A 57324-nucleotide genomic window follows, 5' to 3' on the forward strand; every position below is an offset into this window, starting at 1 on the left:
AAATAAATTGCAATAAGTCTCTCTAAGATAATTTTGGGGCAGGACGCTGACGTGGGTACTGCTGCATGAGGGCCCGCACCTGTTCAGCATGGTAGGAACTGCGGGTGAGGGGAGAGGAAACCACCTGCAAAAAGCCCATTGATTCCCCCAAGCAGCGCCATTCCTCAAATTGCTCTGGTGGAATAAAGGCCTGTACCGCTAGGTGTTTGGGACTGGGCTGCAGATACTGACCAATGGTGAGAATGTCACAACCCACTTGGCGCAAATCCTGCATGACGGCCACCACTTCCTCGCTAGTTTCCCCCAAGCCCACCATGATCCCCGATTTTGAGTAAATCCAAGGGGCGCGATCGCGCACCCGCTGCAGCAGTTCCAAACTGCGCTGATAGTTGCCTTGGGGACGTACCCGCCGATAGAGACGGGGCACGGTTTCAGTGTTGTGGTTGAGCACTTCCGGACTGGCGGCAAGAATTTGATCCAAGGCCTGCCAGTTGCCGCAGAGATCGGGAATCAGGACTTCAATTGTGGTTTGGGGCGATCGCTGCCGCACAGCCGCAATCGTGGCCACAAACTGAGAGGCACCCCCATCCGCCAAATCATCCCGATTCACGGAGGTAATGACAACGTGATTGAGACGCATCCGCACCACCGCTTCAGCTAGTCGCTGGGGTTCAGTGGGATCGAGAGGCAGTGGCTTTTTCGCAAAATCAATATCGCAGTAGGGGCAAGCTCGGGTGCAAGCTGGACCCATCATTAAAAATGTCGCCGTTCCCCCATGGAAACATTCCCCAATATTGGGGCAGGAGGCCTCTTCGCAAACAGTATTGAGGTTGAGGTCCCGCAACAGTTCCTTGACGGCACCCACCCGCTGCCACTGGGGTGCTTTGACCCGTAACCACTCTGGCTTTACAACCACAGCTAACTCCACTGCAAATTCAAAAACAAACAAAGGAAAAACGTCAATTGTGCCACCAACAGAAAAATGTACATCAGAGCACGGGGACGAAAAATCGTCAACAATAACCCTATCCCCTTGAGATCCACCATCGGCCCGAGGACCAAAAAGGCCAGAATTGAGCCGGGTGTAAATGTACTGGCAAAGGCAAGGGCAAAGAAAGCGTCCACCGTGGAGCAAATGGAAATCACGGTGCCCAGGATCATCATTGCCACAATCGAGATCACCGGCCCTTGGCCAAGGCTGAGGATGAGTTCCCGCGGAGCAGCCACCTGAATAGTTGTTGCCACTAGGCTGCCGAGAACGAGAATCCCCCCCAATTCACGAAATTCCTGCACTACATTCTCTAGGACTTGGGGCAGACGTTGCTGCCAAGGAATCATTGCCGTTGGCGGCGAAAGCGTTAGGGTGTCCATGGCCAGGGGTTGACCGGGGGTTCCCAACAGGTAGGTGCCCGACTGGAGCAGGGCAGGGACAACAGTTGCCTGGGGTTGGCGGCGACGCATCAGACTGGTTACCGTGGGCTGCAAAAAGGGGGTTAGATCCTTTTGGAAACTAAAAACCCAGCCAATAATGGTGGCGATCGCCAGCGAAAAAAGGACACGAAACACAACAACCTCCGGTTGATCGCGAAAGGCCGTCCAAGTTGCCCAAATCACGATCGGGTTGATTGTGGGTGCTGCCAACAAGAAACCAATGGCCACGGATGTAGGCAATCCCTGCACCAGTAATCGCCGCGCCACCGGCACATTGCCACACTCACACACTGGAAAAAGAAAACCGATGCAACTGCCCACCAAGGCCCCCAGCAGGGGCGATCGCGGTAAGCGACGAATCAGGGCCTGCTCATCCACAAACAGCAGCAGCACGCTAGAGAGCAAAATGCCCAACAGTAGAAACGGCAGTGCCTCCACCACCAGGCTCAGAAAAAGGGTAAAACCACTTTGCCACTGATTCGCAAATGTCATGGGCGTAGAGGGGGATCTAGGACACAATCTCCTTCAACTCGAGGGGACTCGGCTGAATATCGGTTTGCCGTGAATCGGTAATCAACCAATCGAGGGCAGCGGCCTTCAGGTCAATGGTTGTACCTGTTTTATCAACACAGTAGCGACCAAAGACCAACTTATCCACAAGACGAACGTCAGAACCCAGGCGAGAATATTCAAAAATGACACAGTTATCGACGACCGCACCGCTGCAAATGTGGCAATTGGGGCCAATCATTGTCGGTCCAATAATTGTCGCTCCATCTTCAATCTTTGTCATGCCGCCAATGTAGACCGGTCCCTGGATCGTGACCTTATCCCAGTTGACGGCCACATTCAGCCCCGTATAAATGCCGGGAAACTGCTCATGACCGGGAATCGCAACATTTTTAATCGTGCCATTGAGAACACCGCGCACCGCCTGCCAGTAGTCGGGGACTTTACCAATGTCAATCCATTCAAAGTCCATCGCCAAGCCATAGAAGGGGGCACCCATTTCCACCAGTTTGGGGAAAAGCTGGCTACCAATGTCGTATTCCTGATTGGAGGGGATATAGTCGATCACTTCTGGCTCAAAAATATAAATCCCCGTGTTGATATGGTTGCTCAGGGCTTCTTCAACACTGGGTTTTTCTTGGAAGGCAACAATGCGATCGCTCTCATCGGTGACAACAACGCCATAGCTCGAGACATCCTCCTTGGGCACTGTTTTCATGATCACGGTGGCGATCGCCCCCTTTTGGCGGTGCCAAGCCACAGCCGCTGTCAAATCCAAGTCAATGAGGGCATCCCCACACAGCACCACAAAGGTGTCATCAAAAAAGGGGTTAAAATCCTGAATTCGCTTGATCCCCCCTGCAGACCCTAGGGCTTTACCAACGAGTTCGCCATCCTTGATATAGCCCTCAAAGGAATAGGCAATGTCCACCCCAAACCGCTGCCCATCCTGAAAGTAGCTTTCAATTTCATGGGCGAGGTGGCTCACATTTACCATAATCTGGTTAAACCCATGCTGCCGCAGGAGTTCCACTAGAAATTCCATCACGGGCTTTTGCAAAATTGGGATCATTGGCTTCGGAATGGTGTATGTAATCGGGCGTACTCGCGTGCCCTTTCCAGCCGCCAAGATCATTGCTTTCATAAAACTTTTACCAATCTCCTTAAACGTCTAGGGCAATTGCCCCCACTATTATCAATGCCCCTAGCTTAGCTCAATCGAGGGCATACACCCGCCCATGGTAAAGCAGGCGGGTAATCCCTTTCGACTGAAGATAGCTGCGCACTTTCCGCAGCATTTCACCGTCAGGTACCTTGACAACGGTCTTGCGCCACTGCACATCGCTGGCCTTATAGAGGCGTTGGTTTTGTTGGGAATAGCGCAGAGCCACGGGGCGGCTATCGAAAATGGGTAGGGTACTTTGTTGCGCTTCCTCACTGGAGAGGGCCCCTAAACCGCGAAAGGCTTCTAGGGGGCGGGTGAGCAGTTCCGCCCGCCGATCGACGACAACGTAGCAAGGACGGGGCAGCACCGCTTCAGAAAGGGGAATGACCTCGACGGACTGCACCACCTCCACATCGGTGAGATCGGGGAGAGGAATGTCACCATCGAGTTCCTCTTCCTCCTCGTCTTCGAGATCATCGTCCGCTGCATCGCTGTAGTCATCCTCATCGAGAACAACGGCCTCTGCCGTCTCTACATCTTCTTCTAGATCTTCTAGATCCTCTTCCTGTGGCATTTCATCCGTCGTCGCTACAGCCAGTAGAGGGGCTTCAGGGGCAGCCGCTTCCTCTTCCATTTGTTTGATCACACGCCGAATGGTGTTTTCACTAACACCAAATGCCGCTGCCAGAGCTTTGATCGTTTGTCCGGCAGTATACTCTTGAAAGATACGCTGGCGTTCGCTGTCACTGAGTCGCTTGTAGGTCATGGATCCAGATTAAGAAGCAGGTGGCCAGATCTATTATCTGGGGTGGCGGTGCCAGAATGTTGATTTTGTCCAAAGGCTTATGCAGTGGGCGATCGCCCCTTAGGGGAGGCACACACCTTACTTTTTCAATCTTTTTCAATGTTTTCAATCTTTTTCAATGGCCGCTTGTCCTCGATCAGTCAATAACTGGCGTTGACTACTAGATGACTACTAGATTTTCTCCTGCTGAGTCAGGGGCTAATGACCAGGGGCTGGCAATTCCGACAAAATAGTGAAGGAATTCTCGTTGAGTGCCGTATGCGCTACCGTCGCTTTGGTCGTACCGAACTGCCAATGCCTGTCTTTTCCTGTGGCGGCATGCGCTATCAGTTTTCTTGGCAGGATGTTAATCCCAGTACCATTCCCGCCGAAAATCAACGCAATCTAGAGGCTACAATTCAGCGTGCTTTGGAGTTGGGCATCACCCACATTGAAACGGCGCGCGGCTATGGCACCTCCGAAGTTCAGTTGGGGAAAATTCTGCCGCGGCTGCCCCGCGAAAAGCTCATTGTCCAAACCAAGGTGGGGCCGCGACCCACTGCCCAGGAATTCCGGCAAACCTTAGAAACATCGCTGCGGAATCTCCAGTTAGACTACGTTGACTTGCTGGCTATTCACGGTCTCAACCTACCGGAGCATCTAGAGCAGGTGCTGCGGCCGGGGGGATGCTTGGACGTGGCGCGGGAATTCCAAGCAGCCGGTAGGATTCGCTTTATTGGTTTTTCTACCCATGGCAGCTTAGAGGTGATTCGCCAGGCGATCGCCAGCGATGTCTTTGATTACGTCAATCTGCACTGGTACTACATCAATCAGCAGAATTGGCCCGCCATCCTCGAGGCTCAAGCCCGTGATATGGGGGTTTTTATCATTAGCCCGGCAGACAAAGGGGGGATGCTCTACAAACCACCCCAACGCCTTGTGGAACTGTGTGCCCCCTTAAGCCCAATGGTCTTTAACGATCTCTTTTGCCTCTCCCATCCCCAGGTGCACACCCTGAGTATCGGTGCTGCTCGTCCCAGTGACTTTGATGAACATCTCAAGGCGTTAGAACTTTTGGATCGGGCAGATGAGATTCTACCGCCGATCTTGGCACGGTTGGAGCAAGCCGCCATTGACCGCTTGGGGGAAGACTGGTACCACACTTGGCATGAGGGACTGCCAGACTACCAGCACACCCCCGGTGAGGTGAATATCCCCGTTATTCTCTGGCTGTGGAACCTAGTACAGGCCTACGATTTGCTAGACTATGCCCGTATGCGCTATAACCTGCTGGGCAACGGTGGCCACTGGTTTCCGGGAGCAAATGCTGCACGGATCAAAGACTTGGATTTAGGCCCCTGTTTACGGCACAGTCCCCATCGGCAAAAGATTCCAAGGATTTTACAAGCGGCTCATGATCTCCTCAGTGGCACTCCCCGGCAACGATTATCTCAGTCCTAAGGATAGGGAGTTTCCCCCAGCAAATTGCGGACAATTCCCCTAGGCGATCGCCCCCCCGGCCACAGACAATGAAGGTATCAAGGGTAAGAGGTTAACACCATGGATTTCATTTATCACCTTAACAATGCCAGCCTTACCCTGCGGGTTGTGCAGTTCTTGCATGAATACGCCAAGCTACCAGTTCAGTTTGTTACCGTGATTCATCAAGTGGATGGGTGGGTAATCCGCATTAAAATGCATTCGCCCCTCAGCGACAAAGAGGCAGGGAATTTCCGCGCCTTCTTGAACGAGTTGGGATTCCCCTATACACCAGGGATTGCCCTCAAAATGGCATTTTGGGCCCTGGAAACTGGCCAATCAATGGTGGATGTGATGCGCCGCTACCAAGTGGCAATTGTTTCCCACGGTTACCCCAACTACGATGACATTGAGGCATTTCGCAAACAGTTTATTCAAGGCTTGGGCTACTGTCCGGAAACGTTAGCCTAGGGTATCCTGGTCTTGCTGCCGGCGATGCTGCAAGATTCGTTCTGCAAGGGGTAGGTCACTGGGAGTGGTTATCTTGAGATTTGTTTCTTCACCTAAAACAATATGTACGGCATAGCCTAGGCGTTCAAAAAGGGCAGCATCGTCGGTGACTTCCCAGCTCTTAGCCACAGCCATTTCATGGGCAATACGCAAGGGTTCGACGCGAAAGCCTTGGGGCGTTTGGGCAGCCCAAAGGGAGTCTCGCTCTGGGGTTTGAACAACAACGCCTTCACGATTAACAATTTTAATTGTATCTTTAACAGGTATCGCTGCGATCAGGCCCGCATAGGTCCCCAGGGCTTGGGCACAGCGATTAATCAGATCGGGGGTAGCAAGACAGCGGGCACCATCATGGATCAGCACCTGCTCAGCCGTTTCGGGCAGCGCCTGTAGCCCGTGAAACACTGAAGCTTGACGCGTGTGCCCCCCTGCGATGAGCTGGACGGGCTGCCGTAGGTTCAAGTCCCCCAGGAGTGCTTCCCAAATGGGAAAGTCCTCTGGCTGGCCAATAACCCCAATCCATTCAATCGCTTCGGCAGCTGCCACCGCTTCCAATGTCCATGCCAAAAGGGGTTTACCCAAGAGTTGCAACCGCAGTTTATTGTGGTTTGCCCCCATGCGTTTGCCCATGCCGGCGGCGGGAATGAGGATGTGCATTCATACCCCTTTCAAGACGGTTTTCATCTTGGCTTTTATCTTGGCATAGGAAGGCTCTAGGCACTATAGCTCTGTGGAACGGCTGGCCAAATTAATGCGATCGCTGAGTTGCCGCAGCAGGCTGCCCATTTCTGGGTCAGTCCGTTGCAGTTCGGCCACCTTGTCACAGCTATACATGACGGTGGTGTGATCTTTGCCGCCAAACTCTTCGCCAATTTTCGGCAGGCTCAAGCCCGTGTATTGGCGCATCAGATACATCCCCACCTGACGAGCCATGCTAATTTCGCGGCGGCGGGAGTTGCCCTTGAGATCACTGATGGAGACGTTTAGGGCTTCCGAGACCACCTTCAGAATGACCTCTGGGGAGGTCTCAATTTTGCGCACCGTGGGACTCAGGACGGGGGCAATGTTTTCCACAGTCATCGGCAACCCAGAAATGGAAATATAGGCCACCGCTCGAATCAGTGCCCCCTCTAGTTCCCGGATGTTGGAAGTGTAGCTGGCGGCAATATACTCAATCACCTCCCGCGGCAGGCGGATATTCTCGTACTCTGCCTTTTTCTGGAGAATGGCCATGCGGGTTTCCAAGTCCGGGGGTTGAATATCGGCAATGAGTCCCATGGAAAAGCGGGAGCACAGGCGCTCTTGCAGCCGCGGAATTTGACTGGGGGGGCGATCGCTGGCCAAGACCACCTGCTTACCAGCTTCGTGCAGCGTGTTGAAGGTGTGGAAAAACTCCTCTTGGGTGTATTCCTTGCCCTCAATAAATTGAATGTCATCCACAAGCATCACATCCACCGCCCGATAGTGCTCGCGAAAGCTCTGCATACTGTCTTTGCGGATGGCAGCAATCAAATCATTGGTAAACTGCTCGGTGGAGACGTAGAAGATCTTGGCATTGGGGTCAATTTCTAGGCGATAGTGACCGATCGCCTGCATGAGATGGGTCTTGCCCAAGCCAACACCGCCACAGAGAAAGAGGGGATTAAACTCCCGCCCCGGTGACTCTGCCACCGCCAGGCAGGCGGCATGGGCCATGCGGTTATTGGGGCCAACCACATAGCGGGAAAAGACATACTTGGGATTCAGTTCACTGCCACGATGGCGAGCCGCAGGGGGGGTGGCCTCCACTTCAGCACGACTGGTGGGGCGAATACTGGTATCGTGCTCTGCCCCTTGGGCGATCGCCAGCTCAATCTCCACGGGCTGACCAACAATGTCCCGTGCCACATCGGCAATGGTTTTCAAATAGTACTTTTGCAGCCAATTGCGGGCAAAGGGATTGGGGGTGCAAATAGTCAAGGTCTGGCCATCAAAGGACTGCACCGTTGCCGTCTTAATCCAAGTTTCAAAGGTCGGTCGACTGAGCAACAGTTGCAACCGCTCCAAAATTTGGTGCCAGAGATCTTCGGCAGAGCTAATCACACAAACCTCGTCTGTAGCAGGTGAGCAATGATAGGCAACAGGACGCAGACGGCAATAGCCCCACAGGACTACCGCTGCCTCACGGGAAGTGATACGATTGTAGATCGCTCTAACGACTGACTAGGGCGTGCCCGCTGGGGCAGTGTTTTTTTCTAATCAACCATCATAACTACAACAGCCATGACGCAACGTACACTGGGCGGCACTGTCCGCAAACGTAAACGCACCTCCGGGTTCCGCGCGCGCATGCGTACCAAATCGGGTCAGAACGTCATTAAGGCACGGCGGCGTAAAGGACGGGCACGGCTTACCGTCTAGTGTTGCCGCGTCAACATCGCCTGCGCGATCGCCATGATTTTGACCACGTCTATCAACACCAAAGTGCCCACCACGGCAAACTGGCCGTTCTTTGGCTGGCGCCCCAATCCCCCAGGGAAGCACCACGGCTGGGTATTGTGGTCAGTAAAAAGGTCAGTAAGCGAGCCGTTGATCGGAACCGTTTGAAGCGGCAATGGCGGCGGGTGATTCGCCCACTCTTACCGCAGATAGCCGCAGGGTGGGATATGATTGTGGTGGTGCGTCAGGCGGCACTGCAAGTGAGTGACGAGGACTGTCGCGCTGAATTGACGCAGTTAATGGCCAAAGCAGGGATACTGACGATGCCGGGAATTTCCGAAGACGTTTACTACGAAGGCGGTCCCCATTGGGGTGACTTGGTAATCAACTTGCTGTTGGGGCTAACGGTGATCTGTCTACCCCTTACCGTTGGTGCCATTGTCCGTGCTCTCTGGCTGCGGTACCGCATTACGAATCGGCGGATTACGGTGATTGGCGGCTGGATGGGGCGCGATCGCTCCGATGTGATTTATAGCGAAATCACCAAAGTCGTCACCGTTCCTCGCGGCTGGGGCGCCTATGGCGATATGGTTGTCACCCTCAAAGATGGTAGCCGCTTAGAAATGCGCGCTGTCCCCCGCTTCCGGGAAATTTACGACTATATTTCTACCAAATTGAGTCCCGCTGCCAAAAGTGTCAGTGGCGCGATTGGTTCTTAAGACCTAAGATAGTTCTGTTAACTGTTCACCCCTAATTGCAGGATTCCATGGATTTTGGTATCGGTTTCCTCTCCAACAATGTCATGCTGCCAATCCTTGATTTTTTCTATGGGATTGTGCCCAGCTATGGCCTTGCGATTGTGGCTTTGACCCTGGTGGTGCGCTTTGCCGTCTATCCTTTGAGTGCCGGGTCAATTCGCAATATGCGGCGCATGAAGGTTGTCCAGCCGATCATGCAAAAACGGATGCAGGAAATCCAGCAGAAATACAAGGACAATCCTGCGGAACAGCAAAAGGCAATGGCAGAGGTCTATAGGGAGTTTGGCAATCCCTTGGCGGGATGTTTCCCTCTGCTGTTGCAGTTGCCGATTCTCTTTGCCCTCTTTGCAACGCTGCGCGGATCACCCTTTGCCGATGTGAACTACCAAATCAACCTGCAAATTGTTCCCTCGGATCAACCTGTCTTAGCCCAGCCCTTTGCTACCAAACCGCAAAATATCTACGTTGACGAGGGGGTACACTTCCCGATTCAAGCGGTGGTTCCCAGCGGTACCAGGATTCCAGTCGGTCAAGGGGTGGATCTGCAGTTCCAAACCAAGGAGGGTAAACCCTTTAGTGAACTGGTGGCTGCGTACCCCAATAGTCACTTGCAACCAAAGTGGCAAATTATTCGCGGTCAAGAGCGAGCAACCATTGATAGCGAAGGTCATCTGCAAGCCCTGCAACCTGGTGAGGTAACAGTTCAGGGAACCATTCCGGGGATTGCCGCTGATAAAGGTTTCCTCTTTATCTCTGCCCTTGGCCATGTGGGTGTCATTGATCAGGGGGAACTATTCATGACGCTGCCCGACGGTACACGCCAGTTTAATTGGGGCGCGATCCACTGGGATATTCTCATCATGATCCTTGGCTTTGGCGTCAGTCTCTATGTCAATCAGTTGCTCTCTGGCCAAGGCAGCAGCAACCCACAGCAGCAAACGGTTAATCAATTAACACCGATTATCTTCTCGGGGATGTTTCTCTTTTTCCCGCTGCCGGCAGGGGTACTACTCTATATGCTAATAGCCAACATCTTCCAGACGGTGCAAACCTTTATTCTGCAGCGGGAGCCGCTACCAGAGAATCTCCAAAAACTCGTGGAGGAGCAGGAACGGGCTGAAGCCCTCAAAAATCGTGCTGCTCTTCCCTTTGAGGGTAAGGGAGCTAAAGGGGCTAAGGCCACCAAAGCCAAGCGTCATCCATCAAGTTGAGGGGAGGCATGACTGCTGATCCAATTGCCGCGGGGTGTACATGGCTGGAACAGGCGCTTGCCTTAGCAGGCTTCAAGACAACCGTTGCCGTGGTGGAGTCGCCTTTGGCAGGCGTGGTGCCGGGGTACTGGCTAGAGATTGATCGCCAGTCCCTGAGTGCGGCGCAAATTGAGTCACTGCTGGCCAACAATGCCCAAGCCCTCGATGCACTGCAATATCTGCTCAATGCAACCCTGAATTTAGGGCGATCGCGGGAGGAGCAAACGGCTTTTACCTTGGAATTGGCGGGCTATCGCCGGGCCCGTTATCGCCAGTTGCAGGAGATTGCCCATCAGGTGGCGGCCCGAGTCCTGGACACTGGTAAACCTCTTGAAATTCGCTCCCTTTCAGCAGCGGAGCGGCGTGTTGTCCACAGTCTCATTAAGCTAGAGAGCGATCGCCTGGAAACCTTTAGCCACGGTGAAGAACCCGATCGCCGCTTGGTGGTGCAGTTAGCCCAAGGGGCTGAGGCCAAGGTGGCGGCTGATCCGCTGCAGCAGGTATAGACCCAAAAGGGAGTTGCCACTCCTGTCGAGGGGGGGACTATAGCAGGCGATCGCCCCCTGGCGCGGCACAATGGCCAAAATTACACCGCTGACCCCCGATTTCATCGGCAAGCCAATTTCTAGGCTATAGCGGGGAGAGTCCTCGTAAAGACCACAGGTGAGCATCAAAACATTCACCTGCTGGCGGTGGCGATCGCTCACCTTGGCATGGGGCAGTGCTAATAGGAGACCCAAGCGACCCACTTCCTCAACAGTGCCTTGGAAACAGCACACTTGATTGTAGATCTCAAGGGCAACCTCCGCATCGGCAATGCGTCCAGACTCCACTAAAAAGTGGGCAAGGGTGCGATTTTGCCAGTTGGGATGGCGAGAGACTGCCCCTAGGACCTCCTGGTCCACCTGCAACTGCGTACCGGCACACTCATTGAGCCATGTTTGAAGGGCCGTGGCACCACCAACATGAGCCAACTGACTAGCGAGGGCGATCGCCCCACTATTGATCATGGGATTGCGCGGCCACCCCTGATCGAGGGTTAACTGCAACACAGAGTTATAGGGGTAATCTGAGGGGCGCTGCCCTACCCACGTCCACACCTGCTCCTGCCATAGCGTCAAGGCATACAGCAGTAAAAAGGGCTTAATCGCACTCATCAAGGGAAAGCGCAAACGGGAATGCCCAAGGGTAAACTGTTGCTCCGGTGTCACCACTGCCAAGGCAAAGGCCTCAGACCTCACCCTGGGTAGGCGCTGCAGTGGTTCCCCTTTGGAAATTTCTGTTGCAGCCGCCTCAAGCCACTCTTGGATGAGGTCAGGGTGGAGTTGCCGCAACATTACTGCACCTAGGCGTTGGCATCAAGGGAGAGTTGCTCGCTACTGGTCACCCGTCGCCGCCGCCGCCGACCTAGGGGCACAGAGGCCTCTGGGGTGGACGCTTCGCCAACGGATTCAGCCTCAGTCCTCACTTCACTCACTTCTGGCTCACTGGTATTGAGCAGCGCGGTGGCAGGAATTGGCTCAACATTAATCGTGCTGACCCCCGGGGAGGGCAGCTCATCAGCAGTCTCTGGGGCCTCCTCTGGCACTCCCTCACTAGCGGGGGGCCTTGTTTTCTGGGGTAGGGGTAGGGGGTCTTGGCCAGGGCGTGCCACCATAACAATTGTTCCCCGCGGATTTTTCACCTCTTCAGGATAGAGAACCAAGGGTGAAATCCCCATCTCCGCATAGACCGCCTGCTCTTGATCCGTCATTGTTACGGTAATCACTTCCGCTGGTTCAGAGCGGCTCGGACGGGTAGGGCGCGGCGGACGGCTCTCCACTTTAACCACTGGCGGCGGGGCTGTTTCTGGAGGCGGGGTAGCCCCCTTGCGGCCATTCCCATTTTCAGAGGTACGGCGAGGGCTGCGTGGGGTTGGAGGATGACTACTGCGGGAAGAACGCGGGCGAATACCCCCCACCGCTTGGTAGTCAGGGTGGTTAATGAGTTGGGTCTCTAGGCTGCTACTGGCAAAGCCGTTGGGCTCAGTGCGAGCCTCCAAACTGCGACGTGGTTCGGGTGGACGCGGCAGGGGCGATCGCTCAACAATTTCGCCGGGGCTATCCTCCGGTTCACCGGGTAAATGCACCAAGTGACCCAAGCCACCACAGGCACTACAGGGACGACCAAAGAGTTCATAGATATTTTGGCCTTGGCGTTTGCGGGTCAGCTCCACCAGCCCCAGTTCCGAGAGTTGAGCAATTTGGGGACGGGCTTTATCCGCGCGCAGGGCTTTACTAAAGTGCTCCAGCAGTTGCAACTGATCGCGGCGGGAATCCATGTCAATAAAATCGACAATGATCACGCCAGCAATATTGCGCAGTCGCAGTTGGCGAGCAATTTCCGTAGCCGCTTCGCAGTTTGTCCACAGTACTGTTTCCCGCGAGGTGGCTGAACTGGTGAATGAACCGGAGTTCACATCAATGACCGTCAAGGCCTCTGTCGGTTGAATGATGATATAGCCACCGGAGGGCAAATCCACGCGGGGTTTAAGGGCTTCACGGATGGCAGCATTCACCCGGAAGTAATCCAAAATGGGAATGGGTTCCTGGTGATAGTCAATGAGAACCCCCACGGGTCTATTGACATTCCAATTTTTCAGGTGCTGTTTGACCCGTTTGACCCCATCCGGTGTATCCACCACAATGCGGTTGACATCGCTGCTATAGACATCCCGCAGCACTTTCTGGATAAAGTCATCATCCCGCCCTAGAAGCTGGGGAGGACGGCTGGAGGCTGCCTGCTGTTGAATCGCTTCCCACTGCCGTTGCAGGAGTTCGAGATCTTCAAGAATGGCCTCTTCGGAGACCCCCTCAGCCTCGGTGCGCACCAGTAGCCCCATCCCTGGGGGTTTGACCAAAATACCCAAGGCGCGTAGCCGATGCCGTTCCGCGTCATTGGTAATCCGTCGCGATAGATTCACCCCCCGACCGTAGGGCATCAGCACAAGATAGCGTCCGGGCAACGATATATTTCCTGTCAGCCGGGGCCCCTTGGTGCCCGTGGGTTCCTTCATCACCTGAACCAGTACTTTTTGCTGTGGTGCCAGCAATTCCGTGATTGCCCCAGCAGTTCGCTTCAGGCGCAATGGGCCAAGGTCACTGACATGGATAAAGCCATTGCGGGAGGCATCCCCCAAGTTGACAAAGGCAGCATCAATGCCCGGCAGGACATTTTCAACAACGCCAAGGTAGATGTCGCCCACCTGATGGGTTCCCGTGGCTACGATTAATTCTTGGATTTGATCTTCGGCAAAGACCGCCGCTAGCCGATGTTCCTCGGCAATAATAATTTGCTTAGGCATCCATTATCCTTAGAATTTCTTAACAAAATAAACGTCAGCATAAGTTGGCTAAAGGCATCTCGCACAGTGCTTAGCCACTCTTGCCCCTGTAAGGGACGTGTGCAAGTTTGGCTTTAAGATGGTTGGGAAAAGGGTTCCTGTAGAGACGGGTTGGCATTGGAACGCGAAACGCAGCTGTGGTGATACCTAAAAAGCTCTGCACGATTTGCAGAAAGGAAAGATGTCACCCCATGCCAGCCTTTACGAAAGTCTATGCTTAACCTTTGGTCTCTTGAGCTATGGAGGTTAAGCAAAAGGGATTTTCTACAGTACTTTTAATATTCCCTGATTATATGGGTCTCTGTCAAGATTGGCTAGGGAATTTTGCAAAGATTTTCACCGTCGCTGCCCCTAAGCCTCTTGAGCCCAAGTAGTGTGCCACTTTCCAAACCTGATAGGACACTTTGGCGATCGGCTGCAAAGCTGCTACAACTATAGGCATCTGTTATTAAGCGTTTTGGCTAGAAAATTAGCCACATTGAGGAGAAGTGCCCATGGGAGTCCACATCAAGCAGGCAGTGGAAGTCGCAACCTATATCATCTCACAACGCCTACAGGGCAAAAAGCGCTTTCCCCTCACCTTGATGCTTGAGCCTCTCTTTCGCTGTAATCTGGCCTGTTCGGGTTGCGGTAAAATTCAGCATCCCCTTGAAGTCCTGCGCAAATATCTCACCCCCGAGGAGTGCTTCCGGGCCGTTGAGGAATGTGGTGCGCCAATTGTCGCCATTCCCGGCGGGGAACCCCTGCTGCACCCGCAAATTGATGAAATTGTCAGTGGCTTGGTAGCACGGCGGAAGTTTGTTTACTTGTGTACCAATGGCATTCTCCTAGAGGAAAATCTCCATAGGTTCAAGCCCTCCCCCTACTTTAGCTTCAGCGTTCACCTCGATGGCCTGCGGGAGTGGCACGACAAATGTGTGGCCCGTAAAGGGGTCTTTGACACGGCTGTCAAAGCAATCAAAGCGGCTAAAGCCAAGGGCTTCCGTGTCACCACTAACACGACGATTTTTGAAGGGGTGGATCCCAAGGAAATCCAGGAATTCTTTGATTTTGTCAGTTCCCTAGGGGTAGACGGCATGATGATCTCCCCCGGCTATGCCTACGAATGGGCACCGGATCAGGAGCACTTCCTGAAGCGGGAGCAAACCCGTGCCCTCTTCCGTGAAATCCTTGCCCCCTACCGTGCAGGTCAGAAGAAGTGGAATTTTAACCACAATCCCCTGTTCCTTGATTTCCTTGTGGGTGAAAAGGACTACGAGTGTACCCCTTGGGGCATGCCCAGCTATAGTGTGTTGGGTTGGCAGAAACCCTGCTACCTCCTCAATGAGGGGCACTACAAGACGTGGCAGGAACTGATTGAAAATACCGACTGGGAGAAGTATGGCCACAAAAGTGGCAATCCCAAGTGCCGTGACTGCATGGTGCACTGTGGTTATGAGGCCACTGCTGCCATGGATGCCTTTAATCCCGCCAATATGGTTAAGGCGGCGAGCAGTCTTTTCTAACGGGGGCGCATTAGTTGCCAACGTTGCTCTGCCGTTTCCACTGCGGCTTGCGGGGTTAATTTTCCAAGCAGAACGCTTTCGATCGCTCGCCCAAGGGTTTGGGAAAAGCGGGCATAGCCACGGAAGTTGGGGCGGGCTTGAGCCGCAGCCATCTGCTCCAAAAAGACACGGAGGGCGGGTTGTTGTGCCACAAAGGCCCGATAGCGATCGTTGGCACACACCCGTTCATTGATGGGCAAATACCCTGTGCCCAAGGCCCACTCCGTTTGAAATTCTTCACTGAGAACGTAGTTCAAGAAGGCTAACGCTGCCTCTTCCCGCTGGGGGGTTGAGCGAAAAACAAAGAGATTTTCACCCCCCAGGGCAGTTGCAGCAGTCTGGAGAGCAGGCATGGGGAGGACGGCAAAATCCACCCCCGACTGCTGTAATTGCGGCAATGTCCAAGGCCCGGTAATCTGCATTGCCACCTCGCCACGGATAAATTGATCCAGTTCATAGCCCCGTTCGGGGGCCGAGAGTATCGCTAAGCCCTCTTGTCGCAGACGTTGCCAAAACTCAAGGGCCGCGATCGCCGCTGGGGTGTCAATGTGGGCGGTTTCTGGCGTTTCTCCGAGACTGCCACCGGCACTCCAAAAGAAGGGCAACCAAGTAAAGACGGCAAATTCCCCTTGACCAAGGGGAAGGAGCAGTGGGGTAATACCCTGGGCCTTTAGGGTTTGGCTCACCTGCTCTAGTTCCTGCCATGTGCTGGGTAGTATTTTAACGCCAGCAGCGGCGAATAAACTCGGACGATAAAAAATTCCAAGGTTGTTGGTAGCAAAGGGAATTGACCAGTAATGGCCGCCGTAGCGCATGGTTGGTATCAGGGCAGGACTGACTTGGTCACGGTAGGGGGAAGCTTGCCACCAATCATCCAGGGGACGCAGAGCCCCCAGATCAACAAATTGCCCCGTGATCGTGGGGTTATACCAGAGCAGATCTGGGGCGGCATTGCCCACCACGGCGGCTAGAATTTTCGGCAACTGCTGGTCGGGTTGGCCAACGTAGAGGGCTTGGACATGAATCTGGGGATGGCGGGCATTGAAGCGATCCACAAGACGCTGGAGTACGACACGGTTAGGGGGTGGGTTGACCCCATGCCAGAAAATCAGTTCAATTGGCTGCTCGGATTGAGTCGCTGTTGTGCAACCGATGAGCAGTAGGCTTAGGAAACCCAGCAGTAGGGCAAACCAGCCGCGTCTATTGCAGCCGATCAATCGTGCGGTATTGAATGGCTTCCGCCACATGGGCAGCGGTAATCGTTTCACAGTCGGCCAGATCAGCAATGGTACGGGCTACTTTTAGGATACGGTCTGTGGCTCGCGCCGATAGCCCCAGTTGGGCGATCGCCCTCTCGAGAAGCTTGATCGAAGCCTCATCCAAGGCACACCACTGGCGCAGATGGCGACTTTGCATTTGGGCATTGCAGTGCAGGTTGGGCTCCTCGGCAAACCGCTGTTGCGCTCGCGATCGCGCTGCCAAGACTCGCTGCCGTACTGTGGCTGAATCTTCCCCTAGGGGTTGGCGGGTGATTTCCTCTGGCTTGAGGCGGCTGACACTCACTTGCAAATCAATGCGATCCAACAGGGGACCAGAGAGCTTTGCCCAATACTGTTCTCGCTGGCGCGGCGAGCAGGTACAGGGTTGCACCGGATCCCCATAGTAGCCACAGGGGCAGGGATTTGTACTGGCCACTAAGGTAAATTGAGCCGGAAAAACCACCGATTGGCGGGCGCGCGCAATGCTGACTTGGCCATCCTCAAGGGGCTGCCGCAGCAGCTCCAACACATCCCGCTTGAATTCCGTCAATTCGTCGAGAAAGAGCACCCCCCGGTGAGCCAGGGAGATTTCCCCGGGCCGCGGGTAACTGCCACCCCCCACCAGGGCAGCACCAGAGGCAGAATGGTGAGGACTACGAAAGGGAGGCGCCTGGAGCAATTGCCCACGTTCTTTCAGCAAGCCAGCAACGGAGTGAATTTTCGTGACTTCAAGGGCCTCTTCAAACGTCAAGGGGGGCAAGATTGTTGGTAACCGCCGCGCCAACATTGTTTTGCCACTCCCCGGTGGCCCGATAAAGATCAGATTGTGCCCCCCCGCCGCCGCAATTTCTAGGGCACGCCGTGCCTGATACTGCCCCTTAACATCCTTGAGATCAACGGTAAATTGGGGGGAGGTAGCCGACGCCCAACAGGGGGAGGGCGCCGCGGGCGATCGCGAGCTAGGGTTATTCAAAAAGGCTGCGACTTCGGCAAGAGTGTGGCAACCATAGACCTTTAGTCCCCGCACGAGCGCTGCTTCCGTCACATTGGCCGTGGGCACCACTAGGCCGCTTATTCCTTGGGTCTGGGCGGCCAGGGCGATCGCCAGTACCCCGGCCACGGGTTGCAAAGTACCATCGAGGGACAGTTCCCCGACAAAAAGATGGTCGCCGAGTAAATCCGTTGCCACCTGTCCTGAAGCGGCCAAGATGCCAATACTAATGGGAAGATCAAAGCTGGGGCCTTCTTTACGTAAGTCGGCGGGGGTGAGATTGACGACAATTTGCCCCATTGGGAAGCTAAAACCAGCGTTGCGAATGGCTGCCCTAACACGCTCCCGTGCCTCTTGAACGCCAGCATCCGGCAGACCTACCACCACCATCCTGGGTAAGCCGCTGGAAACATCCACTTCGACGCCAACGGGAATTGCGTCAATTCCTAGAACAGCAGCACTCCAAACCCGCGCCAGCATAGCCTCAAGATCAGAAAGAGCACCGACGACTGGCCGTGTTTCGTCTCGGTGCTCTTAACTGGTTCGCTCCTCACACACCTAATGACCTTAGCAGAAAAATCCTAGATTTGTCACCCTTGTGTAGGAATTTTCATGAAGTTTATTTGCAAAAGCCCAATTTCTGCCTCCAGTCTTAGCGGAGGCTGCCCAAGGTGTGCCGCCAAGCCAACTCTTTGCTGATAATTTCGAGCGATCGCTGCTCAGGACCAGTAAAAAGGGGTGTAATTGTTTCGAGAATTTGCGCTAACAGCGGTGCTGCATAGTTCCCCGTTGAGCGTAACAAATGGGCATAGTAGCGAAACTGCGCTTGACCTTGGGCATTGCGATGAAAGGCCAGCACCTCAGCGGTAGTCAATTGCCACACGGGTGTATTTACGGGCACCACAAGAATGGGTATCCCCTGCTGGCCGTAGGCTCCATCCGCCCCAGTCACCAAATGACCAATCAGGGCAATCCAGAGGAGGGTGCGGGTTTCACTGACTAAATCGGGACTGAGAAAGGTGTCGGCACTGCTGGTGAGGCGAGGGCTGATCTGATGCAACTGGGGATTCAACAGTTGAGAGTTGTAAATGACCCCAACCGCCCAGTGGCGCTGCTCATCCTCAAGTTTGACAAAACGACCAAAGCCATAGTCTTCTGGGGCGGGGGGGTGGGGGACATCCAAGCGATCCACCAGTTGTGCTACATAATCGCAGTGGGCGTTGGACTTGACGATGTGTCCGAGGTAAATGGCCTGCTCACTCATGGCTTGTGGCTAAGACGCGCTGTTGAATCTCAATGAGTTCTTGAATACCTTGGCTGGCGACATCGAGAAGGCGAGCGAGGGTTGCCCGGTCGAAGGAACCCCTCTCCGCTGTGCCTTGAACCTCAATGAATTGACCACTGGCCGTCATCACCACATTGAAGTCCACACTGGCCGCCACATCCTCAGCGTAGCTCAAATCCAGATAGGGTTCACCATCAATCAGCCCCACAGAGACTGCTGCCACTTGATGACACAGGGGAGATTCGCTGAGTACCCCTTGCTGCAGAAGGGCATTAAGGGCATCCACAAGGGCAATGTAGCCACCTGTAATCGCCAGTGATCGCGTGCCGGCATCAGCTTGGAGCACATCGGCATCCACAATTAGGGTGCACTCCCCCAATAGGGATAGGTTCAAGGCCGAGCGTAGGCTACGACCGATCAGGCGTTGGATTTCTTGGGTGCGCCCAGAGAGTTTAAGGAATTCTCGCTCTTGCCGTGGCCGCGTTGCACTCGGTAGCATACGGTATTCGGCGGTGAGCCAGCCTTGGCCCGTGCCTTCTAAAAATTTGGGCACACCTTCCTTGCAACTGACGGTACACAGCACTTGCGTTTGCCCCGCTTGGGCGAGCACCGATCCTAAGGCAAATTGGGTAAAGTGCCGCTGAAACTGGTGCGATCGCAACTCCTGTGGTTGACGGCCATCGGGTCGCTGCCACCCCATGCTTTCTCCTCTCAATCACCTTCCCTATTAGAGCCTATTTTCTGGAGCGAGCGCGAGACCTTGCCCCTGGGCGATCGCCCGCCAATTGAGGATAATGTAGTTATGGCTACACGTGATACTCTTTTGCCAATGCTAAATAAAGATTAGCCCGTTGCCATAAAGAAGGAGTCTGACATTGAAAAAGGTAGAAGCCATTATTCGTCCCTTCAAACTGGATGAAGTCAAGATCGCCCTTGTCAATGCGGGTATTGTCGGCATGACCGTCTCCGAAGTCCGTGGCTTTGGGCGGCAAAAGGGGCAAACGGAACGGTACCGTGGTTCAGAATACACAGTGGAATTTTTACAAAAGTTAAAAGTTGAGATTGTTGTTGAAGATGACCAAGTGGATATGGTCGTGGCCAAAATTATTGAAGCTGCCCGCACCGGCGAAATTGGTGACGGCAAGATTTTCGTCACCCCCGTCGAGCAGGTTATTCGCATTCGTACCAGCGAAAAGGACCACGAGGCAGTCTAGGGGCGGATGCCAAAGATCTCAGGTCAAACCCGGCTGCTGGGGGTCATTGGGGACCCGATTGAGCACACCCTCTCCCCTGCAATGCACAATGCTGCGCTGGAGCATTTGGGGTTGAACTATGTCTATGTGCCCTTTTGGGTCAAGCCACAGCAGTTGGAGGGGGCGATCGCTGGCCTAGAGGCCCTCAACGTCGTCGGCTTTAATGTCACCCTTCCCCACAAAGAAACCATCCTCCCCTATTTGGCGGATGTCAGCGACCTCGCCCAGCAGGTCGGGGCAGTCAACACCGTCTATCGCAGTGAAAAGGGGTGGGTCGGCACGAATACCGATGTGCATGGCTTCTTGGCACCACTGCGGCAACAACCCTGCCAATGGTCGGAGATGGCAGTTTTAGTCTTGGGCTATGGGGGGGCAGCGCGAGCCGTCGTCACTGCCTGTTATAACTTGGGCTGTCGGCAGATCGCTATCAGCGGTCGCCAAAGGGAACGGCTACAGGCCTTTGTGGCCAGTTGGCCACAGATGTCTCTCCATCCTGTGCCTTGGTCAGAGCGCGCCACGGTTTTAGAGAAAATCAGCCTTGTGGTCAATACCACTCCCATCGGTATGGCTCCCCATCCTGGCGCCACCCCCCTCACAGCCGAAGATCTGGCAAAATTACCCGCCACCGCCATTGTCTATGACCTTATTTACAAGCCTCGTCCTACCCTGCTTTTACAATTGGCGATGGCACGGGGACTGCAAACCTTCGATGGCCTTGCCATGCTTCTCCATCAAGGAGCCGCAGCCCTGGAGTACTGGATTGGCCAGCCCGCGCCCACTGCTATGATGGCCACTGCCCTTGAAGCGGCCCTAGGGATGGAGCAATAACATGGCACCTTGGCGGTCAGAACTGATGTGGTTAGCCGCGGTGTTGCTGGTGTCGCTTCTTATTTCCCTAGGAATTAAATTTGCCGCACCCCTTTATCCCTTACCCCCCAGGTTCGGTGTGATTGCCCTGCTGCTCCTTTTACCAGCAGCGTTGATGGCAATTGTTTTACTGACCCTCAACCAAAGCGATAGCCAAAACCCCGCACCGTAAGAATGTAGTGGGGACGACTGGGATCGGTTTCAATTTTCTCCCGCAGCCAGCGGATGTGGACATCAACCGTTTTGCTGTCGCCGACAAAGTCAGGCCCCCACACCTGATCGAGCAATTGCTCCCGTGGCCAAACGCGGCGGGGGTGGCGCATAAACAGCTCGAGCAGTTTGTATTCTTTGGGGGAGAGATTGAGCTCCTCGCCCCGCAGGGTTACGCGGCATTCTTGGGGATAGAGACAGAGATCGCGAAAGCGCAGCACCAGTGGCACCGTAGCCTGTTGAGTTTGTGCCCGCCGTAAGAGGGCACGGCAGCGGGCCAGCATCTCCCGCATGCCAAAGGGCTTAGCCAAGTAGTCATCTGCACCAATTTCCAGGCCGACCACGCGATCGATTTCACTCCCTTTGGCACTGATCATGAGGATGGGAACCGTGCAACCTTGACGGCGAATGAACCGGCATAGATCCAGTCCACTAATACCCGGCAGAATTACATCTAGGATGATGAGGTGTATCTCTGCATCTTTAGCTGAGCTGTCCGTGAAGAGATAGTTATTTATGAGATTGAGGGCTTCATAACCATCGGTGGCCACAAGGGCGTGGTACCCCTCTTCCTCCAAAGCAAGCACAAGGGTCTCGCGAATTAGGTCTTCGTCTTCAATCACTAATATGTTGGCAAGGGTAGCTAGGGGGATACGAGAGGCCTCTGGCGGTTCGGCAACAGTCTCGGTAGAAAGCATAGAAAACCGGCGTAGTGCTTGGTCGGCTTTATTCTATCACTGAGATTTGCTGGCCCTATTCGTTCTTAAAGTTCATTGGACCCTTATAGTTACTGAGGCGGCTGAGTTCCCTCAGCGATCGCGTGCCGGAGTAGAGCTGATCATGAATTTCCCACGTGGGATAGCCCTGAATGCCCTTGGCACGGCAGCGCTCTACCTGTGGCTTGGCACCATTGGGGTCACACTCGACATAGTTCAACTCACGGACTGCCTGCTTGCCAAAGAGTTCCTTTTGATCATGGCAGTGGCTGCACCAATAGGCGCCGTACATAACTGCCCCCACCTGGGTTAAATGGCGCGCTAAGGCCATTTCTGCAGGACCTGAGGTATTGACAACGGGAATGCCGGGGCCATCGGTGTTAGCCAGGCGGGCATTGTAGATGCCAAAAACACCCACGAGCGTAATAACCGCAACAATCACACCGTTAAAAAAGAGTTGGCCGCGATCGCTCCACTCATGACCGACAATTGTCAAGAGGAGCAAAGTAACGCTAAAGACGGCCGAGGCAATGCAATAGGAACAACTGGCTTTAATCTCGGTGGCAAGAATATACATCAGGTAACCACTGAAGCTGGCCATGGCTATGGCCCCCAGAAAGAGCAAAAGCCAAGTGGTGGCTTCAGCTTGACGGCGCAATTCTTTCTGCTGAGGCTCCCTCAACAGCAGTGGCAAGGCTGCCAGAGACAGCATTCCTGTGTAGGCCACAAAACCAAAGAGGGACAGGGGAATGCCAAATACAGTGGCCCACGGACTGTTGAGGACGACATCGCAACCACTCGTAGGGCAAGCAACTTCTCTATTGGTGATCTTCGCGATCGTGAGGTAGGCTGTCACGAGCATTCCCGCCAGCGCAACCCCGCCAATCAGCCAGCGGGACCAACGATAGATCCAAGGGGTAGAGCGTCGTCGAGCCATTAGTGAGCCTCAGGATTGAATCACTATTTATGAGCATCATTATACTAGCTACATCCTAGCTACTAGAGAGCACCGCTTGGGCATTGCGCCGCCATTGTTCCGGTTTGATTCGCCGCAGCGCCGAGCCGCGGGTGAGTTCGTCCCAGGTTTGCTCGCTGAGGCTAGCGAGTTCCTCAGGTGTAGTGTCAAGGAGGGGCGATCGCGCCGCAAAGTCAGCCACATCCGTTGGTTGGGCAAAGCGTTGATTCCACGGGCAGACCTCTTGGCAAATGTCACAGCCGGCAACCCAGCCTTCTAAGTGAGCAGCAATTGCGGCGGGAAGTTCGGCGGCACGGTTTTCGATCGTGTGGTAGGCGATGCAGCGGTTGGCATCCACCACATAGGGTTCGACAATGGCAGCCGTGGGGCAGGCAGTTAAACAGCGGGTGCAGGTACCGCAGTGATTGGTGTGGGGGCGATCGCCCGTTAACTCCAAGGTGGTGATTAATTCCCCCAGGAGAATCCACGAGCCATACTGCCGTGAAATCACATTGCTGTGCTTGCCGATCCAACCGATTCCTGCTTGTTCTGCCCAAACTTTGTCCTGCACAGGACCGGTATCCACATACCAGCGATAGGCTATTTCTGGCACTTGGGACTGCAACCATTGCCCCAAAGCTTGTAACCGTTTGCCCAGGACCCGATGGTAATCTCGCCCCCAGGCATAGCGGGCAATTTTCACCTTAGGAGGGGGCTGGGGAGCCGGCTGATAGTAGTTAAGGGCAACGGCAATGATCGATCGCGCTCCCGGCAGAACGGCTTGAATGTCCTGTCGCCGCGGGTTGGCCATCCATTCCATGTCCGCTTGAAATCCTTGGGCTAACCAGCGTTGGAGGGCGGCAACCCCAGAAGGATGGGCATCCGTATAGGTGCGCAAATCCACAATCCCCACCCGATGGAACCCCAACTGATGGGCAAATTGCTTAATCGCAGTAGCACTCACCATAGAGAAATAATATCTCGCTCCACTCAAAAGAGCTGTAGGATGAGGTTGCACCTTTGCTGCGGGAGTAAGAAGAGGCATGTCAGAAACGCCGCTGGTTGCCATTGTCATGGGCAGTGATTCCGATTTGCCGACCATGCAGGGGGCGATCGCCATTTGTGAGCGCTTTGGCCTTCCCTATGAAGTGGCGATTCTCTCAGCCCACCGCACTCCCCTTGCCATGGTGGAATTTGCTCAAAATGCCCATCAGCGGGGTCTAAAAGTCATTATTGCCGGTGCGGGGGGTGCTGCTCACTTGCCGGGCATGATAGCCTCCCTAACCCCCCTCCCCGTGATTGGCGTCCCTGTGCCGAGCCGCCATTTGCAGGGGCTGGACTCCCTCTACTCAATTGTGCAGATGCCGGCTGGGATCCCCGTCGCCACGGTTGCCATTGGCAATGCCCAAAATGCAGGCCTATTGGCCGTCCAACTGTTGGCCAGTCATGATCCAGAGCTGCTGAAGCAAGTGATTGCCTATCGTCAAGAATTAGCAGCCACGGTCAGCGCCAAGAATGAAAAACTGCAAACACTCGGGGCTAGCGCTTATCTGAAACAGCAGTAATCCCTGATTCAGATCGAAGGGAAGAACCCGAGAGCCCCGCCTTTTGTAGATCATGTCTAAAGAGGGGGAGAATACAACGACATTGATCAATAAAACTCACTAACCATGTTTCCAACTGCTCCTGTTGGCTTGAGTTGACCAAAACCTGCTGAGGCGGTAGAGCGCCGTGGTAGGTAATGGAACCGTCATCGCTGACAAGGAAATCAGCACACCAGCTACTAGGGGGGCGTGAGGCTCGCCAGTAATTGGCAACAATTCTGCTGCCTAAATACTTTTGAGCTACTTTGCTAACGCGGTTCAAGTGCTCCAGCACCTGAGCCAGTTGCAGCGGCGCCTGAGCAGCAGAAGCGGCGCTGATCTCAGAGGGAGCAACCGCTGTTGGTGGCGTCACCCCCAAGATACGGAATAGTTTCTGCTCCAGGGTTTTTAGCTGCACAGAGGCATCAGAATTCCCCGCGGCGGTGCGACTGAGGGAGCGGTGCAGGCGCACAATCATTTCCACTGCTGCCACTTCTGAAGGCGCTAAAGATTCGAGGCGAGAAAGAATATCCTGCTCCCGATGCTGCGCCGCTTTTTCCAAATTCTGCTCTAGCCACGCCAAGGGAGCGCTGCCTTGGTTGAGCAACCGCAGGATGTAATGCCGAGTCATTGGCGTCAGTGGGGTTCCCATCGTTTTTGTCTTTCTCTTCTTTCTCTGAGGGATGCAGGTGCTTAGTTGCCATGTTAGGGGAGATAAGGAATTGATCAACCCGTGACCCCAAAAATTAGGGGAGCAAGAAGCGTTGGCGCTCTAGTTAATGCCGGCGCTGGGGATGAAATTGAATTAAAATATACGTACTCGAATTCACTATGCTGCTTTCTCGATCGCCTGCCGCCATGAACGCTTTTGCACCTAGCTTGCCGACTGATATTGAATTACCCGATTGGTTAGCGACGTGCCTGCAAAATCCAAATCCTGAGAATGGGGATGATTTGGTTTGTCGAGCGTTTCAATTTGCCTATGACTTGCACCAAGGACAGCGGCGGGCCTCAGGGGAACCCTACATTGCCCATCCTGTGGCAGTGGCGAGTATTTTGCGGGATTTAGGGGGTGGGCCAGCGCTTATGGCGGCGGGGTTGCTCCACGATGTGATTGAGGATACCGCTATTACTGCAGAGGAGCTAGAAGCAAATTTTGGTGCTGAGGTGCGGCGACTGGTGGAAGGGGTCACCAAGCTCTCGAAGTTTAACTTCTCCAGTAAAACGGAGCGGCAAGCGGAAAGTTTCCGGCGCATGTTTTTGGCGATGGCGCAGGATATTCGTGTCATCGTCGTCAAGCTGGCCGATCGCCTGCACAATATGCGCACCCTGGAGTATCTGCCGGAAGATCGCCGCCGTGCCATTGCCCAAGAAACCCGGGATGTCTTTGCTCCTTTGGCCAACCGCTTGGGGATTTGGCGGATCAAGTGGGAACTCGAGGATTTGGCCTTTAAGTACCTGGAGCCAGAGGCCTACCGCCGCATTCAAGAATTGGTGGCCGAAAAGCGCGCCAATCGCGAGGCCCAACTGCAGCAGGCCATTCAAATTCTTCAAGAGCGGTTATCGGGGATGGGCTTTGGCTACCTAGAAATTAGTGGCCGTCCCAAGCACCTCTACAGCATCTACCAAAAAATGATGCGGCAGCAGAAAGAATTCCATGAAATCTATGATATAGCAGGCATTCGCATCCTTGTAGCCACAAAGGATGAGTGCTATCGTGCCCTTGCGATTGTCCATGACTGTTTTCTTTCGGTGCCGGGGCGGTTCAAGGACTACATTAGTCTGCCCAAACCCAACCAGTATCAATCGCTGCACACCGTAGTTATTGGCCTCGGTGGACGCCCCTTGGAGGTGCAAATTCGCACCTTGGCGATGCACCACGTCTCTGAGTATGGCATTGCTGCCCACTGGAAGTACAAAGAAACGGGTCACTCCTTGCCGCAGCAGTGGAGTGTCCAAGATCAAAAATTTACGTGGCTACGCCAACTGCTGGATTGGCAAAATGACCTCAAGGATGCGCAGGAATATCTTGACAGCATTCGCGATGATCTCTTTGATAAGGAGGTCTATGTTTTCACGCCCCAAGGGGATGTCCTTGCCCTGCAACAGGGGGCAACGCCCCTTGACTTTGCCTACCGTATTCACACCGATATCGGGAATCACTGTGCTGGGGCACGGGTGAATGGTCGGATGGTGCCCTTAGATACCCCCCTGCGCAATGGCGACATTGTGGAAATTCTCACTCAAAAAACAGCTCACCCCAGTTTGGATTGGTTGAACTTTGTTAAAACAACAACGGCACGCAACCGTATTCGCCAGTGGTACAAGCGATCGCGCCGTGAGGAAAACCTGCAACGGGGACGGGAATTACTAGAGAAAGAACTGGGCAAAGCCGGTTTGGAAGCACTCCTGAAGTCACCGCAAATGCAGCAGGTGGCAGAGCGCAGCAACTACCAAAGTGTGGATGACCTAGTGGCGGCCCTGGGCTATGGTGAAATCACGCTGAATCTGGTGGTGAATCGGCTGCGGGCAATTACCCTGGCACGTCCAGAGACAACTCCACTGGAACTGCCTTCGGAATCGGCCCCTGTTAACCGTGTACCGGCAACCACAAAACCCAGTGATTCTCCGATTCTGGGGGTGGAGGGCTTGGTTTATCACATTGCCGGCTGCTGTTGTCCTGTGCCCGATGAGCCGATTATTGGTGTAGTGACGCTGGGCAGTCGGGGTATTTCCATTCATCGTCAGGGCTGTAGCAGCCTAGAGGCGGTGTCGAGCGATCGCCTGATTCCGGTGAGTTGGAATACCAACGTCAATCAACACCGTCCCCAAACCTACCCTGTGGATGTGCAAATTGAGGTCATTGATCGCGTTGGTATTCTTAAGGATATTTTGACCCGTTTAACCGATCATCAAATTAATGTACGGCGAGCCAATGTCCACACGCATCCGACGGGCACAGCAACTATTGATTTGTGTATTGATATTGTGAATGCAAAGCAGTTGGATCGTATCTTGGCGCAAATTAGAAAAATCACTGATGTCCTCAACATTTGTCGCCGTCAGCCAACGGAAGTCAGTTCTCCCTAAGTAGGATCGTCGGCTCCCAGCCCCCCAAGGACGATTAAGGAGACAATTAAGGAATGCGTTTGTGACATCACTCCTTCTGGAACCCCTACAGCAGTACCCAGCCGAAGCTCTTTCCCCAACATTGGTTGCCCTGCAAAAGACGCAAAAAGTCTTGCCACCGCCTCATCCTGTGTGGTTGATTTCTACCCCTGTCTGGCAACAGTTGCGCTCTGGCGTCATTCCCCTGTGGCAAGCAGCCTGCGATCGCTGGCAGCAGATGCCCCCCAATGCGGCGGATTTCAAGGCCCTGGCTTTAGAGATCACCCATCAATTGCCGCCCTTAGAGGTGGGAGAGTTAGAAACAATTTTTGCTGAGTGTCATCACTTTTGGCAACAACAGGGGGGGGACTGTCATCTGGTTCTCACGACCTATCTTTGGCAGGGGGCTGTGGACTTACCTTGGGGGCTGGGTCGTGGGACAGTCTTAAACTATCCCAGTTTGCCCCTGTGTCATCGGGAGATCGAAGCCGCCTTTGCTGCCCTTGTTCAAGCCAAGAATCTCTATGCCTATTGGCAGCAGGGATGGGATTTTTGTCAGCTCAAGGCGGTGATCTTGCTTTATCCCCTAAGTACTATTGTTGCTTCAGGCTGGTGGATAGGGAGGGAGCCGAGGTTGAAGGCGATCGCCAGCGGTGTTGCTCTACCCCATCAAGGCCTTCCCCTGCCACCCAAGGGCATTGAGCTGACGCCCGCCGCGGAGCAACACCTGGAGCAGGCCCGTCGCGGGGCGGCGTCCCATCTCTGGGTTTGGCATCGCAGCCAGACCCAGGTGTGGTGGGGACAGTGCTTAGCAGAACCTCTGCCAATTGAGCCTGTGCCGCAGGCGGTAGAGCGCACATTCCTGGCTAAAGGGCTCCCTGCCGCTCCGGGGCAGGCGATCGCCCCTGCCATTGTGGTCACCGACCCCTGTGCCCCGGCCGCCGTGGCGGGACGGATTTTGGTGAGCAAAAGTATTCCTCCCCACTGGTTGCCCCTCGTGAATGCTGCCGTTGGTGTGATTTGTGAGCAGGGAGGGCTAACGAGCCATGGGGCAATTCTGGCACGGGAATTGGGACGGCCAGCGGTGGTGAATGTAGCTAATGCCACCCAGCAGATTCGTTCGGGAATGACGCTGTTTCTTGATGGTCACCGGGGAGCTATCTATCAACTGCCCCCAGAGCCGTTGCCGGTGGTGGCGACCGCCGCTCCGCAAGCCCCCTTACCGCCGCTGGTCAAGCGGTTGCCTTTGCAGGTCATGGTCAATGTGAGTCAAGTCAGTGCCCTACGCTTATTGCGATCGCTCCCCTGTGAGGGCATTGGCCTATTGCGCTCAGAGTTGATGCTATTGGCCTTTTTGGATCATCGCCATCCCTATCATTGGCTAGAGCAGGGGGAAGCTGAGCAGTTGCGCGATCGCTGGGTGCAGCACCTGTGTCAATTCATGCGGGCAATCGCCCCCCGTCCCCTCTTTTATCGCACCTTGGATTTACGGCCAGCAGATTATCGGCAACTTTTGGGGGGACATCGCTTTGAACCGGAAACCGATTGGGGACTGCGGGGGGTGAGTCGCTATTCCCATTGTCCAGAACTATTTCACTTGGAGCTGTCGGCGCTGGCGATCGCCCACCGTCTAGAATCGTGCCCTCTGCGCATTATCCTCCCCTTTGTGCGCAGTGTCGCTGAGGTGGTTTATTGTCAACGGGCCCTTGCGGAACACCACCTGACACCAGATGCTGGCGTGGAACTGTGGGTCATGGCGGAGGTGCCGGCCATGCTATTTTTGCTGGCCGATCTGGCCAAGGTTGGGGTTGCCGGCATTACCATTGGCACCAATGATCTCACCCAACTGCTGTTGGGGATTGATCGCGAAATGGCCCTACCAGAATTAAACGAAGACCATCCTGCCGTTAGGGGCGCGATCGCCCAACTGATTCAGGGGGCAAAAGCCCATCATTTAGGCTGTAGTCTCTGTGGTGAAGCCCCCGTCCGCCATCCCCATTGGCTGCCCTGGTTAATTGACTTGGGCATTGACAGTATTTCCGTTAGCCCAGAAGGGGTTAGCCAGGTCCTGAGTCACCTCTAGTGCCCCTCTGCTAGCGTTGCCGGCCCTTGAATGGCAAATTGCCCCTAGGGGACGATTGCCTATGGCTAAATTGATCGATGCTTAGAACCCGTAGTGTTCAATGGCTTCGAGGATCCCTTGGGCATAGTGACCCTTGGCAAAGTATATATGGGGGCGATCGCGCAACTTTGCCAATTCCGGACTATGATTGCCCACAACAACAGCAAGGGTATTCCCCGTTAGCATTTCTTCGTCATTGCCGGAATCGCCGGCAACTAAAAGTTTTTGCAGCGGGTAGCCCCACTTCAGGGCAAGATAGCGCAGGGCATCGCCCTTAGAGGCGCGCAAAGGCAAAATATCTAAGAACTGATTGTGAGAGAAAATCGGCCGACAATGGAGTTTCTGCTGCCGTAGCAGGCGCAACACCGGTGTAATGCTGGGGAGAACCCTGGTATCCACATTGTAGCTAATTTTGTAGGGACGCTGATTCTCAGGCGGTTGTAGCGTCAAGCCGGCAACATTGGCGAGGGTCGCTCTGACCCGTTGGGGTTCCCAGCGATAGCTAATGTGCTGCTGCCAACTGGTATCGGGGACAAGGTGGGGGCCATAGTAAATTTCACTGCCCACGGATGTAATTAAAACATCGGGAATCGGCACACCCCACTCCTGGAGCACCTCTAGGGTAATTTCTAGGTGACGCCCCGTTGCTACCCCAAAGCCCATTTCGGGACGGCGTTGGAGCAGGGTTAATAATTGCTCAAGGGCGGCGCGATCGCCAATCAAGGTATTGTCAATATCACTAATCAACAGGCGTTCGAGGGTGAGCAGGCGGTTCCGGGTCAGGGTGGTTGGCAGTTGATGAGTCTGGCACTGAAGCGGTTGCCGTTGCACACTCAACACGGGCAACACCGACTTTTGCGTCAGTTGATCAAGGGCCTGCAGATACCTCTCCACATGACTGCGCCAAGAGTAGTGGGCCTGTACCCCCTTCAGGCCATTGTCTGCCCAAGTCTGCCACTGACGATCGCTTTGAAAGGCTTGATGCAGGGCGTGGCGAATGGCTTCTCGATCTAGGGGATCAAAGAGCAACCCATTACGACAGTGGCGGATAATCTCCTGCGGCCCGCCATCCGCTGTGGCCAAAATCGGCAATCCACAGGCAGCCGCTTCAATGAGCGTCAGGCCAAAGGGTTCGGTCAGCGCCGGATTGATAAAAATCCCCCGTTGCTGCGCGGCTAAACGGTACAGATCGGGGACTTCATCACTCCTGTGGGTTTTCGGATAGGCAACTTTGCCATAGAGGTCATAGCGATCCACCAGCAAAAAGACTTCCGTCAAGACTTGGCGAGGGCTGGCCTCCATTTTGCTAATATCGGTGCGATTGCCGAGAACTAAAACGAGATTCGCTCGCTCCTGCAAAAACGGATCGCTGCCATAGACATTGAGTAGAGCAGCCACATTCTTACGTGGTACTGGTCGAGAGAGGCAAAAGATAAAGGGCTTTTCCGGCTCCAGCAAAAAGCGACGCAATTCCTTGCGAAACGGTAAATTGGCTGGCACAGGGGCTGGATAGAAGCGGCTGGTATCTATCCCCGGCGGAATCACGGCCATCCGTGCCGGGTCGTATTGATCGTAGAGGCGATACTGCTGTTCGACTTCCTGATGGGTACTGGCGATAATCAGGGCGGCGCTGGCTAGGGTTTGCTCCTCGGCTTCGATGCGCGTCGTAAAGTGAAACTGCTCTTCAATGGCATCGGGCTTACTGCCCTGGACCAGGAGTCGCTGTCGCTTCACCCGTCCGAGGGAATGCCCAGTGTGCACCAGGGGAACCCCCAACCAGCCAGCCACACGGCAGCCCACATAACCCGCATCGGCATAGTGACTGTGGATCACATCGGGCAGGCGCCCACTTTGGCGGAGATGGCGCAACAGTTCATCGGCAAAGACGTCTAGATAGGGCCAAAGCACTTCTTTGCGCAAATAGCGGCGAGGACCACAGGCGAGACGGACAATGCGGGCGCGATCGCCAATCCGCTCAATGGGCTGGGCATAGTCGGGAGCCACCTTGGCATCGGGAATCAGCCGAGTTACCAAGTCCACCTGGGCAACCCGAGGATGGGCGGCAAGGGCTTTGGCCAGTTCAACCACATAGCGCGTTTGTCCTCCCGTATCGGCATCTCGCCCCAGTTCCAGGCGATCGCCCCGAATTAAGCCATGAATACTGATCAGGACAATGTATAATCCCTCTTGCATAGCCGCTCCCTGCCTTGGTAGCCGATAACTCAATGGGCAGACCTCCTCACCCTATCGAAAAATATGCGCATTGTCCAAAACCCCATGGCAGCAATTCCCGCAGCAATTCATCTCAAAGAGGTCTCCTTTGGCTGGTCGCCAGAGACTTTAGTTCTGGATCAGGTATCCTTGGCAATTCCCCAAGGACAACTGTGGATGCTCCTGGGCCGCAATGGCAGCGGCAAGTCAACCTTGATCCGTATTTTGGGGGGACTTTTGCAGCCCCAAAGGGGTGAAGTCTATGTGGAGCAGCCCCTGGGTTTTGTTTTCCAAAATCCTGATCACCAACTGGTCATGCCCAGTGTGGGGGCCGATATTGCCTTTAGTCTCAATGGCGAGTCCCTGAACTATTGGCAGGTGCGCGAGCGCGTCAGTGCTGCGCTGCAAGCCGTGAATTTGCAGGGGCTAGAACGCCGTCCCATCTATGCCCTCAGTGGTGGCCAAAAACAGCGGGTGGCCATTGCCGGAGCGATTGCTCGCCATTGCCGGGTGCTGTTGCTTGATGAACCCACGGCACTCCTTGATCCCGATAGCCAGCGGGAACTCTTGGGCTATGTGCGCCAACTGGTCAACACTCAAGGCATGGCGGCGCTGTGGGTCACCCATCGCCTGGATGAGCTGGCGCAAGCGGATGGTGCCATTGTGCTTGATCGCGGCAAAGTGATTGGCCAAGGGGCACCCAGTGACATGATGCCCCTGGTACATGCTTGAAGCGTTCTTTCACCGAAAGCGATGTTGCAAACCGCTGGTCCCCTTCTTTGGCTGCTATGATCAAAGAAAATATAGAATGCTTGCATAGGAATTCACCTGTAGGATTGAATTATTGCAGTAGGAGCGATCGCCATGACTGAACCCTCCCAAACCCCACCCCCTGAAGAACCCACGGCCAAAGGGAGTCGTCCTGCCCGGCGCCCAAACTCTCCCGCCAAGGAAAATAGCGGTCAAATGGTCTCCCTGGCCGAAAAAACAGCTCTTGCCCCCGCAGGCACCACCAAGGCCAGTGACATTGTGGTGTGGCAAACCTTTAATAGTGCCGGCCTACGTCCCATTGAGGCCAGTCCGGTGCAAGTGGTGCACATGATCAAAGATGCCGGCGAGCGGCCTGTGCTCAGCAGTGGTCTACAAATTTATGACAGCATCAACTCCGCTGGTATTCGCCCCATTGTGGCAACTAAGTTTCGGGTGGTTGAAACCCTCAACATCATGGGGGTGCGGCCAGTGGCGGCGGATGACTTTGAAATTGTCGAGACAGTGAATTGGATGGGCATCCGTCCGATTACCACCAGTGGTCTCCAAATTACTGAAACCTACTATGCTGCGGGCGAGCGTCCCGTTGCCTCCAACATTATTGACGATTCCCCTGTCCTCATGGGCTATCTGGACTAGGGGGAGAGTGTTGCCAATTAGCCCTTTGAGGTGAAGCAGTGGCAGTCCGGATGGCCATTGATCCCTATCGCCACCTGCTGCGGCCACTGCTTTTTGCTGGCTTGCAGGCGGATCCAGAATTTCTGCACCAGCAGTTTATCTCTCTCTGTGGGTGGCTCAATCAAGATCGTTCCCTGGGGGCTTGGCTGCGGCAACAACTCCAGCAACGGTATGCCCTTTCCGACCCGCGCCTAGAGCGGCAGGTGTGGGGATTGCGCTTTCCGAATCCCATTGGTTTGGCGGCGGGGTTTGATAAGAATGGGGTAGCAAGTAATGTCTGGGCGGCCTTTGGTTTTGGCTTTGCCGAATTGGGCACCGTCACGTGGCATCCACAGCCGGGCAATCCTCGGCCGCGCCTCTTTCGCCTCCCGGCTGATCGCGCTGCCCTCAATCGCATGGGGTTTAATAATGCTGGCGCAGAGGCCATGGCTGCCCTACTCGAGCGATCGCCCGCCCCAACGATTCCCATTGGCATTAACCTGGGTAAGTCAAAAATTACCCCCTTGGAAGCCGCAAAAGAGGATTACCTAGCCAGTTTCCGCCGCCTCCATCCCCTGGGGGATTATTTTGTGATCAATGTCAGTTCGCCCAACACGCCGGGGCTCCGGGACCTGCAAGCCAAGGAACAACTGGAACCCATTTTGGAGGCGCTACAAGCCGCCAATCACCCCCGCAAGCCTCTTCTCCTGAAAATTGCCCCCGATTTGAGTTGGGAGCAGATTGTTGTCATTTTGAGGCTAATTCAAGCCTATGAACTGGCCGGAATTGTAGCCACCAATACTACAGTGGCCCGGGAAGGGCTAAAAACCAAGATGATTCCTGCCACTCGGCGATCGCCCGCAGAGGAGGCCGGCGGTCTCAGTGGGGCGCCTCTACGACAGCGGGCCACCGCCGTGATTCGCTTTATCCACAAGCAGACCCAGGGCACTCTGCCGATTATTGGGGTGGGGGGAATTTTCACACCCGAGGATGTGATTGAAAAACTGGCGGCCGGTGCAACACTGGTGCAACTCTACACCGGTTGGATTTACCAAGGACCGAGCCTATTGCGGGAGCTACTCAAAGGACTCTTAGCCCACGCCGCCAATCCAGAGAAACCAGAGAAATAGCCTCTATACCCTTGTCAAGGGGAGCATTCTAATTGTTAACTTTTCTATAGTATTGTCCCTATATTTTACGAAAGTATAAAAATATGACCGTTTCGCCCGAGCAGATTGACCGCATTGTTTCCAACCGGCACCACGATCCCTTTGAAATTTTGGGATGTCATCAGATTCAGCAAAATGGCCAATCCGTGTGGGCGGTACGTGCCTACTTACCCAATGCCGAGCGGGTGAGTGTCCTCTGTCCGGAGCAGCGGCAAGAATATCCGATGACACCGGTGCACCACCCCCACTTTTTCGAGTGCCATATTCCTGTAGCAGAACTCAATAACTACCAATTGAAAATCTACGAAAATGGCCACGAGCGGGTGATCTATGACCCCTATGCCTTCCGCTCTCCAAAGCTGACGGATTTTGATGTCCATCTCTTTGCTGAGGGTAATCACCACCGCATCTATGAAAAACTGGGGGCACACCTGCTGACGGTGGATGGGGTGGAGGGGGTCTATTTTGCCGTGTGGGCCCCCAATGCCCGCAATGTCTCTGTCATTGGTAACTTTAACCACTGGGATGGCCGCAAACACCAAATGGCACGACGGGGCAATGGCATCTGGGAACTCTTTATCCCCGGCTTGGGTGTCGGTGAGCACTATAAATACGAAATTAAGAACCAAGAGGGCCACATCTACGAAAAGTCTGACCCCTATGGCTTCTACCAAGAACCGCGTCCCAAGACTGCTTCCATTGTCACCGACCTCAATAGCTACGAATGGGGTGACAACGACTGGCTGGAAAAACGGCGCCACACCGACCCCCTCACCCAACCGATTTCTGTCTATGAGGTGCACCTAGGATCGTGGCTCCATGCCTCCATGGAGGATCCCCCCATTGGTGCCGATGGTCAACCCCAAGAACCCGTACAGGTGGCAGAACTCAAGCCCTGGGCCCGCTTCCTCACCTATCGTGAATTGGCGGCCAAACTCATTCCCTACGTTAAGGAATTGGGCTATACCCACATTGAACTGTTGCCTATTGCTGAGCATCCCTTTGATGGGTCTTGGGGCTATCAGGTGACGGGCTACTATGCCCCCACCTCCCGCTATGGCAGCCCCCAAGACTTTATGTATTTCGTGGATCAGTGCCACCAAAACGGCATCGGCGTCATCGTCGACTGGGTACCGGGACACTTTCCCAAGGACGGCCATGGGCTAGCATTCTTTGATGGCACCCATCTGTACGAACATGCGGACCCGCGCAAGGGCGAACACAAGGAATGGGGCACCCTGGTCTTTAACTATGGCCGCCATGAGGTGCGCAATTTTCTGGTGGCCAATGCGCTCTTTTGGTTTGACAAGTACCATATTGACGGCATTCGCGTGGATGCCGTGGCCTCGATGCTCTATCTCGACTACGGCCGCAAGGAGGGCGAGTGGGTCCCCAATGAATATGGCGGCCGAGAAAATTTAGAGGCGGCCAACTTCCTGCGCCAAGTGAACCACGTGATCTTTAGTTACTTTCCGGGGATTCTCTCAATCGCCGAGGAGTCAACGGCTTGGCCGATGGTTTCTTGGCCCACCTACATGGGGGGATTGGGCTTTAACCTGAAGTGGAACATGGGCTGGATGCACGATATTCTTGACTACTTCAGCATGGATCCGTGGTTCCGCCAATTTCACCAAAACAATGTCACCTTCAGTATGTGGTACCACCACAGTGAAAACTTCATGCTGGCGCTCTCCCACGATGAGGTGGTCCACGGCAAGAGTCACATCATTGGCAAAATGCCCGGCGATCGCTGGCAGAAATTTGCGAACCTGCGCTGTTTGTTTGCCTATATGTTCACCCACCCCGGCAAAAAAACCATGTTTATGGGGATGGAGTTTGCCCAATGGAGCGAGTGGAATGTCTGGAGTGATTTAGAGTGGCACCTGCTGCAATACGAACCCCATCAGCAAACCAAACGCTTCTTTCAGGATCTGAATCACCTCTACCGTTCCCAACCGGCCCTCTATACCCAAGACTTCAAACAGGAGGGCTTTGAGTGGATTGACTGTAGTGACAATCGCCACAGCGTGGTTTCCTTCATCCGTTGGGACAAAGACTACCAAGATTTTGTGGTTGTTGTCTGCAACTTCACCCCCCAGCCCCATAGCCACTATCGCATCGGCGTACCCGAGCATGGCTTCTATAGGGAACTGTTTAACAGTGATGCCCGCGAGTACGGCGGCAGCAATATGGGCAACCTAGGGGGCAAGTGGGCCGATGAGTGGCCCTACCACAACCGCCGCTATTCCCTTGATTTGTGTTTGCCCCCCTTGGCAGTGCTGATTTTGAAACTGGACCGCGAGAAGACAGCGGCGGAGCGGGCCCGCTATAATCTTAGGTCCTAGGTCTTGAGAAGGCCCGCTTGGACTTGCCAAAGGTTGTAATAAACCCCCTGCTGAGCCAAGAGGGCTGCGTGGGTCCCCTGTTCCACAATTTCACCCCTTTCGAGAACGTAAATGCAGTCGGCGTGGCGAATGGTGGAGAGGCGGTGGGCAATGGCAATTGTGGTGCGATGGGCGGTAATATGGACGAGGGAGCGCTGGATGGCCGCTTCGGTTTCGTTATCCACGGCGGATGTGGCTTCATCGAGTACCAGGATCGGTGGATCTTTGAGAAGGGCGCGGGCGATCGCCAGCCGTTGCCGCTGACCGCCGGAGAGTTTTTGCCCGCGCTCCCCCACCACCGTATCGTAGCCCTGGGGCAGTTGCTCAATGAAATCATGGGCTTCAGCCAGTTTTGCTGCTTGGATCACCTCAGAAAGGGTTGCCCCCAGACTGCCATAGGCAATGTTTTCAAATACGGTGCCGTGGAAGAGAAAGACATCTTGACTCACCCAGCCAATGGCCCGGCGCAGGTCCCGCAGCCGATACTCGCGAATATCCACACCATCAAGGAGAATACGCCCCTGTTGGACTTCATAGAATCGCAGTAACAGCTTGACCAATGTACTTTTACCCGAACCGGTGGAGCCGACAATGGCAATTGTGCGACCGGCAGGAACATGGAAACTGACATTTTTCAGCACCGGTGCCCGGCCACTGTAGGCAAAGCTGACGCCTTCAAAGCGTACGTCCCCTTGAACATGGCGCGGCTCCAGGGGGCGATCGCCCGCACAAATCGCAATCGGCGTTTCTAGCAAATTCAGCACCCGCTGCGTTGAGGCCATGGCTCGCTGATACTGATCCAGGGTTTCCCCCAAACGGGTCAAGGGCCACAGCAGCCGTTGAATGAGATAGACCATCGTGCTGTAGGAGCCCACATCCAAGCGCCCCTGAAACGCAGCAAAGCCCCCCAAGACCAAGGTTCCAGTAAAGCCAAATAAAATCACAAAACGAATCAGAGGAATGTAGGCCGCACTGAGGCGAATGGCGCGACGATTACTCTGCCGGTAAGCGTCACTCTCCAAGCGCAGGCGTTGCAGTTCGTAGGCTTCCGCCGTAAAGCTCTTAATGGTTTGAATACCCGTAATGTTGTTGGCCAAGCGTTCATTGAGCAGTCCCGCCTTTTCCCGCACATCCGCATAGCGAGGAGCAAGTCGCCGCTGAAAGAGCACCGACCCCCAGAGAATCAAGGGCATGGGCAGCATGCCCCAGATGGCCACCTGGGGCGCTAAATAAAAGAAAATGCCGCCAATAACGACAACCGTCGTCGTCACTTGTAAAATTTCATTAGCACCACCATCTAAAAATCGCTCGAGTTGGTTAATGTCATCGTTGAGAATCGAAAGCAAAACACCGCTGCTGCGCTCCTCAAAAAACGCCAAGTCCATCTCCTGGACATGGGCATAGGTTTCGAGGCGCAAATCATGCTGAATCTGCTGGGCGAGGTTGCGCCAACTGCGGGCATAGGCATACTCAAAGAGCGACTCCAAGCTCCAAATCACAAACGATAGACCCGCTAAGGCCAAAAGCTGCTGCTCGAATGTCGCTAGTCCCCAGCGGGCAAGGAGGGAATCCTGCCGCTTCACCACCAAATCCACGGCAATGCCAATTAAGACCGGGGGAGCAAGGTCAAAAATTTTATTGAGCACAGAGCAGAGGGAGGCTTGCCAAACTTGGCCTTGGTAGCGTTGGCTGTGGTGCAGGAGTCGGAGCAGCGGCTGCAAGGGCTTTGACCTCCCCAAGGTGCTGGAGCATCACAGGCAAGCAGATGACTCGCCTAATTCTTAAGATAAACTAAAGAATTGTTCCCTTGGCTAGCAGTGTCTGCAGCTCTCCTACCGGCCTCTCAAACAGCGGCGTTGCCTGCTTCCTGAATCGGCACCCACTCCGTGTGGAAGGTTCCCGGCTGATCAATTCGCTCGTAGGTGTGGGCGCCAAAGAAGTCCCGCTGCGCTTGCGTCAGATTTTGCGGCAGGCGATCGCGCCGATAGCTATCGAAGTACTCCAACGACGCCCCAAAAGCCGGCACAGCAATTCCCGCACGGGTTGCCTCCACCAAAACCTCCCGCCACGCCGCCTGTTTATCAAGAACGCTCTGACGAAACTGCGGCGCCAGCAGCAAATTAGCCAGTCGCGGATTCTCGCTATAGGCCTGCTGAATCTTGCTCAAAAACCCAGCGCGAATAATGCAGCCCCCTTTCCAGATGCGGGCAATCTCACTCAGATTGAGTTGGTTTTCAAACAATTGCTGCGAGCCTTTGGCAATCAGAGCCATACCCTGGGCATAGGAGCAAACCTTTGAGCAGTAGAGGGCATCCCGAACTTTGTCAATGAACTCCTGGCAATTACCGCTAAACTGGGCCACCGGTCCGGGGAGGGCTGGGGCGGCTGCCAATCGTTCTGCCTTCATTGAGGACAGAATGCGAGCATTCACCGCCGCCGTAATTGTTGGGATTGCCACTCCCAATTCAAGGGCAGTAGCCACCGTCCAACGACCGGTTCCCTTTTGGCCCGCTGCATCTAGAATCACATCCACGAGGGGCAACTGGGTTTGCGGGTCAATGTAGGTGAAAATCTTGCTGGTAATTTCGATTAAAAACGAATTCAGTTCAGGGGTCTCGTTCCAGCCTTTGAAAACTTCATGGAGTTGTTGATGGTTGAGACCGAGGAGATTTTTCAGCAGATCATAGGCCTCGGCAATGAGTTGCATATCCCCATACTCAATGCCGTTATGCACCATCTTGACAAAGTGCCCCGCTCCTCCCGGCCCAATGTAGGTCACACAGGGGCCATCCTCCACTTGGGCGGCAATTTTGGTGAGGATGGGTTCCAGGGCCTGATAGGCCTCACGACTGCCCCCCGGCATCAGACTCGGACCATTGAGGGCCCCCTCCTCTCCACCACTGACCCCCATCCCAAAGAAGCACAGCCCCGCCGCCGCCATTTCTGCCACCCGCCGCTCCGTATCGGTGTAGAGCGAATTGCCACCGTCAATCAAAATGTCACCCGGCTCAAGAAGCGGCTTGAGTTGCTGAATCAAATCATCCACGGGCTTGCCTGCTTTGACCATTGCCAGAATCCGCCGCGGCCGTGAAAGGGAGGCGACAAATTCCTCAAGGGAATAGGTAGCCTGAAAACGACGGCCGGCAGCACGCTCAGCCATGAACGCCTGGGTGCGGGCGGGGGTGCGATTATAAACCGCCACCGAGAATCCATGGCGCTCCACATTGAGGGCAAGGTTTTCCCCCATGACGGCAAGGCCAATAACGCCAAAATCTTGCTGTGACATACATCCGTCCTGCAATGGCAAGGATCACTTCCACCATAGCGGCAAGCTCAGCAGGAGGAATGGAAGAAGGGATTAACTTTTAGGCCAATCCCACCAGTTTTTCGCTCAACTCCCAAAGACGCCGCGCTTTTTGCTCATCACGACCCTCTGCCGAAAGTTCTTGAACAAAGGCTTGGCGGCCTTCTTTTTGGCGATTCCCCCAGCTCCAATGCACCCCCGACTGGCGAAACTCTGGGTCTGCCACAACCATTGCTACCCGTTCCCCGGCTAGGTCTTGGCTGACATAACCACCCGTAATGTACTTCTGGAAGAGGGGGAAAAGCTTCTGAAAGAGGGGGAAGTGGTTGCGAAATAGGGGTGTGTCGGCCACACAACCGGGGTAAAGGGAATTAAACACAATTCCGGTGCTGTCGTGAAAGCGGCGATGCAGTTCCCGTGCCGTCAGCATATTGCAGAGCTTGCTGTCTTTGTAGGCCTTGCCCGACTTGAAGGGCTTGCCGTTAATCATGGCAATGGGCTTCTTGAAGCCCTTCTCAAAGCCCTCGAGGTTCCCCAGATCGGGGGGCGCCGGAATGGGGATTTTACCGCCGAGTTCTTTGCGGTTGGCTGTGACAGTACCGAGAATCACCACTCGCTTATCGCTTTCGGGAGAATTTTTCAAGTCTTCTAGTAGGAGGTTGATCAAAAGAAAATGCCCCAAGTGATTGGTGGCTACCGTTATTTCATAGCCATCCACACTGTAGATTGGTTCCTTGAGCAGCGGATAATAGACAGCAGCATTGCAGACAAGGGCACGTAAGGGGCGATTCAATGCCCGAAATGCTTCAACAAAGCCGCGCACACTGGCCAGGGAGGACAAGTCCAAATGCAAAATGCTGTAGGCCTGCGGCGGAATCTGCAAGTCTTTGGCGGCTTGCTCTGCTTTTTCAAGATTGCGGCAGGCCATAACAACGTGCCAGCCCCGATTGGCTAAGGCTTTGGTAGCATACAATCCGACTCCAGAGGATGCACCCGTAATAATGACCGTTGGGCGTGGCTGATCACTCATAGGTTCTGTGGTATCGCTGCGGTAACATCGCTATTAATCCTGCCATAGAAGCGATCGCTCCCTAGGAACACCCCCAGGGATCATTTACAGTTACTTAATAAATAGACTCGATAGTTAATCAAGTTTTGTATCTGGCTCACCTCCTGCCTATGTTCAAGATTAACCACACTCTATGAGAGCCCCCCAACCCCTGCCGCCGTGGCTGCGCAAGCCCCTGGGCACAGCCAGCGAGATCTCCACTGTGCAGCGCCTAGTGCGTCAGTACGGAATTCACACGATTTGTGAAGAGGGGCGCTGTCCCAATCGCGGTGAGTGTTACAGCCAAAAAACCGCCACCTTTTTACTTTTGGGTGCGACTTGTACCCGTGCCTGTGCCTTTTGCCAAGTGCAGAAGGGCCAAGCTCCCGCCGCCGTGGATCCAGAGGAGCCCGCCAAAATTGCCGCTGCTGTGGCCACCTTGGGATTGCGCTATGTGGTTTTAACCTCTGTGGCTCGCGATGACTTGCCAGATCAAGGGGCGGGTCAGTTTGTGGCGACGATGCACGCGATCCGCCAGCGCTGCCCACAGACGGAAATTGAGGTGCTCACTCCCGACTTTCGCATGGACCGGGGTCGGGTGCCGCAACGGGATTGCATTGCCCAAATTGTGGCGGCACGGCCTGCCTGCTACAACCACAACCTCGAAACAGTACGGCGCTTACAGGGGCCTGTGCGACGGGGGGCGACCTATGAGAGTTCACTGCGAGTCTTAGCCACTGTCAAAGAACTCAATCCTGATATACCCACAAAGTCGGGACTAATGTTGGGCTTAGGGGAAACAGAAGCAGAGATCATCGAGACCCTAAAGGATTTGCGCAGGGTGGGGTGCGATCGCCTGACTTTGGGACAATATCTGCCCCCTTCGTTGAGTCATTTACCTGTGGTCAAGTATTGGACACCTGAAGAATTTAACACCTTGGGGAACAGTGCACGGGAATTGGGCTTTTCCCACGTGCGATCGGGCCCCCTTGTACGCAGCTCCTACCATGCGGGTGAAGCAGGCTAAATTTTCAGTGTCAACAAATCAAAACAAAGTATTTGACAAATTGAAATGGAAGCCCTTAGGATCTATCGGAACTTGCATAATCGGCTTGCAGCAGATTTAAGCCGTATTGTGTAAGCTAAGTACTAGGGGCAGCAAAATGAGCTGATCGCTCTGCTGAACCCAAATGCTCGTGAGTGAGGAGTAACATCGTGAAAAAGACTTACCTGTTAGCGGGTAGCTTGAGCCTACTGAGTGTGGTTGCAGGGGCTAATATTGCTACCGCCAATGAGCCTGCCAGCTTTGAAAACCCGATTACTGCTGAACCACAAAATCTCCAAGTCTCTGAAGCGGTGCCTGCTGCCAACCCTATGGCAGACGCTTCTAGCACCGTTACCTCTGTTAGTGAGCTTCTTGCCAACGAAGAATCCATGGGGCAGGTCACCTCTGTTTCTCAGCTCTCTGATGTCCGCCCCACTGACTGGGCCTACCAAGCCTTGGCTTCGCTAGTAGAGAAGTATGGCTGTATTGCTGGTTACCCTGATGGCACCTTCCGAGGCAATCGTGCAGCCACCCGCTATGAGATGGCAGCAGCCTTGAACGCGTGCCTCGATGTGATTAGCGATCGCTTTGCCACCAAGGAGGACTTGGCCACTCTGCAAAAACTGATGGACGAGTTCAAAGCAGAGTTGGCGACCCTGCGCGGTCGGGTAGACAAGCTGGAAGCCCGCACGGCCCAGCTAGAGGCCCAGCAATTTTCCACAACCACAAAACTGACAGGAACGGCAGTGATGTCCGTTCAGTATGGTGGCCGCCCCAGTAGCCCGAATCCATCTATTGCTGGTAACGCTGTGGCTGCTCCTGGCCGAACAAATCCCACGGTCATTGCTGGGGTTTTGCTGAACCTGAATACCAGCTTCACGGGCACCGACCTACTGCAAACTACCCTCTCTACGGGCAATAACGGCCGCGATGCCATTAGCACCTATGGCTTGGGTCTCCAGCAAGCCACAACATTAGGTATTCCTGCTGATGTTTTCACAGCCCCACTGCCCTACTTTAGCCCGAGTCAATATTTCTGGTCTGGTATTGGTCCAGGCGTTAACCTATACCGCCTTGCCTATAGCTTTAAGCCCATTAAGGACATTACCATTACCGCCGGCCCTCAATTCTATCCCAGTGACATTATTGACACCAATAGCTGGGCAAACTCCCCCGCCAGTGACTTTGGGACCTACTTTTTCCTGAATAACCCCTTTATTGTCCCCTATGCCATGAACTTCCTAGGGGGAGCTGGTGCCGCCATCCAATGGAATCCCAAGGAAGGTCCCTTTACGGTGCGGGCATTGTATGTTGCCGCAGAGGCAGGACGGGCGGCAGCCGGGATTGCTCCCCCAAGCCCAGGGGGTGGCTTTGGTGGCGATCCCTTCCAAGCCTCGTTAGAGCTGGAGTATGCCAACAAATTTGGTGGTGGTAAAAACAGCTACGCCGTCAAACTTCAGGGCACCTACTCCAAGACCTACGGCATTGAGGCCCAAGCTGGCGGCATTAACTTTGAGCTCAACCTTGGTCGTTTGGGTATCTTTGGCCGCGCCGGGGTGGCAGGCATTCCTAATACTTACTTCCCACAGGTTTCGCCCCTACCCTTCTCCTTCTTCGGCTTGCCAGCGGCAGGTATGATGGCCTACAACTTCATGGCTGGCATTGGCTACAAAGACTTGCTGGTGCCGGGGTCAGTGTTAGCTGCTGCTGCGGGAGCACCCTTTATTAACAGTGCCCCCGCTGCTGGCGCCATCAACAATGCCAATCAAGTGAATGTGGAGGCCTTCTACAAATTCCCCATCAGTGATAACATCAGCATCACGCCCATCTTCACGGCCATCATTAACCCCAACAATACTAACGGTGGCGGCCTCATTTCCGGCCAGCCCATTCTTCAAGGGGTGATTCGCACCACCTTTACGTTCTAAGGCGGCGAAGTTTACCTTCAGCTCTTTCCCCTCTCCCCTATGGGGAGGGGCTTTTTTATGGGTTTTATTTTTTCCAGGGCTGTTTACTTGCCGTTGTCAAAGTCATTAACTTTTCTGAAGTCTTCTTTCATCTTTTGGCCAGCACTGGTTAAATATAATTTCATTATCCGGTAATCGTTGGCTGTTGCTGAAGCTCAGCAAGACCTCGGTGGACTTCGGCGAACGGAGATTGATCTAATGGCATCAGATTCTGGTTTGCGTGGCGGGGGAACATTGGAATCTACAGAAACACTTCAGCCTGAGGAATTGCTTCAGCAACTGAGTACCTCAGGGGGCACCGGTTGCTTTAAGGTCAGCGTTGAAGGCCAGCAGTGGTTTCTTTACTTTGATCGCGGGGATATTGTTTATGCTACCCATACCATTGAGCCGGGCGATCGCTTTGAACGACATTTGCGGCAACTGAGCTACAGCGTCCCTGCCCTGGATCGTCAATTGCGAGCCCAGGTACGCCAACAATGGGAGCAGGCCAATACCCCCACCCCTATTTATGAATATGAGAGTTTGCGCTGGTTGCTTACCGAAAAGATCATTACCCCAGCGCAGTTTTCCCAGTTGGTGGAGGGGTTCATTCTTGAAGTCCTGGAGTCCTTTCTCTATCTCAAACGGGGTCATCACCAGCTAGTGCCCTACATTGAGGTCCCAATTGTGAGTCGCTTTGAGGCCAACCGCCTGATTCAGGCCTGTAAGGGGCGAATTCAGGAGTGGTTGAGCCTTGGCCACAAAATTGTCTCGCCCTTTCAGCGCCCCTACTTTTTTAGTAGTGCCCAAGTGAACTTAACGCCTGAGCAGCAGCAACGTTTGGGCTCTCTATTGCGGGGCTTTAGCTTTCGCCACTTGGCAGTGCTGCTGAATCAAAATGAAGTGACGCTGGTGCGGAGCCTCTTGCCCTTAATTGATAAAGGAGCGGTGGTGGTTCGGGAACCCCAACATCCCTTTGACTTACTGCCCAATTTTGATCTCAGTTTGTGGCAGGAAACCACACCCGCTGTTGTTGAGGACAGTGGCGACACAGGGAGTGGCTTTTTTACCTCCCAAGTTGCGAATCGCACCTATCGCATTGTCTGCATCGACGATAGTCCAACGATCCTCAATGAAATGAAGCGGTTTTTAGCCGATGATGCCTTTGAGGTAATTGCCCTCAACGATTCCGTAAAAGCCCTGATGGAGGTGATGCGTCTCAACCCCGATCTCATTCTTTTGGATGTGGGGATGCCCAATATTGACGGTTATAAGTTTTGTAAAGTCATCCGCAACCATGAACGCCTGAGGTCAGTACCGGTAATTATGGTTACAGGTAACACAGGGCTCATTGACCGGGCAAAAGCCCGTCTTGTGGGGGCGACGGATTACATGACGAAGCCCTTTACCCAGGCAGAACTCTTGAAAATGGTGTTTCAATACTTGACCTAGGGGCAGGCAAGGGGTGGGGGATGGCAGTATATTGACAATGGTTAATTCTTTACAATGATTGATTCTTTACATTGAGATTGGGGAGATGACATGACGACGGTCTTAGTAGTGGAAGATACCCCTTCAGAAATGGCACTGATTACCTCGTTTCTCCAGGAGTCTGGCTATAGGGTGATTGCAGCCAGCGATGCCAAGGAGGCGCTGGAGAAAATAGCTCAATATAAGCCCGATGTGGTAGTTACGGATGTGGTGATGCCAGGGATGAGCGGCTTTGAACTCTGTCGCAGTCTCAAGAAAAACCCGGAAACGGAAAAGCTTCCCATTGTTGTCTGCACGTCCAAAAACCAAGAGCTAGACCGTCTTTGGGCAATGAAGCAGGGGGCCGATGCCTATGTAACCAAGCCCTTTAGCCGTGAGGATCTGGTGCGGGCGTTGAAGTCGGTGGTGCTGTAGCCATGCTGGCAGGGGTGCCTTGGGTGAACAGGGAGGAAGGGAGAGGCGATCGCTCCCAAGGAGCGCCCTACCTGCGCTTACTGGTGCACGAGCAGTGCACAGCACTGCTGCCGATGACTGAGATTCAGCAGGTGTTGGTGCTTCTACCGCAGCAACTCACGGCAATTCCCAATATGCCTGCCATGGTCATGGGCCTGCTCAACTTTCGTAACCGCATTGTCTGGGTGCTAGATTTAGCCCAGCTCCTGAACCTAGAGCCCCTGCCTTTAGAGAGGTCTCTAGTCACGATCGCCCTGTTGCAAACTCCCAAGGGAGATCTAGGATTGGCCCTGCGACAAGTACGGGGCATCGTCCGCCTTCCTCAGGAAGCAATTCAGTCGCCTGTGGGCACCGTGAATGCGGCGTTGGTTCCTTACCTCAAAGGCTGCTGTCATCTGGGGGCGGAGATACTATTTATCCTGGACGGGGCAGCGATTGCCGAGGGCGCGCTGAAAGCCATTGCCAAAGGGTCTGACGCCGGTGTGCCTGCTGTTGATGTTGGATAGGTTTGCTATTGATGATCTTAGGATGTGTCAACCATGACTAGTGCCAAGCCCCCTATTGATATTCCCCCCTTACCCCCCTCGGTATTGAATTACCAACTGCCTCCCCTAGAGGAGAAGAAAGCCACCACTAACGGTAAATCCCTTGGACAGCCGTTGCCGCCGCCCCCGCCACGCCGCAAATTTTGGGGGCTACGTCCAAAACTGATTACCAGTGCTCTTGCCCTAGCAACCCTGCCCATAATTGGCGTCGGCCTAGTGGCCAATCAGGTCGCCCGTCAACAGTTGATGCAGCAGGTCCTGGGACGCCAACAACAGCAGACAAGGTCTGCCGTCCTTTGGTTTAATCAGTATCTTGCTCAGAGGCAGGGGGATGCACAGGCTTTAGCCTCTGTTTTGACGAGTCGCTACAGCGGTGAAATGCAGCGGCGCGATCGCGCCCAACTACAAGCCCTCCTAGATCAATTTTTGGCGGCCTACACAGCCTACGACAGTGCGGGGATCATTGCCAATGATGGTCGCGGAACAGTGATTGCCCAATCCTCAGAGGGCAACCGGCTTGCCAACAATATTCTCCAAAATCAGGAGTACTTTAAGCTGGCCATCCAAACTCGCGGCCCCGTTTTAACCGTTGAGCCGACCCTATCGCTGCCGGATCGCCCCCTAGGCATGTTTGCGGCGGTGCCCCTCATTAATCGGCAAAATCAGCAAATTATGGCGGTGCTGCGATTGCGGATCCCCAGAAGCAGCATTCACGAAGCTCTTAACATTTATGAGCGGCAGAACGAGAATTTTTATCTTGTAGAGCCGCGGGGAACAATCTTTGCTTCCTCCGTCTTAGGGGTGCAAGGCAAACCCCTGGCGGAGGTCTTCCCCAAACTGGCTCAAGCGCAGAAAAATAGCCCAGCCGGTACGCTCCCAGAACAACCTGGTCCCGATGGCAAGGCTCAACTTCTCGCTTACAGCAGTATTTCACAACCCTTTAGCTCATTTGTTTTGACTCTCAACCAAGACTATGCCTTCAGACCGCTGCAAAACCTGACCTGGACGCTGGTATTAGGGTTGGGGGTCACAACAGTTGTGACGGGGGCACTTGTTATTTATCTGAGCGATCGCGGCATTCAACCACTGCTGCGGGCCACCAAGGCAGTGACAAAAATTGGTGCCGGAGATCTCCAGACCCGCTTACCGGTGGAGGGGGAGGATGAGTTGGCCACCCTGAGCCAGACCATCAATCAAATGGCAGAGCAGTTGGAGCAGTCCCTTGCGCAGACCCAACTGGCGGCCCGGCGCGCTGAGCAATTGCGCGATAGTATCTTGCGTTTAACTCAATGCAGCGATCGCCAGGAGATTCTCAATTGCCTGGTCAGTGATGGTCGCCAACTATTGGAGTGCGATCGCGTGATCTTCTATGAATTTGATGAGAACTATGTGGGCAAGGTTGTTGCGGAATCCGTGGGCGCAGGCTGGCCCCCAGCCCTCGAACAGGTCATTGATGACCCCTGTTTCCGGCAAAATTGGGTAGAAGCTTACACCAAGGGGCGGATACAAGCCACAACCGATATTTTCAATGCCGGTTTGACGGAGTGTCACCTCAAACAACTCGCTCCCCTCAAGGTGCGAGCCAACCTAGTTGTTCCCTTAGTCGTCAACCAAAAACTGGTAGGGCTATTAATTGCCCACCAGTGCAGCGGGCCACGCCAATGGCAAGCGCCTGAAATTGATGCCGTCGTCCAGTTAGTCAACCAAGCAGGATTGGTACTGGAGCGCAAGCAATTCCTTGAGCAGGTCACCGCTGCCCAAAAAGAAGCAGAACGCCTTGCTCAGGAGCAACAGCAGCGCACTGAGCGCATCCAAACGCAGTTAATCAACCTACTCACCGAAGTGGAGGCTGCTTCCCAGGGAGATTTAACGGTACGGGCAGACATCACTGCTGATGAAATTGGGACCGTGGCCGATATTTTCAACTCCCTCATTGAAAGTCTGCGGGATGTGGTCATGGAAGTGAAAGCCACCACAGAGAAAGTGAACACAGCCCTTTTGGCCGATGAGGCAGCCATGACAGAATTGGCCCAAGAATCACTGCGCCAAGCCAAGAAGGTGAAGCGGATGCTAGAAGCGGTGGAGGCAATGTCAATCTCCATTGAATCTGTGGCCAACAGCGCTAACGAGGCGGCAGCAGTGGCGCGCAAAGCCTCCGAGCGAGCAGTCACCAGTGGTGAAACGATGGATGCCACCGTTGAGAGTATCCTTCACCTGCGGGAAACCGTCGCAGAAACTGCCAAAAAGGTGAAGCGGTTGGGGGAAGCTTCACAGCAGATTTCCAAAGTGATCTCGCTCATTAACCAGATTGCCCTGCAAACTAACCTGTTGGCCATTAATGCCAGCATTGAAGCCGCCCGCGCGGGGGAAGAGGGCCGTGGCTTTGCTGTGGTGGCAGAGGAAGTCGGGGAATTGGCAGCGCGCTCAGCGGCAGCCACCCGCGAAATTGAGCAAATCGTCGAAACGATTCAGCAGGAAACCCAAGAAGTGGTCAGTGCCATGGAAACAGGGACAGCGCAGGTGGTCGAAGGCACTCGCTTTGTGGAAACGGCCAAGGACAACCTCAAGGAAATTGTGCAGGTGTCGCAGCACATTGATGAACTGGTGCAGTCCATTTCCCAAGCCACCGTTTCCCAGGCCCGCACAGCCAATACAGTAAATACCCTGATGCGCGATTTTGCCAAGGTCTCGGAGGAGATCTCCGCCACCTCCAAACAGATTTCTGAGTCTCTCCAAAGCACTGTGGATCGGGCTCAGGAGCTACAAAATTCTGTCAACATCTTTAAGGTGACTGCTCAGGGATAACCATGCCCGAATCTGGCGTCGAGGAAACCATCCGCCTCCAGTTTTTAGAAGAGGCCCAGGACTACCTGCAAACGATTGAGGCAGGGGTACTATGCCTCTCTCAACAGCCGGGACGGATGGATGAGGTGCTGCGGGCAGCACACTCGATTAAAGGCGGCGCGGCCATGATGGGCTTTACGTCCCTGAGTGAACTGGCCCACCGCCTTGAGGATTTCTTCAAGATTTTGAAATCCCGTCCCTGCGAGGACGCAGAGGTACAACACCTTCTCCTCAAGGCGGTAGATCAACTGCAAGCAGTTATGATCCTCTACCGTCAAGGCGTTCAACCCAATGAGGGCTGGTGGCGCACCCAGGTGGAGCCAATTTTGGATCAGTTGCAGGGACGGTTGGGGGAGCCAACACCGGAGGATGATCTGGCCCTCCTCAGTGGTGATGATGGCCAGCAGATGCGGGTCGCTCTTTTTGAAACCGAGGTAGAGGCCTGTCTGCAACGCTTGGAGACCGTGCTGCAAACCCCTGGGCAACCCTGCCTTAAGGAGGAGCTGGCGATCGCTGCCCAAGAACTGGAAGCCCTCGGACAAATGCTCGAACTGCCTCAATTTGCCGAGTTTTGTGCCTCTGTTAGTGCCTATCTAGCACAGCCCAACTGTGATGTCAGGGGAACGGCCGCCAGCATTATTCAGCAATGGCGACGCTGCCAGGCCCTCGTCATCACCGGTCAACTGGCGGCTTTGCCCACCCACTTGGAAATCCCTGAAACCGATGACGGGGATCAAACCATTATTGATTTACCCCTGGCCAACCTCGATCAAGAATTGGGGGTCGAGGACTTTGCCAGTGCCGAAGTGGCGGCTTTCTCCTTGGGGGATTTATTGTCCCCCCCGCCCACCCCTACAGAGACGCCTGCCCCGGCGCTAGAGCCTGAGCCGCCTCCAAGGACTCCCCAACCCCCCACCCAAGAACCCAAGGAAATGACCGTGCGGGTGCCGGGGCATCAGTTAGATCAGCTCAGCGATCTGATGGGGGAATTGCTCATCGAGTGTAACGGTCTAGATTTACAACGGGAACGCCTCCACCACCTGCTAGCGCTCCTCAAGCAAAAAGTACGTGCCCTTGAGCGTGCCAACTTTCGTCTGCGCACAGAGTATGACCGTGTCAGCGCTTCCCATTACTTGAGCCCCCAAAACCAGCATGACTTCGATGTCCTCGAGTTCGATCGCTACACGGATGTGCATCTGCTCTCCCAAGAGGTGATGGAAACGATTGTCCAAGTGCAGGAAATCACCACCGATCTGGAACTGAGCCTAGAGGACACCGAACGCACTGGCCGTGATCTCAACCGCACCGCCAAGCAACTTCAAGCTCGATTTACCCAGGTGCGGATGCGTCCCTTTGCCGACTTGGCCAACCGGTATCCGCGGTTAGTTCGGGAACTGAGCCGCGAGCATGGCAAAAACGTCAACCTTGTCATTGAGGGCAGCCACATTCTCATTGACCGTACAGTGTTGAGTGTCTTGGCGGATCCCCTCTTGCACCTTGTCCGCAATGCTTTTGATCACGGAATTGAGCCTGCAGAGGAACGCCAAGCCCTTGGTAAACCCGCCGTGGGAACGATTACTCTCAAGGCAGCCTATCGCGGTAACCAAACCGTGATTACTGTGGCGGATGATGGCCGGGGTCTCAATCCAGAGAAAATTCGCCAAAGGGCACGGCAATTGGGCCTAGCCCGAGATTGGCTAGAAACTGCTAGCGATCGCGACCTTTGGCAACTGATTTTTGAGCCGGGCTTTTCAACGGCCGCGCAGGTGACTAGCCTCTCGGGACGCGGCGTAGGGATGGACGTAGTGCGCACCAATCTGCGCCAAATTCGCGGGGACATCCAGATCCAGAGTACTCCCGGCCAAGGGACGCGATTCACGATTACAATTCCCTACACCCTCTCGGTTGTACGGGCGCTTTTGATAGAGGCTGCCGGCATGCTTTTGGCAGTACCAACCGAAGTCATCGAAGAAATGGTGCTGGCCGATCGCTACCCCAGGGTTGAAGCCCTCGGCTCGACCCTGATTGATTGGGAAGGCTATCTTATTCCTTTGCTTGAGCTGAGCCAGATTTTTCACTTTCAACGTCCCCCTTCCCCTGTGGAAATGCAGGGAGCCCCTGCCATCAACGCACCGACATTGATAATCCTGACCCAAGGAGAAACCGGCCTGGCGCTGCGGGTCGATCGCTACTGGAGCGAGCAGGAAGTCACCATTCGCCAAGTTGAAGGCGAACTCCCCCTACCCAAAGGCTTCAGTGGCTGCACCATTTTAGGGAATGGCCGCATTGTCCCCCTATTAGATCCCCTTGCCCTCTTTGATCGGCTAGAACAGCAGCGTCCCCGTGCCCCCGTGGCCAGCGCCGCTGCCCCTAGCCAAGACATCGTCCTTGTGGTTGATGATTCCGTGAACGTGCGGCGGTTCCTTGCCAGCACCCTCGAAAAAGCTGGCTACCGAGTCGAGCAAGCCAAAGATGGTCAGGAGGCGATCGATAAACTCCAAGGGGGACTGCAGGTCAATGCCCTTGTCTGCGACATTGAAATGCCCCGCCTCGATGGGTTTGGCGTCCTTACTCAAATTCGCCGCATTCCCCAATGCCAAAACACCCCTGTGCTGATGCTGACCTCCCGCACCGGGCAAAAACACCGCCAGCTTGCAGAACGCCTGGGGGCAGCCGCCTACTTTAGCAAACCCTTCCGCGAAAGCGAACTCTTGGCCACCCTTGATCAGTTGATCCACCATGCTTAAAAGCCGTCGCCGTCGCCAGAGCCAGCCCGTTGTTTTAGAGCAGTTCCTGACATTTAGCGTGCGCCAAGAGCAGTTTGCCGTGCCGATGGCACAGGCCTATCGAGTGATTCCGTTACCCCCTGTTCACGGGGATCCATACCAGCGGGGTATTGGCCTTGTTACCTATGAGGATCGGGAGATTTTGGTTATTGATATTGGCCGCTGTTTGTTTGATGCCCCCTTCTCAGCCTCAGAAACCCAAAAGCTCAGGTTTTTGCTCATCCTCCAGCCCGGATTAGCGCAGGAATGGCTTGGCCTGCCCCTCACAGACCCCCCCGTCATTGAGCGCATTTCTCGGGAGGCCATTCATCCAATTCCCCCCAACTATCTCCACTGGGGGAGCATTCACAACGTTAGTTCCCTCATGGTCAGTTATCAAGACGATCAGGAGCTACCGCCCCTCTTTATCGTGGATATTGAGCAGGTCCTGCACACCTTAAAAACCCGATAGATGGCATAGATTCCGTGTATTTGGGGGGATTTGTGAGCTAGCCAGGAGTACGCCCTATGAAACTGCTGCTCCTTGGATACAACCGCAAGCCGCCTAGCTCCACCAAGGCACCCTTAATTGCTCGATTAATTGCTCGATCTTGAGAACTGGTGTGAGGAGATTGACGCCTTGGGCAAACCAGAGAAACGGGAACAGCGCCACTGCCTTGAAGTGTTACCCCATGCGTGAGCAACGGCGTCCCATAGAAGGCCACCGCAAGGAAAGCCCTAGCCGCAAGCCCTCCTTACGAGACTGCCCTTGACCTGGTGGAATAAGACCGCCCCTTGATCCTGAACCATTGCCCCAAACCTGTCCCTTTTTGGAAGCGCAAATTTTTCAGGAACTGCTCGACCTCTGGCCTTAACCCATAGATTCTATCCCTTGCCAATCAACCATGGGCAAATCTAAACTGGTCTAAACTGGCTTAAATGATGTTTTCCCCTGTCTTTATCTATAGCGATCGCTTCCTAGAACATCGCTGCCCTCAGTTTCACTTTGAGCGGCCAGAACGCTTAGTGTCCATCTGCCGGCATTTACAGGCAGCATTTCCGGCGGCAGAGTGGCGCGAACCTACGCCTGTGGCAGAAGGCTTAACCCCTTGGCTAGAAAAGATTCACAGTCGGGTGTACTTAGACCAATTAGCCCAAATGGCCGCAGCAGGGGGGGGCTGGTTAGATCCCGATACCTACCTCAATGACCAGAGCGATCGCGTGGCACGGTTAGCCGTACAGGCTTGGCTCGATGGGGTAGATTTGGCCCTCCAGCGGCAGCAACCAATTTTTATTTTGGCGCGTCCCCCCGGTCACCATGCCCTACGGCAGCGGGGAATGGGATTTTGTCTGTTGGCCAATGCCGCCATTGCTAGCCACTACGCCCTCAGTTTGCCGGGTATTCAACGCGTTGCTATTCTCGATTGGGATGTCCACCACGGCAATGGTACCCAAGCCCTGGTTCAAGATGATCCTCAGATTGCCTATTGTTCGCTCCATGAGTTTCCCGCCTATCCCTATACGGGCGAGGGGGGCGATCGCGGGCCCTACAACAATGTCCTCAACTTACCCATGCCCCCAGGTTCCAATGGGGAAGCCTATCGCGCCGCTTTTCAAGATCAAGTCATGCCCTTTTTGCAGCAATGGAATCCAGATTTACTTATCCTCAGTGCGGGGTATGATGCCCACCGTGACGATCCCCTTTCCAGTATTGAACTAGAGGATGCCGATTATGGCTGGATGATGCACCAGTGCTTGCAGATTACTCACCGCCTTGTGGTTGGTTTAGAAGGGGGATACGACCTTGATGCTTTGGGGCGATCGCTCGTTGCTACAGTACAAGCGGCGGTTCTCGACAATGCCCCTGTAGGACCGCCGCATGGAGGGCAAGGTAGGGTTTAGCAACAACTGCATCGGCAAATCTCCCCACTAGGCCTGCACGAGCCTGGGCACACAGCTGGCCTGCCGTTGGGGATTCCGAGGACTGGCCTCTATTGCCCACAGTCTATTGCCCACAATTGTCAGGCGGCTGCTCCAAGTGTGGCACAGGGTCATAGCCGCCCGCTGCAAAGGGGTGGCAGCGCAAAATGCGGCGAATTGCCAGATAGGTTCCCTTCACGGCCCCGAAGCGGGCGATCGCCTCAACCGCATAGGCAGAACAAGTGGGCGTATAGCGGCACGTGGGCAACAATAGCGGTGAAATCCAGCCTTGATAAAGGCGAATCAAAAGGATCAATGCTTTAGCCAGCCAGTACCTCATAACACTTAATGCTTAATGGGTAATGCTTAATGGGGGCGAAACAGGTGATGGTGTTCTGGACGATAAAGACAGGAGCGCAAGGCGTCACGGCGCTGCTGTTGCACCGCCAAGGCTGGACTAATTAAGTACAGAGTTGTGCGCGTCAATCGCTGCTGCTGACTAAACGCCGCCATTTCCGCCAAGGGAACTAGCCACAACTGCTCATCAGGCCATCCCAAGCGGTAGCCGACAGCAACCAGTGTGTCTGGTGGATAGTACTGAAGGAGGTCTCGCTGGGCACCTTGGACACGGTTAGCACTCAGATAGAGGCATAAACTCGCCCTGTGGGCTGCTAAACTGGCCAACTCTTCGGTGGGGGGCACGCGGGTACGGCCACTGGCACGGGTGAGGATAATTGTCTGTACCAATTCGGGCAGGGTGAGTTCGGCATTAAGGCGGGCGGCGGCCAATTGATAGGCACTAATGCCGGGGACCACTTCAACGGTAATGCCTGCTTCCACGAGGCGGGCAATCTGCTCGTGAATGGCACTGTAGAGGCTGGGATCTCCCGACTGCAACCGCACCACTTGTTTACCCGCCTGCACCGCTTCAACCATCAGCGGCACGATTTCTTCTAGGGTCATTGCGGCCGTGGGAATGCGGGTGGCATGCGGCGACGCAAATTGCAAAATCCCCGCCGGCACCAAGGAATCGGCATAGAGAATTACATCCGCCCCTTGAATGAGCCGTTGCCCCTTGAGGGTGAGCAATTCTGGATCTCCAGGGCCAGCCCCGACAAAGTAAACCCCCGCCGCCGTCTTGCTTTCCACCACGACACTGCACCTGACTATGCCTTTATTTAAGATTAACTATTACAGGGGGCACCATTATGTCAGGATCAAAACAAGTCAGTGCAAGAGGCAAAAACTATGAGTGGCAAACGCATCTTGATGCTCGTGGGTGACTATGTCGAAGACTACGAGGTGATGGTGCCTTTCCAAGCCTTGCAAATGGTGGGTCACACAGTGCATGCCGTCTGCCCGGATAAAGTAGCGGGCGACAGCGTGCGCACAGCCGTCCACGATTTTGAGGGAGATCAAACCTACAGCGAAAAACCCGGGCATCAGTTTACCCTCAATGCCAGCTTTGCGGAAATCGATCCCAGTACCTATGATGCCTTAGTGGTGCCAGGAGGGCGTGCCCCGGAGTATTTGCGCCTCAACCCACGGGTACTGGAAATCACCAAGCACTTTGGCGAGACCGAAAAACCCATTGCCGCCATTTGTCACGGCCTGCAACTGTTGGCGGCAGCGGGGGTGCTGGCCGGTAAAACCTGTACTGCCTATCCGGCCTGCGGTCCTGAGGTGGTGAGTGCAGGGGGCAACTTTACCCCTGTGGCGGTGGATGCCGTGGTGGTGGATGGCAATCTGGTCACCGCCCCCGCTTGGCCAGCCCATCCCCGGTGGTTGGCAGCTTTTCTTGAGGTTTTGGGAACCACAATTAACCATCGGCCTTTGGCAGCGGTTTAGGGTGACGGTGGTATGGCGATCGCCCTTAGCCAAATTGCTCACTATTTGCAACGACACCAACTCAACTATCGGTTGAATGCGCCCAACCACCAAATTATTACTGGCGTCAATGGTGATCACCTTGAGCGATTTATCGTTGTCATTGAGTTAGATGAGGGGGGCGAGTTCTTTAAGCTCTATGCCCCCAATCTCTTGCCAGGCATTAAAACCCACCGCTTTCGTGACGCCATTTTACAAACGCTGCTGTGCATTTCGTGGCAGACAAAGATGTTGCAGTGGGAGTACGATCCCAAGGCGGGTGAAGTGCGGGCGATGATTGAATTCCCCATTGAGGACAGCACCCTGACTGAACGGCAATTTTTTCGCTGCTTGGGGGCACTTGTGGAAATCGTTGACAATACGGTACCGCGGCTGCGGCGGTTGGTGCAACAGGACCCTTTCCCTCCAGAGGCGGATCTAGCCATGGGTGAACGCCTACTGCTGACGATTCAGGAAGAGGCACCGGGGCTATTGGATCTCATCGCCCAAGCCCTTGAAGCGCGTCGCCAACGGGGTCAGATAAATCAGATCAATTTAGATTTGGGTTAGGACCCAGGGGGAGCCTGGCGTGCGTAGAAGCGGCCCTGTTTTACTTCAATCAATCCCTGACACTTCTGGCAACTAAAGCGCCACAGCTTACCCACGGGAATTTTTAGGGGCTGATGACAATGGGGGCACTCACCACTCCACACTTCCTCATCCCCAAGCATCCACAGACTGCCCACAACCATCGGCAAGCCAATAATCGCTCCTAATCCCGTCGCACAAAAGCCTAACCCCATGACCATCCCAGCAATACCTGCCACCTTTGACTGATCATCGCGGGGCACTTTTTCAATTCTGGGAGTGGTGTAAATTTCCTCTGCAGAGGCGGCCGCTGGGGGTTCTGTGGCGGTTTCAGGGAGTGGTGGGGTTTCTTGGGTTTTATCTGCCTTAGGTTGCGGTGCAGGCTCAGCCTCTAACCAAGGATCCTGTAGGGGAGGATAGCTAACGGGTTCTTGAGCTTGGGGGGGTGGGGGTGCAGGGGGTAAAGTGTCTGGGGTGGCCCAAGGATCCGCAACGACGGAGGGAGCATCTAGAACGATCTCCCCCTGAGGCGAGGATTCAGCTGCAGCCGCTATCTCAGAGGTGATCGCGGTGGGTGGGCTGATCTCAGTCTCTAGGGCTTCTAGGGCGGCAATACCCTTGTCCTCAATCGTCGGTTCAGGGACGTCGTATACCTCGGGGGCCGATTGTTCTAAGGTGGCCTCAAAGAACGCCAGGGTGGGTTCGGGCATTTCAGCAACACTGTCTGGAGTTTTTGGTGT

The 57324-nt window shown here is 54.5% G+C and carries 51 protein-coding genes and 1 pseudogene (1 of these 52 cut by a window edge); 29 read left to right on the forward strand and 23 right to left on the reverse strand.

Annotated features, from left to right (window positions below):
- Positions 1 to 22: 22 nt before the first annotated feature.
- The 4 genes from lipA (Q0W94_RS08380) to Q0W94_RS08395 all read right to left on the reverse strand — a co-directional run bounded on the left by lipA (Q0W94_RS08380) (position 23) and on the right by Q0W94_RS08395 (position 3872).
- On the reverse strand, positions 23 to 916 hold the full coding sequence (gene lipA, locus Q0W94_RS08380; protein WP_297757731.1) for a lipoyl synthase: 894 nt from the start codon (positions 914 to 916) through the stop codon (positions 23 to 25).
- A gap of 2 nt (positions 917 to 918) precedes the next feature.
- Positions 919 to 1923: a permease gene (locus Q0W94_RS08385; RefSeq protein WP_297757734.1), complete on the reverse strand. Its 1005-nt coding sequence runs from the start codon at positions 1921 to 1923 to the stop codon at positions 919 to 921.
- A gap of 16 nt (positions 1924 to 1939) precedes the next feature.
- Entirely contained in the window at positions 1940 to 3085 is a 1146-nt protein-coding gene (locus Q0W94_RS08390; RefSeq protein WP_297757737.1) for an NDP-sugar synthase, read from the reverse strand.
- A 70-nt stretch (positions 3086 to 3155) separates the two neighbouring features.
- On the reverse strand, positions 3156 to 3872 hold the full coding sequence (locus Q0W94_RS08395) for a helix-turn-helix domain-containing protein (RefSeq protein WP_297757739.1): 717 nt from the start codon (positions 3870 to 3872) through the stop codon (positions 3156 to 3158).
- 297 nt (positions 3873 to 4169) lie between these two features.
- Here Q0W94_RS08395 and Q0W94_RS08400 point away from each other — a divergent pair, with 297 nt between their 5' ends.
- Positions 4170 to 5351, forward strand: coding sequence for an aldo/keto reductase (locus tag Q0W94_RS08400; protein WP_315863117.1), 1182 nt, complete (start codon positions 4170 to 4172; stop codon positions 5349 to 5351).
- A gap of 99 nt (positions 5352 to 5450) precedes the next feature.
- The gene (locus tag Q0W94_RS08405; protein ID WP_297757744.1) at positions 5451 to 5840 is read left to right on the forward strand and encodes a hypothetical protein; all 390 of its coding nucleotides are present in this window, start codon (positions 5451 to 5453) and stop codon (positions 5838 to 5840) included.
- Here Q0W94_RS08405 and ispD read toward each other — a convergent pair.
- Both ispD and dnaA read right to left on the reverse strand, forming a co-directional pair.
- On the reverse strand, positions 5832 to 6536 hold the full coding sequence (ispD, locus tag Q0W94_RS08410) for a 2-C-methyl-D-erythritol 4-phosphate cytidylyltransferase (protein WP_297757747.1): 705 nt from the start codon (positions 6534 to 6536) through the stop codon (positions 5832 to 5834). The genes Q0W94_RS08405 and ispD overlap by 9 nt on opposite strands.
- Positions 6537 to 6599: 63 nt before the next feature.
- Complete coding sequence (dnaA, locus tag Q0W94_RS08415; protein ID WP_297757749.1) at positions 6600 to 7961, reverse strand: chromosomal replication initiator protein DnaA; 1362 nt, start codon at positions 7959 to 7961, stop codon at positions 6600 to 6602.
- 180 nt (positions 7962 to 8141) lie between these two features.
- Here dnaA and rpmH point away from each other — a divergent pair, with 180 nt between their 5' ends.
- The 5 genes and pseudogenes from rpmH (at position 8142) to Q0W94_RS08440 (ending at position 10811) form a co-directional block, all read left to right on the forward strand.
- Entirely contained in the window at positions 8142 to 8279 is a 138-nt protein-coding gene (rpmH, locus tag Q0W94_RS08420) for a 50S ribosomal protein L34 (RefSeq protein WP_011056450.1), read from the forward strand.
- Positions 8279 to 8599: pseudogene (gene rnpA, locus Q0W94_RS08425) on the forward strand (ribonuclease P protein component); the annotation flags it as partial. The gene rpmH and the pseudogene rnpA, both read left to right, overlap by 1 nt.
- Before the next feature lie 21 nt (positions 8600 to 8620).
- Positions 8621 to 9016 carry a PH domain-containing protein gene (locus Q0W94_RS08430; protein ID WP_297762395.1) on the forward strand — a complete coding sequence of 132 codons (396 nt, stop codon included), beginning with the start codon at positions 8621 to 8623 and terminating at the stop codon, positions 9014 to 9016.
- A gap of 47 nt (positions 9017 to 9063) precedes the next feature.
- The gene (gene yidC / locus Q0W94_RS08435; RefSeq protein WP_297757751.1) at positions 9064 to 10266 is read left to right on the forward strand and encodes a membrane protein insertase YidC; all 1203 of its coding nucleotides are present in this window, start codon (positions 9064 to 9066) and stop codon (positions 10264 to 10266) included.
- 8 nt (positions 10267 to 10274) lie between these two features.
- Positions 10275 to 10811 (forward strand): R3H domain-containing nucleic acid-binding protein, encoded by a 537-nt coding sequence (locus Q0W94_RS08440; protein ID WP_297757754.1) that lies wholly within the window; start codon positions 10275 to 10277, stop codon positions 10809 to 10811.
- Here the strand turns inward: Q0W94_RS08440 and Q0W94_RS08445 are convergent.
- Together Q0W94_RS08445 and Q0W94_RS08450 are read right to left on the reverse strand one after the other, a co-directional pair.
- Positions 10758 to 11642 carry a glutaminase gene (locus Q0W94_RS08445; RefSeq protein ID WP_297757757.1) on the reverse strand — a complete coding sequence of 295 codons (885 nt, stop codon included), beginning with the start codon at positions 11640 to 11642 and terminating at the stop codon, positions 10758 to 10760. The genes Q0W94_RS08440 and Q0W94_RS08445 overlap by 54 nt on opposite strands.
- Before the next feature lie 8 nt (positions 11643 to 11650).
- Positions 11651 to 13648 carry an Rne/Rng family ribonuclease gene (locus Q0W94_RS08450; RefSeq protein WP_297757760.1) on the reverse strand — a complete coding sequence of 666 codons (1998 nt, stop codon included), beginning with the start codon at positions 13646 to 13648 and terminating at the stop codon, positions 11651 to 11653.
- Between the two features lie 533 nt (positions 13649 to 14181).
- On the opposite strand from Q0W94_RS08450, the gene hpnH reads away from it, so the two are divergent.
- Positions 14182 to 15192 carry an adenosyl-hopene transferase HpnH gene (hpnH, locus tag Q0W94_RS08455; RefSeq protein ID WP_297757763.1) on the forward strand — a complete coding sequence of 337 codons (1011 nt, stop codon included), beginning with the start codon at positions 14182 to 14184 and terminating at the stop codon, positions 15190 to 15192.
- Here the strand turns inward: hpnH and Q0W94_RS08460 are convergent.
- The 4 genes from Q0W94_RS08460 to rph form a co-directional block, all read right to left on the reverse strand.
- Positions 15189 to 16478, reverse strand: coding sequence for an ABC transporter substrate-binding protein (locus Q0W94_RS08460; protein WP_297757766.1), 1290 nt, complete (start codon positions 16476 to 16478; stop codon positions 15189 to 15191). The two genes, hpnH and Q0W94_RS08460, sit on opposite strands and share 4 nt — an antisense overlap.
- Positions 16432 to 17961 (reverse strand): YifB family Mg chelatase-like AAA ATPase, encoded by a 1530-nt coding sequence (locus Q0W94_RS08465; protein WP_297757767.1) that lies wholly within the window; start codon positions 17959 to 17961, stop codon positions 16432 to 16434. Before Q0W94_RS08465 ends, Q0W94_RS08460 begins: the two co-directional genes overlap by 47 nt.
- 172 nt (positions 17962 to 18133) lie before the next feature.
- A complete protein-coding gene (locus Q0W94_RS08470; RefSeq protein WP_297757770.1) occupies positions 18134 to 18745 on the reverse strand; it encodes a hypothetical protein in 612 nt (203 codons plus the stop codon).
- On the reverse strand, positions 18738 to 19466 hold the full coding sequence (gene rph, locus Q0W94_RS08475) for a ribonuclease PH (protein ID WP_297757773.1): 729 nt from the start codon (positions 19464 to 19466) through the stop codon (positions 18738 to 18740). The genes Q0W94_RS08470 and rph overlap by 8 nt, the downstream gene beginning before the upstream one ends.
- Positions 19467 to 19641: 175 nt before the next feature.
- On the opposite strand from rph, the gene Q0W94_RS08480 reads away from it, so the two are divergent.
- The 3 genes from Q0W94_RS08480 to Q0W94_RS08490 are packed head-to-tail and all read left to right on the forward strand — an operon-like array spanning position 19642 to position 21058.
- Positions 19642 to 19980: a P-II family nitrogen regulator gene (locus tag Q0W94_RS08480; RefSeq protein ID WP_250682482.1), complete on the forward strand. Its 339-nt coding sequence runs from the start codon at positions 19642 to 19644 to the stop codon at positions 19978 to 19980.
- 6 nt (positions 19981 to 19986) lie between these two features.
- Positions 19987 to 20847 carry a shikimate dehydrogenase gene (locus Q0W94_RS08485; protein WP_297757780.1) on the forward strand — a complete coding sequence of 287 codons (861 nt, stop codon included), beginning with the start codon at positions 19987 to 19989 and terminating at the stop codon, positions 20845 to 20847.
- A gap of 1 nt (position 20848) precedes the next feature.
- Positions 20849 to 21058, forward strand: a complete 210-nt coding sequence (locus Q0W94_RS08490) for a hypothetical protein (protein WP_297757783.1) — start codon at positions 20849 to 20851, stop codon at positions 21056 to 21058.
- Here the strand turns inward: Q0W94_RS08490 and Q0W94_RS08495 are convergent.
- Genes Q0W94_RS08495 through queG form a run of 3 tightly spaced genes read right to left on the reverse strand, consistent with a single transcriptional unit; the run spans position 21024 to position 23734 of the window.
- Positions 21024 to 21794, reverse strand: a complete 771-nt coding sequence (locus Q0W94_RS08495) for a winged helix-turn-helix domain-containing protein (protein ID WP_297757785.1) — start codon at positions 21792 to 21794, stop codon at positions 21024 to 21026. The genes Q0W94_RS08490 and Q0W94_RS08495 overlap by 35 nt on opposite strands.
- 55 nt (positions 21795 to 21849) lie before the next feature.
- A complete protein-coding gene (locus Q0W94_RS08500) occupies positions 21850 to 22749 on the reverse strand; it encodes a vitamin K epoxide reductase family protein (protein ID WP_297757788.1) in 900 nt (299 codons plus the stop codon).
- Between the two features lie 55 nt (positions 22750 to 22804).
- Positions 22805 to 23734 (reverse strand): tRNA epoxyqueuosine(34) reductase QueG, encoded by a 930-nt coding sequence (gene queG / locus Q0W94_RS08505; protein WP_297757791.1) that lies wholly within the window; start codon positions 23732 to 23734, stop codon positions 22805 to 22807.
- Between the two features lie 76 nt (positions 23735 to 23810).
- Here queG and purE point away from each other — a divergent pair, with 76 nt between their 5' ends.
- A complete protein-coding gene (gene purE, locus Q0W94_RS08510; RefSeq protein WP_297757793.1) occupies positions 23811 to 24332 on the forward strand; it encodes a 5-(carboxyamino)imidazole ribonucleotide mutase in 522 nt (173 codons plus the stop codon).
- Here the strand turns inward: purE and Q0W94_RS08515 are convergent.
- Entirely contained in the window at positions 24307 to 24981 is a 675-nt protein-coding gene (locus Q0W94_RS08515) for a hypothetical protein (protein WP_297757795.1), read from the reverse strand. The two genes, purE and Q0W94_RS08515, sit on opposite strands and share 26 nt — an antisense overlap.
- A 227-nt stretch (positions 24982 to 25208) precedes the next feature.
- On the opposite strand from Q0W94_RS08515, the gene Q0W94_RS08520 reads away from it, so the two are divergent.
- Together Q0W94_RS08520 and Q0W94_RS08525 are read left to right on the forward strand one after the other, a co-directional pair.
- On the forward strand, positions 25209 to 27440 hold the full coding sequence (locus tag Q0W94_RS08520; RefSeq protein WP_297757797.1) for a bifunctional (p)ppGpp synthetase/guanosine-3',5'-bis(diphosphate) 3'-pyrophosphohydrolase: 2232 nt from the start codon (positions 25209 to 25211) through the stop codon (positions 27438 to 27440).
- A 61-nt stretch (positions 27441 to 27501) separates the two neighbouring features.
- Positions 27502 to 29541 (forward strand): putative PEP-binding protein, encoded by a 2040-nt coding sequence (locus tag Q0W94_RS08525; protein ID WP_297757799.1) that lies wholly within the window; start codon positions 27502 to 27504, stop codon positions 29539 to 29541.
- A gap of 81 nt (positions 29542 to 29622) precedes the next feature.
- Here the strand turns inward: Q0W94_RS08525 and Q0W94_RS08530 are convergent, their stop codons facing one another.
- A complete protein-coding gene (locus Q0W94_RS08530; RefSeq protein ID WP_297757802.1) occupies positions 29623 to 31773 on the reverse strand; it encodes an HAD-IIB family hydrolase in 2151 nt (716 codons plus the stop codon).
- 63 nt (positions 31774 to 31836) lie between these two features.
- Here Q0W94_RS08530 and Q0W94_RS08535 point away from each other — a divergent pair, with 63 nt between their 5' ends.
- From Q0W94_RS08535 to glgB, 4 genes are all read left to right on the forward strand, one after another.
- Positions 31837 to 32523: an energy-coupling factor ABC transporter ATP-binding protein gene (locus Q0W94_RS08535; RefSeq protein ID WP_297757804.1), complete on the forward strand. Its 687-nt coding sequence runs from the start codon at positions 31837 to 31839 to the stop codon at positions 32521 to 32523.
- A 132-nt stretch (positions 32524 to 32655) separates the two neighbouring features.
- Positions 32656 to 33198 carry a hypothetical protein gene (locus Q0W94_RS08540; RefSeq protein ID WP_297757807.1) on the forward strand — a complete coding sequence of 181 codons (543 nt, stop codon included), beginning with the start codon at positions 32656 to 32658 and terminating at the stop codon, positions 33196 to 33198.
- A gap of 56 nt (positions 33199 to 33254) precedes the next feature.
- Positions 33255 to 34346, forward strand: a complete 1092-nt coding sequence (locus tag Q0W94_RS08545; RefSeq protein WP_315863118.1) for a quinone-dependent dihydroorotate dehydrogenase — start codon at positions 33255 to 33257, stop codon at positions 34344 to 34346.
- Positions 34347 to 34429: 83 nt separating this feature from the next.
- A complete protein-coding gene (glgB, locus tag Q0W94_RS08550) occupies positions 34430 to 36730 on the forward strand; it encodes a 1,4-alpha-glucan branching enzyme (protein WP_297757813.1) in 2301 nt (766 codons plus the stop codon).
- Here glgB and Q0W94_RS08555 read toward each other — a convergent pair.
- The 3 genes from Q0W94_RS08555 to Q0W94_RS08565 form a co-directional block, all read right to left on the reverse strand.
- A complete protein-coding gene (locus Q0W94_RS08555; RefSeq protein WP_297757816.1) occupies positions 36727 to 38490 on the reverse strand; it encodes an ABC transporter ATP-binding protein in 1764 nt (587 codons plus the stop codon). The genes glgB and Q0W94_RS08555 overlap by 4 nt on opposite strands.
- 122 nt (positions 38491 to 38612) lie before the next feature.
- A complete protein-coding gene (gene gndA / locus Q0W94_RS08560) occupies positions 38613 to 40055 on the reverse strand; it encodes an NADP-dependent phosphogluconate dehydrogenase (RefSeq protein ID WP_297757819.1) in 1443 nt (480 codons plus the stop codon).
- Positions 40056 to 40134: 79 nt separating this feature from the next.
- A complete protein-coding gene (locus tag Q0W94_RS08565; RefSeq protein WP_297757822.1) occupies positions 40135 to 41103 on the reverse strand; it encodes a protochlorophyllide reductase in 969 nt (322 codons plus the stop codon).
- 172 nt (positions 41104 to 41275) lie between these two features.
- Here Q0W94_RS08565 and lipA (Q0W94_RS08570) point away from each other — a divergent pair, with 172 nt between their 5' ends.
- The 9 genes from lipA (Q0W94_RS08570) (at position 41276) to Q0W94_RS08610 (ending at position 54112) form a co-directional block, all read left to right on the forward strand.
- Positions 41276 to 42148: a lipoyl synthase gene (gene lipA / locus Q0W94_RS08570; RefSeq protein WP_297757825.1), complete on the forward strand. Its 873-nt coding sequence runs from the start codon at positions 41276 to 41278 to the stop codon at positions 42146 to 42148.
- Positions 42149 to 42336: 188 nt separating this feature from the next.
- A complete protein-coding gene (locus Q0W94_RS08575; protein ID WP_297757828.1) occupies positions 42337 to 44094 on the forward strand; it encodes an iron uptake porin in 1758 nt (585 codons plus the stop codon).
- 237 nt (positions 44095 to 44331) lie between these two features.
- Entirely contained in the window at positions 44332 to 45564 is a 1233-nt protein-coding gene (locus tag Q0W94_RS08580; RefSeq protein ID WP_297757831.1) for a response regulator, read from the forward strand.
- A gap of 90 nt (positions 45565 to 45654) precedes the next feature.
- The gene (locus tag Q0W94_RS08585) at positions 45655 to 46017 is read left to right on the forward strand and encodes a PleD family two-component system response regulator (RefSeq protein ID WP_297757834.1); all 363 of its coding nucleotides are present in this window, start codon (positions 45655 to 45657) and stop codon (positions 46015 to 46017) included.
- A gap of 2 nt (positions 46018 to 46019) precedes the next feature.
- A complete protein-coding gene (locus Q0W94_RS08590; RefSeq protein ID WP_297757836.1) occupies positions 46020 to 46562 on the forward strand; it encodes a chemotaxis protein CheW in 543 nt (180 codons plus the stop codon).
- 33 nt (positions 46563 to 46595) lie between these two features.
- Positions 46596 to 49406 (forward strand): methyl-accepting chemotaxis protein, encoded by a 2811-nt coding sequence (locus Q0W94_RS08595; protein WP_297757840.1) that lies wholly within the window; start codon positions 46596 to 46598, stop codon positions 49404 to 49406.
- A 2-nt stretch (positions 49407 to 49408) separates the two neighbouring features.
- Positions 49409 to 52192 carry a hybrid sensor histidine kinase/response regulator gene (locus Q0W94_RS08600; protein ID WP_297757842.1) on the forward strand — a complete coding sequence of 928 codons (2784 nt, stop codon included), beginning with the start codon at positions 49409 to 49411 and terminating at the stop codon, positions 52190 to 52192.
- Positions 52185 to 52682 carry a chemotaxis protein CheW gene (locus Q0W94_RS08605; protein WP_297757844.1) on the forward strand — a complete coding sequence of 166 codons (498 nt, stop codon included), beginning with the start codon at positions 52185 to 52187 and terminating at the stop codon, positions 52680 to 52682. Before Q0W94_RS08600 ends, Q0W94_RS08605 begins: the two co-directional genes overlap by 8 nt.
- Before the next feature lie 467 nt (positions 52683 to 53149).
- A complete protein-coding gene (locus Q0W94_RS08610; RefSeq protein WP_297757847.1) occupies positions 53150 to 54112 on the forward strand; it encodes a histone deacetylase in 963 nt (320 codons plus the stop codon).
- Between the two features lie 103 nt (positions 54113 to 54215).
- On the opposite strand, the gene yidD is transcribed toward Q0W94_RS08610, so the two are convergent.
- Positions 54216 to 54470 (reverse strand): membrane protein insertion efficiency factor YidD, encoded by a 255-nt coding sequence (gene yidD, locus Q0W94_RS08615; protein ID WP_297757849.1) that lies wholly within the window; start codon positions 54468 to 54470, stop codon positions 54216 to 54218.
- A gap of 26 nt (positions 54471 to 54496) precedes the next feature.
- Positions 54497 to 55279: a precorrin-4 C(11)-methyltransferase gene (gene cobM / locus Q0W94_RS08620; RefSeq protein WP_399371531.1), complete on the reverse strand. Its 783-nt coding sequence runs from the start codon at positions 55277 to 55279 to the stop codon at positions 54497 to 54499.
- A gap of 99 nt (positions 55280 to 55378) precedes the next feature.
- Here cobM and Q0W94_RS08625 point away from each other — a divergent pair, with 99 nt between their 5' ends.
- Positions 55379 to 55978, forward strand: coding sequence for a DJ-1/PfpI family protein (locus tag Q0W94_RS08625; protein ID WP_297757854.1), 600 nt, complete (start codon positions 55379 to 55381; stop codon positions 55976 to 55978).
- 12 nt (positions 55979 to 55990) lie between these two features.
- The gene (locus Q0W94_RS08630; RefSeq protein WP_297757856.1) at positions 55991 to 56566 is read left to right on the forward strand and encodes a hypothetical protein; all 576 of its coding nucleotides are present in this window, start codon (positions 55991 to 55993) and stop codon (positions 56564 to 56566) included.
- Here the strand turns inward: Q0W94_RS08630 and Q0W94_RS08635 are convergent.
- Positions 56563 to 57324, reverse strand: the final stretch of a protein-coding gene (locus tag Q0W94_RS08635) for a hypothetical protein (protein ID WP_297757859.1). It continues 873 nt past the right edge of the window; only the last 762 of its 1635 coding nucleotides appear in the window; the start codon falls outside the window, past its right edge; the stop codon is at positions 56563 to 56565. The genes Q0W94_RS08630 and Q0W94_RS08635 overlap by 4 nt on opposite strands.

It is taken from the genome of Thermosynechococcus sp. (assembly GCF_025999095.1).
Classification (GTDB): Bacteria; Cyanobacteriota; Cyanobacteriia; order Thermosynechococcales; family Thermosynechococcaceae; genus Thermosynechococcus.

What these genes read in the sequence shown, in the direction of transcription:
- lipA (WP_297757825.1), top strand. Translation starts at nt 41,276, where the DNA reads ATGAGAGCCCCCCAACCCCTGCCGCCGTGGCTGCGCAAGCCCCTGGGC.
- Q0W94_RS08590 (WP_297757836.1), top strand. Translation starts at nt 46,020, where the DNA reads ATGCTGGCAGGGGTGCCTTGGGTGAACAGGGAGGAAGGGAGAGGCGAT.
- Q0W94_RS08405 (WP_297757744.1), top strand. Translation starts at nt 5,451, where the DNA reads ATGGATTTCATTTATCACCTTAACAATGCCAGCCTTACCCTGCGGGTT.
- Q0W94_RS08520 (WP_297757797.1), top strand. Translation starts at nt 25,209, where the DNA reads ATGAACGCTTTTGCACCTAGCTTGCCGACTGATATTGAATTACCCGAT.
- purE (WP_297757793.1), top strand. Translation starts at nt 23,811, where the DNA reads ATGTCAGAAACGCCGCTGGTTGCCATTGTCATGGGCAGTGATTCCGAT.
- Q0W94_RS08610 (WP_297757847.1), top strand. Translation starts at nt 53,150, where the DNA reads ATGATGTTTTCCCCTGTCTTTATCTATAGCGATCGCTTCCTAGAACAT.
- Q0W94_RS08605 (WP_297757844.1), top strand. Translation starts at nt 52,185, where the DNA reads ATGCTTAAAAGCCGTCGCCGTCGCCAGAGCCAGCCCGTTGTTTTAGAG.
- Q0W94_RS08600 (WP_297757842.1), top strand. Translation starts at nt 49,409, where the DNA reads ATGCCCGAATCTGGCGTCGAGGAAACCATCCGCCTCCAGTTTTTAGAA.
- Q0W94_RS08445 (WP_297757757.1), bottom strand. Translation starts at nt 11,642, where the DNA reads ATGTTGCGGCAACTCCACCCTGACCTCATCCAAGAGTGGCTTGAGGCG.
- Q0W94_RS08565 (WP_297757822.1), bottom strand. Translation starts at nt 41,103, where the DNA reads ATGAGTGATCAGCCACGCCCAACGGTCATTATTACGGGTGCATCCTCT.
- Q0W94_RS08485 (WP_297757780.1), top strand. Translation starts at nt 19,987, where the DNA reads ATGCCAAAGATCTCAGGTCAAACCCGGCTGCTGGGGGTCATTGGGGAC.
- Q0W94_RS08490 (WP_297757783.1), top strand. Translation starts at nt 20,849, where the DNA reads ATGGCACCTTGGCGGTCAGAACTGATGTGGTTAGCCGCGGTGTTGCTG.
- Q0W94_RS08625 (WP_297757854.1), top strand. Translation starts at nt 55,379, where the DNA reads ATGAGTGGCAAACGCATCTTGATGCTCGTGGGTGACTATGTCGAAGAC.
- glgB (WP_297757813.1), top strand. Translation starts at nt 34,430, where the DNA reads ATGACCGTTTCGCCCGAGCAGATTGACCGCATTGTTTCCAACCGGCAC.
- rph (WP_297757773.1), bottom strand. Translation starts at nt 19,466, where the DNA reads ATGGGGTGGCAGCGACCCGATGGCCGTCAACCACAGGAGTTGCGATCG.
- Q0W94_RS08495 (WP_297757785.1), bottom strand. Translation starts at nt 21,794, where the DNA reads ATGCTTTCTACCGAGACTGTTGCCGAACCGCCAGAGGCCTCTCGTATC.
- yidC (WP_297757751.1), top strand. Translation starts at nt 9,064, where the DNA reads ATGGATTTTGGTATCGGTTTCCTCTCCAACAATGTCATGCTGCCAATC.
- Q0W94_RS08470 (WP_297757770.1), bottom strand. Translation starts at nt 18,745, where the DNA reads ATGAGTGAGCAGGCCATTTACCTCGGACACATCGTCAAGTCCAACGCC.
- queG (WP_297757791.1), bottom strand. Translation starts at nt 23,734, where the DNA reads ATGGTGAGTGCTACTGCGATTAAGCAATTTGCCCATCAGTTGGGGTTC.
- Q0W94_RS08400 (WP_315863117.1), top strand. Translation starts at nt 4,170, where the DNA reads ATGCGCTACCGTCGCTTTGGTCGTACCGAACTGCCAATGCCTGTCTTT.
- Q0W94_RS08530 (WP_297757802.1), bottom strand. Translation starts at nt 31,773, where the DNA reads ATGCAAGAGGGATTATACATTGTCCTGATCAGTATTCATGGCTTAATT.
- Q0W94_RS08585 (WP_297757834.1), top strand. Translation starts at nt 45,655, where the DNA reads ATGACGACGGTCTTAGTAGTGGAAGATACCCCTTCAGAAATGGCACTG.
- Q0W94_RS08630 (WP_297757856.1), top strand. Translation starts at nt 55,991, where the DNA reads ATGGCGATCGCCCTTAGCCAAATTGCTCACTATTTGCAACGACACCAA.
- Q0W94_RS08515 (WP_297757795.1), bottom strand. Translation starts at nt 24,981, where the DNA reads ATGACTCGGCATTACATCCTGCGGTTGCTCAACCAAGGCAGCGCTCCC.
- Q0W94_RS08395 (WP_297757739.1), bottom strand. Translation starts at nt 3,872, where the DNA reads ATGACCTACAAGCGACTCAGTGACAGCGAACGCCAGCGTATCTTTCAA.
- ispD (WP_297757747.1), bottom strand. Translation starts at nt 6,536, where the DNA reads ATGCACATCCTCATTCCCGCCGCCGGCATGGGCAAACGCATGGGGGCA.
- gndA (WP_297757819.1), bottom strand. Translation starts at nt 40,055, where the DNA reads ATGTCACAGCAAGATTTTGGCGTTATTGGCCTTGCCGTCATGGGGGAA.
- Q0W94_RS08580 (WP_297757831.1), top strand. Translation starts at nt 44,332, where the DNA reads ATGGCATCAGATTCTGGTTTGCGTGGCGGGGGAACATTGGAATCTACA.
- Q0W94_RS08465 (WP_297757767.1), bottom strand. Translation starts at nt 17,961, where the DNA reads ATGCTGGCGCGGGTTTGGAGTGCTGCTGTTCTAGGAATTGACGCAATT.
- hpnH (WP_297757763.1), top strand. Translation starts at nt 14,182, where the DNA reads ATGGGAGTCCACATCAAGCAGGCAGTGGAAGTCGCAACCTATATCATC.
- Q0W94_RS08440 (WP_297757754.1), top strand. Translation starts at nt 10,275, where the DNA reads ATGACTGCTGATCCAATTGCCGCGGGGTGTACATGGCTGGAACAGGCG.
- Q0W94_RS08595 (WP_297757840.1), top strand. Translation starts at nt 46,596, where the DNA reads ATGACTAGTGCCAAGCCCCCTATTGATATTCCCCCCTTACCCCCCTCG.
- rpmH (WP_011056450.1), top strand. Translation starts at nt 8,142, where the DNA reads ATGACGCAACGTACACTGGGCGGCACTGTCCGCAAACGTAAACGCACC.
- Q0W94_RS08500 (WP_297757788.1), bottom strand. Translation starts at nt 22,749, where the DNA reads ATGGCTCGACGACGCTCTACCCCTTGGATCTATCGTTGGTCCCGCTGG.
- Q0W94_RS08460 (WP_297757766.1), bottom strand. Translation starts at nt 16,478, where the DNA reads ATGTGGCGGAAGCCATTCAATACCGCACGATTGATCGGCTGCAATAGA.
- Q0W94_RS08430 (WP_297762395.1), top strand. Translation starts at nt 8,621, where the DNA reads ATGCCGGGAATTTCCGAAGACGTTTACTACGAAGGCGGTCCCCATTGG.
- Q0W94_RS08535 (WP_297757804.1), top strand. Translation starts at nt 31,837, where the DNA reads ATGCGCATTGTCCAAAACCCCATGGCAGCAATTCCCGCAGCAATTCAT.
- yidD (WP_297757849.1), bottom strand. Translation starts at nt 54,470, where the DNA reads ATGAGGTACTGGCTGGCTAAAGCATTGATCCTTTTGATTCGCCTTTAT.
- Q0W94_RS08450 (WP_297757760.1), bottom strand. Translation starts at nt 13,648, where the DNA reads ATGCCTAAGCAAATTATTATTGCCGAGGAACATCGGCTAGCGGCGGTC.
- Q0W94_RS08390 (WP_297757737.1), bottom strand. Translation starts at nt 3,085, where the DNA reads ATGAAAGCAATGATCTTGGCGGCTGGAAAGGGCACGCGAGTACGCCCG.
- Q0W94_RS08540 (WP_297757807.1), top strand. Translation starts at nt 32,656, where the DNA reads ATGACTGAACCCTCCCAAACCCCACCCCCTGAAGAACCCACGGCCAAA.
- Q0W94_RS08385 (WP_297757734.1), bottom strand. Translation starts at nt 1,923, where the DNA reads ATGACATTTGCGAATCAGTGGCAAAGTGGTTTTACCCTTTTTCTGAGC.